This is a genomic window from Duganella aceris (genome assembly GCF_011090165.1).
Lineage (GTDB): Bacteria > Pseudomonadota > Gammaproteobacteria > Burkholderiales > Burkholderiaceae_D > Rugamonas > Rugamonas aceris.
Genome location: NZ_JAADJT010000002.1, coordinates 228,852 through 285,589, shown reverse-complemented (window position 1 = coordinate 285,589; position 56,738 = coordinate 228,852). Strand labels below are relative to the sequence as shown.

Annotated in this window: 49 protein-coding genes, 1 tRNA gene and 1 pseudogene (2 of these 51 cut by a window edge); 26 read left to right on the top strand and 25 right to left on the bottom strand. The window is 65.4% G+C overall.

From position 1 onward, the window contains the following. The 4 genes in view from GW587_RS05745 to GW587_RS05730 are tightly spaced (at most 12 nt apart) and all read left to right on the top strand, a layout consistent with a single transcriptional unit that may run on beyond the window. Positions 1–135 carry the 3' end of an efflux RND transporter periplasmic adaptor subunit gene (locus tag GW587_RS05745; RefSeq protein ID WP_166099773.1) on the top strand. The gene continues 1,050 nt to the left of window position 1, outside the view, so only the last 135 of its 1,185 coding nucleotides appear in the window; its start codon lies beyond the left edge, outside the window; the stop codon is at positions 133–135. A gap of 2 nt (positions 136–137) precedes the next feature. Then, positions 138–3,320, top strand: a complete 3,183-nt coding sequence (locus GW587_RS05740; protein WP_166099770.1) for an efflux RND transporter permease subunit — start codon at positions 138–140, stop codon at positions 3,318–3,320. After that, positions 3,321–4,820 carry an efflux transporter outer membrane subunit gene (locus GW587_RS05735; RefSeq protein WP_166099767.1) on the top strand — a complete coding sequence of 500 codons (1,500 nt, stop codon included), beginning with the start codon at positions 3,321–3,323 and terminating at the stop codon, positions 4,818–4,820. Positions 4,821–4,832: 12 nt separating this feature from the next. Continuing rightward, on the top strand, positions 4,833–5,273 hold the full coding sequence (locus GW587_RS05730; RefSeq protein ID WP_166099765.1) for an Rrf2 family transcriptional regulator: 441 nt from the start codon (positions 4,833–4,835) through the stop codon (positions 5,271–5,273). 21 nt (positions 5,274–5,294) lie between these two features. Here the strand turns inward: GW587_RS05730 and GW587_RS05725 are convergent, their stop codons facing one another. The 5 genes from GW587_RS05725 to GW587_RS05705 form a co-directional block, all read right to left on the bottom strand. Beyond that, positions 5,295–5,843: a carbonic anhydrase gene (locus tag GW587_RS05725; protein ID WP_166099763.1), complete on the bottom strand. Its 549-nt coding sequence runs from the start codon at positions 5,841–5,843 to the stop codon at positions 5,295–5,297. A 15-nt stretch (positions 5,844–5,858) separates the two neighbouring features. Beyond that, positions 5,859–6,614, bottom strand: a complete 756-nt coding sequence (locus GW587_RS05720) for an SDR family NAD(P)-dependent oxidoreductase (protein ID WP_166099761.1) — start codon at positions 6,612–6,614, stop codon at positions 5,859–5,861. A gap of 131 nt (positions 6,615–6,745) precedes the next feature. Then, positions 6,746–7,645: a LysR family transcriptional regulator gene (locus GW587_RS05715; RefSeq protein ID WP_166099759.1), complete on the bottom strand. Its 900-nt coding sequence runs from the start codon at positions 7,643–7,645 to the stop codon at positions 6,746–6,748. A gap of 80 nt (positions 7,646–7,725) precedes the next feature. Beyond that, complete coding sequence (locus GW587_RS05710) at positions 7,726–8,610, bottom strand: NmrA family NAD(P)-binding protein (RefSeq protein ID WP_166099756.1); 885 nt, start codon at positions 8,608–8,610, stop codon at positions 7,726–7,728. Positions 8,611–8,646: 36 nt separating this feature from the next. Continuing rightward, positions 8,647–9,447: an SDR family NAD(P)-dependent oxidoreductase gene (locus tag GW587_RS05705; protein WP_166099753.1), complete on the bottom strand. Its 801-nt coding sequence runs from the start codon at positions 9,445–9,447 to the stop codon at positions 8,647–8,649. Positions 9,448–9,665: 218 nt separating this feature from the next. On the opposite strand from GW587_RS05705, the gene GW587_RS05700 reads away from it, so the two are divergent. Next, positions 9,666–9,758: transfer RNA gene (locus GW587_RS05700), tRNA-Ser, on the top strand. A 63-nt stretch (positions 9,759–9,821) separates the two neighbouring features. On the opposite strand, the gene GW587_RS05695 is transcribed toward GW587_RS05700, so the two are convergent. The 5 genes and pseudogenes from GW587_RS05695 to GW587_RS05675 all read right to left on the bottom strand — a co-directional run bounded on the left by GW587_RS05695 (position 9,822) and on the right by GW587_RS05675 (position 15,475). Then, complete coding sequence (locus tag GW587_RS05695) at positions 9,822–10,868, bottom strand: M48 family metalloprotease (protein ID WP_166099750.1); 1,047 nt, start codon at positions 10,866–10,868, stop codon at positions 9,822–9,824. Positions 10,869–10,895: 27 nt separating this feature from the next. Beyond that, a complete protein-coding gene (locus GW587_RS05690) occupies positions 10,896–11,555 on the bottom strand; it encodes a hypothetical protein (RefSeq protein ID WP_166099747.1) in 660 nt (219 codons plus the stop codon). 1 nt (position 11,556) lies between these two features. Next, positions 11,557–13,449, bottom strand: a complete 1,893-nt coding sequence (locus tag GW587_RS05685) for a hypothetical protein (RefSeq protein WP_166099745.1) — start codon at positions 13,447–13,449, stop codon at positions 11,557–11,559. A gap of 326 nt (positions 13,450–13,775) precedes the next feature. Further along, a pseudogene (locus GW587_RS31900) lies at positions 13,776–14,102 on the bottom strand (glucose/galactose MFS transporter); the annotation flags it as partial. Positions 14,103–14,365: 263 nt separating this feature from the next. Next, positions 14,366–15,475: a helix-turn-helix transcriptional regulator gene (locus tag GW587_RS05675; protein WP_166099740.1), complete on the bottom strand. Its 1,110-nt coding sequence runs from the start codon at positions 15,473–15,475 to the stop codon at positions 14,366–14,368. 290 nt (positions 15,476–15,765) lie between these two features. Here GW587_RS05675 and GW587_RS05670 point away from each other — a divergent pair, with 290 nt between their 5' ends. The 5 genes from GW587_RS05670 (at position 15,766) to GW587_RS05650 (ending at position 21,862) form a co-directional block, all read left to right on the top strand. Then, on the top strand, positions 15,766–16,200 hold the full coding sequence (locus GW587_RS05670) for a nuclear transport factor 2 family protein (protein WP_166099737.1): 435 nt from the start codon (positions 15,766–15,768) through the stop codon (positions 16,198–16,200). A gap of 11 nt (positions 16,201–16,211) precedes the next feature. Next, positions 16,212–16,730: an RNA polymerase sigma factor gene (locus tag GW587_RS05665; protein WP_166099735.1), complete on the top strand. Its 519-nt coding sequence runs from the start codon at positions 16,212–16,214 to the stop codon at positions 16,728–16,730. Continuing rightward, positions 16,727–17,527 carry an anti-sigma factor family protein gene (locus GW587_RS05660; RefSeq protein ID WP_166099733.1) on the top strand — a complete coding sequence of 267 codons (801 nt, stop codon included), beginning with the start codon at positions 16,727–16,729 and terminating at the stop codon, positions 17,525–17,527. Before GW587_RS05665 ends, GW587_RS05660 begins: the two co-directional genes overlap by 4 nt. 107 nt (positions 17,528–17,634) lie before the next feature. Then, positions 17,635–21,426: a beta-galactosidase gene (locus GW587_RS05655; protein ID WP_229259303.1), complete on the top strand. Its 3,792-nt coding sequence runs from the start codon at positions 17,635–17,637 to the stop codon at positions 21,424–21,426. A 19-nt stretch (positions 21,427–21,445) separates the two neighbouring features. Continuing rightward, positions 21,446–21,862, top strand: a complete 417-nt coding sequence (locus tag GW587_RS05650; RefSeq protein ID WP_166099728.1) for a MarR family winged helix-turn-helix transcriptional regulator — start codon at positions 21,446–21,448, stop codon at positions 21,860–21,862. Between the two features lie 5 nt (positions 21,863–21,867). Here GW587_RS05650 and GW587_RS05645 read toward each other — a convergent pair whose 3' ends face one another. Continuing rightward, entirely contained in the window at positions 21,868–22,737 is an 870-nt protein-coding gene (locus GW587_RS05645; protein ID WP_166099726.1) for an alpha/beta fold hydrolase, read from the bottom strand. 147 nt (positions 22,738–22,884) lie between these two features. On the opposite strand from GW587_RS05645, the gene GW587_RS05640 reads away from it, so the two are divergent. Together GW587_RS05640 and GW587_RS05635 are read left to right on the top strand one after the other, a co-directional pair. Next, positions 22,885–23,757, top strand: coding sequence for an alpha/beta fold hydrolase (locus GW587_RS05640; RefSeq protein WP_166099724.1), 873 nt, complete (start codon positions 22,885–22,887; stop codon positions 23,755–23,757). Between the two features lie 46 nt (positions 23,758–23,803). Further along, positions 23,804–24,409: a TetR/AcrR family transcriptional regulator gene (locus GW587_RS05635; RefSeq protein WP_166099722.1), complete on the top strand. Its 606-nt coding sequence runs from the start codon at positions 23,804–23,806 to the stop codon at positions 24,407–24,409. 10 nt (positions 24,410–24,419) lie between these two features. Here GW587_RS05635 and fliN read toward each other — a convergent pair whose 3' ends face one another. Beyond that, positions 24,420–24,785 carry a flagellar motor switch protein FliN gene (gene fliN, locus GW587_RS05630; protein WP_166099720.1) on the bottom strand — a complete coding sequence of 122 codons (366 nt, stop codon included), beginning with the start codon at positions 24,783–24,785 and terminating at the stop codon, positions 24,420–24,422. Positions 24,786–24,790: 5 nt separating this feature from the next. Next, positions 24,791–25,249: a winged helix-turn-helix transcriptional regulator gene (locus GW587_RS05625; RefSeq protein ID WP_166099717.1), complete on the bottom strand. Its 459-nt coding sequence runs from the start codon at positions 25,247–25,249 to the stop codon at positions 24,791–24,793. 128 nt (positions 25,250–25,377) lie between these two features. Here GW587_RS05625 and GW587_RS05620 point away from each other — a divergent pair, with 128 nt between their 5' ends. From GW587_RS05620 to GW587_RS05595, 6 genes are all read left to right on the top strand, one after another. Then, complete coding sequence (locus GW587_RS05620) at positions 25,378–26,589, top strand: MFS transporter (protein WP_166099715.1); 1,212 nt, start codon at positions 25,378–25,380, stop codon at positions 26,587–26,589. Further along, a complete protein-coding gene (locus GW587_RS05615; protein ID WP_229259330.1) occupies positions 26,576–27,070 on the top strand; it encodes an alpha/beta hydrolase fold domain-containing protein in 495 nt (164 codons plus the stop codon). Before GW587_RS05620 ends, GW587_RS05615 begins: the two co-directional genes overlap by 14 nt. Positions 27,071–27,142: 72 nt before the next feature. Further along, positions 27,143–28,372 (top strand): efflux RND transporter periplasmic adaptor subunit, encoded by a 1,230-nt coding sequence (locus GW587_RS05610; RefSeq protein ID WP_166099710.1) that lies wholly within the window; start codon positions 27,143–27,145, stop codon positions 28,370–28,372. 6 nt (positions 28,373–28,378) lie between these two features. Beyond that, a complete protein-coding gene (locus GW587_RS05605; protein ID WP_166099708.1) occupies positions 28,379–31,558 on the top strand; it encodes an efflux RND transporter permease subunit in 3,180 nt (1,059 codons plus the stop codon). Position 31,559: 1 nt separating this feature from the next. Beyond that, positions 31,560–33,041 (top strand): efflux transporter outer membrane subunit, encoded by a 1,482-nt coding sequence (locus GW587_RS05600; protein ID WP_166099705.1) that lies wholly within the window; start codon positions 31,560–31,562, stop codon positions 33,039–33,041. Position 33,042: 1 nt separating this feature from the next. Beyond that, positions 33,043–34,623: an aldehyde dehydrogenase (NADP(+)) gene (locus tag GW587_RS05595; RefSeq protein WP_166099703.1), complete on the top strand. Its 1,581-nt coding sequence runs from the start codon at positions 33,043–33,045 to the stop codon at positions 34,621–34,623. Positions 34,624–34,626: 3 nt separating this feature from the next. On the opposite strand, the gene GW587_RS05590 is transcribed toward GW587_RS05595, so the two are convergent. After that, positions 34,627–35,586 carry an AraC family transcriptional regulator gene (locus tag GW587_RS05590; protein WP_166099701.1) on the bottom strand — a complete coding sequence of 320 codons (960 nt, stop codon included), beginning with the start codon at positions 35,584–35,586 and terminating at the stop codon, positions 34,627–34,629. A gap of 93 nt (positions 35,587–35,679) precedes the next feature. Here GW587_RS05590 and GW587_RS05585 point away from each other — a divergent pair, with 93 nt between their 5' ends. Further along, positions 35,680–36,468, top strand: a complete 789-nt coding sequence (locus GW587_RS05585; protein WP_166099697.1) for an alpha/beta fold hydrolase — start codon at positions 35,680–35,682, stop codon at positions 36,466–36,468. Positions 36,469–36,520: 52 nt separating this feature from the next. Here GW587_RS05585 and GW587_RS05580 read toward each other — a convergent pair whose 3' ends face one another. Genes GW587_RS05580 through GW587_RS05570 form a run of 3 tightly spaced genes read right to left on the bottom strand, consistent with a single transcriptional unit; the run spans position 36,521 to position 42,143 of the window. Then, complete coding sequence (locus tag GW587_RS05580; protein WP_166099695.1) at positions 36,521–37,960, bottom strand: efflux transporter outer membrane subunit; 1,440 nt, start codon at positions 37,958–37,960, stop codon at positions 36,521–36,523. Beyond that, positions 37,957–41,049: an efflux RND transporter permease subunit gene (locus GW587_RS05575; RefSeq protein ID WP_166099693.1), complete on the bottom strand. Its 3,093-nt coding sequence runs from the start codon at positions 41,047–41,049 to the stop codon at positions 37,957–37,959. The genes GW587_RS05580 and GW587_RS05575 overlap by 4 nt, the downstream gene beginning before the upstream one ends. Continuing rightward, positions 41,046–42,143, bottom strand: a complete 1,098-nt coding sequence (locus GW587_RS05570) for an efflux RND transporter periplasmic adaptor subunit (RefSeq protein ID WP_166099691.1) — start codon at positions 42,141–42,143, stop codon at positions 41,046–41,048. The genes GW587_RS05575 and GW587_RS05570 overlap by 4 nt, the downstream gene beginning before the upstream one ends. Before the next feature lie 191 nt (positions 42,144–42,334). Here GW587_RS05570 and GW587_RS05565 point away from each other — a divergent pair, with 191 nt between their 5' ends. The 3 genes from GW587_RS05565 to GW587_RS05555 all read left to right on the top strand — a co-directional run bounded on the left by GW587_RS05565 (position 42,335) and on the right by GW587_RS05555 (position 45,517). Then, positions 42,335–43,213, top strand: a complete 879-nt coding sequence (locus GW587_RS05565) for an NmrA family NAD(P)-binding protein (protein WP_166099688.1) — start codon at positions 42,335–42,337, stop codon at positions 43,211–43,213. A gap of 51 nt (positions 43,214–43,264) precedes the next feature. Continuing rightward, complete coding sequence (locus GW587_RS05560) at positions 43,265–43,882, top strand: TetR/AcrR family transcriptional regulator (RefSeq protein ID WP_166099685.1); 618 nt, start codon at positions 43,265–43,267, stop codon at positions 43,880–43,882. Between the two features lie 66 nt (positions 43,883–43,948). Then, a complete protein-coding gene (locus GW587_RS05555; protein ID WP_166099683.1) occupies positions 43,949–45,517 on the top strand; it encodes an MFS transporter in 1,569 nt (522 codons plus the stop codon). Positions 45,518–45,524: 7 nt separating this feature from the next. Here GW587_RS05555 and GW587_RS05550 read toward each other — a convergent pair whose 3' ends face one another. From GW587_RS05550 to GW587_RS05540, 3 genes are all read right to left on the bottom strand, one after another. Beyond that, a complete protein-coding gene (locus tag GW587_RS05550) occupies positions 45,525–46,331 on the bottom strand; it encodes a hypothetical protein (RefSeq protein ID WP_166099681.1) in 807 nt (268 codons plus the stop codon). 342 nt (positions 46,332–46,673) lie between these two features. Beyond that, entirely contained in the window at positions 46,674–47,558 is an 885-nt protein-coding gene (locus GW587_RS05545) for an alpha/beta fold hydrolase (RefSeq protein WP_166099678.1), read from the bottom strand. A gap of 81 nt (positions 47,559–47,639) precedes the next feature. Further along, on the bottom strand, positions 47,640–48,227 hold the full coding sequence (locus tag GW587_RS05540; RefSeq protein ID WP_166099676.1) for a TetR/AcrR family transcriptional regulator: 588 nt from the start codon (positions 48,225–48,227) through the stop codon (positions 47,640–47,642). A gap of 104 nt (positions 48,228–48,331) precedes the next feature. Between GW587_RS05540 and GW587_RS05535 the strand changes: the two genes are divergently transcribed. Together GW587_RS05535 and GW587_RS05530 are read left to right on the top strand one after the other, a co-directional pair. Continuing rightward, positions 48,332–49,024, top strand: coding sequence for a DUF8737 domain-containing protein (locus GW587_RS05535; protein WP_166099673.1), 693 nt, complete (start codon positions 48,332–48,334; stop codon positions 49,022–49,024). Between the two features lie 13 nt (positions 49,025–49,037). Then, positions 49,038–49,535 carry a MarR family winged helix-turn-helix transcriptional regulator gene (locus GW587_RS05530; protein ID WP_166099670.1) on the top strand — a complete coding sequence of 166 codons (498 nt, stop codon included), beginning with the start codon at positions 49,038–49,040 and terminating at the stop codon, positions 49,533–49,535. On the opposite strand, the gene GW587_RS05525 is transcribed toward GW587_RS05530, so the two are convergent. Beyond that, positions 49,495–50,871 carry an MATE family efflux transporter gene (locus GW587_RS05525; RefSeq protein ID WP_166099667.1) on the bottom strand — a complete coding sequence of 459 codons (1,377 nt, stop codon included), beginning with the start codon at positions 50,869–50,871 and terminating at the stop codon, positions 49,495–49,497. The genes GW587_RS05530 and GW587_RS05525 overlap by 41 nt on opposite strands. Positions 50,872–50,934: 63 nt before the next feature. Beyond that, positions 50,935–51,291 carry a YciI family protein gene (locus GW587_RS05520; RefSeq protein WP_166099665.1) on the bottom strand — a complete coding sequence of 119 codons (357 nt, stop codon included), beginning with the start codon at positions 51,289–51,291 and terminating at the stop codon, positions 50,935–50,937. 167 nt (positions 51,292–51,458) lie between these two features. On the opposite strand from GW587_RS05520, the gene GW587_RS05515 reads away from it, so the two are divergent. Beyond that, on the top strand, positions 51,459–52,016 hold the full coding sequence (locus GW587_RS05515; protein WP_371875547.1) for a PadR family transcriptional regulator: 558 nt from the start codon (positions 51,459–51,461) through the stop codon (positions 52,014–52,016). Positions 52,017–52,041: 25 nt separating this feature from the next. On the opposite strand, the gene GW587_RS05510 is transcribed toward GW587_RS05515, so the two are convergent. Then, positions 52,042–52,587: a carbonic anhydrase gene (locus tag GW587_RS05510; protein ID WP_166099662.1), complete on the bottom strand. Its 546-nt coding sequence runs from the start codon at positions 52,585–52,587 to the stop codon at positions 52,042–52,044. A 201-nt stretch (positions 52,588–52,788) separates the two neighbouring features. Further along, entirely contained in the window at positions 52,789–53,061 is a 273-nt protein-coding gene (locus tag GW587_RS05505) for an NHLP-related RiPP peptide (protein ID WP_166099659.1), read from the bottom strand. 196 nt (positions 53,062–53,257) lie between these two features. Here GW587_RS05505 and GW587_RS05500 point away from each other — a divergent pair, with 196 nt between their 5' ends. Next, a complete protein-coding gene (locus GW587_RS05500; protein WP_166099657.1) occupies positions 53,258–54,418 on the top strand; it encodes a putative peptide maturation dehydrogenase in 1,161 nt (386 codons plus the stop codon). Here GW587_RS05500 and GW587_RS05495 read toward each other — a convergent pair. Continuing rightward, positions 54,394–56,738, bottom strand: the 3' end of a protein-coding gene (locus tag GW587_RS05495; protein WP_166099613.1) for a hybrid sensor histidine kinase/response regulator. The gene runs 2,620 nt beyond the window's last position; 2,345 of the gene's 4,965 nt are visible here — the last part of the coding sequence; the start codon falls outside the window, past its right edge — the gene reads right to left on this strand; it ends in the stop codon at positions 54,394–54,396. The genes GW587_RS05500 and GW587_RS05495 overlap by 25 nt on opposite strands.

Below are 56,738 nucleotides of genomic sequence, written 5' to 3'. Positions count from 1 at the left end.
GTGGTGCGCAGCGGCCTGAATGTCGGCGAAAAGATCGTCGTCAACGGCCTGCCGCGGGTGCAACCGGGCGCGCCGCTGGCGCCGCATATGGTGGCGATGGACTTCAATCCCGAGACCTCGGCAAAGGGAGAATGATCATGAAATTTTCACGCTTCTTCATCGACAAGCCGATCTTCGCGGCGGTGTTGTCCATCATCATCTTCGTCGCCGGGCTGATCGCCTTGTTCAAGCTGCCCATCGCCGAGTATCCCGACGTGGTGCCGCCGGCCGTGGTGGTGCGGGCCCAGTATCCGGGCGCCGACTCCAAGGTCATCGCAGAAACCGTCGCCACGCCGCTTGAGCAGCAGATCAACGGCGTCGACAACATGCTCTATATGTCGTCGCAATCGACCGCCGACGGCAACCTGATCCTGACGGTGACGTTCAAGATCGGCACCAAGGTCGAGCAGGCCGAAAGCGACGTGCAGAACCGCGTCCAGCGCGCCTTGCCGCACTTGCCGGAAGAGGTGCGCCAGATCGGCGTCACCGCCATCAAGTCGACCTCCGCACTGACCATGGTGGTGCATCTGACCTCGCCCGAGGACAAGTATGATGAACAATACCTGCGCAACTACGCGGTGTTGAACATCAAGGACCAGCTGGCCCGCATCAACGGCATGGGCGCGGTCGACCTGTTCGGCTCGGGCGACTACGCGATGCGCATCTGGCTCGATCCGCACAAGATCGCCGCCCGCAACCTGACCACCACCGACGTGACCGACGCCATCCGCGAGCAGAACGTGCAGGTGGCCGGCGGCGCGCTGGGTGCGTCGCCCAGCAAGAACAGCCAGTTCCAGCTGTCGGTCAAGACCCAGGGCCGCCTGCAGACGCCTGAAGAATTCGGCAACATCATCGTCCGCACCGGCGCCGATGGCGCGCTGACCCGTCTCAAGGATGTGGCGCGGGTCGAACTGGGTGCCGACGCCTACAACCTGCGGGCGCTGCTGGACAACAAGCCGGCGGTGGCGATCGTCATCCGCGAGGCGCCGAATGCCAACGCGCTGCAACTGGCGGACGACGTGCGCGACAAGATGGAGCAGCTGAAAGCCGATTTCCCGCCCGGCCTGCAATACACGATCGCCTACGACACGACCCGTTTCGTGCATCAATCGATCGAGGCGGTGGTGCACACGCTGTTCGAAGCCATCGCGCTGGTGGTGCTGGTGGTGATCGTGTTCCTGCAAACCTGGCGCGCTTCGCTGATTCCGCTGCTGGCGGTGCCGGTGTCCATCGTCGGCACCTTCGCCGTCATGCTGGGCCTGGGCTTCTCGATCAACACGCTGACGCTGTTCGGCCTGGTGCTGGCGATCGGCATCGTGGTGGACGACGCGATCGTGGTGGTGGAGAACGTCGAGCGCAATATCGCCAACGGCCTGAGCCCGCGTGAGGCGACCGTGCAGGCCATGACGGAAGTCAGCGGTCCGATCATCGCCATCGCCCTGGTGCTGTGCGCCGTGTTCGTGCCGATCGCCTTCGTGCCGGGCTTGTCCGGCCAGTTCTACAAGCAATTTGCGCTGACCATCGCCATCTCGACCGTGATCTCCGCGTTCAGTTCGCTGACGCTGGCGCCGGCCTTGTCGGCCGTGCTGCTGAAACCGCACGATGCGCCGAAAGACATCCTGACCAAACTGATCGACAAGTTGTTCGGCCGCTTCTTCGCCGTCTTCAACCGGTTCTTCGGCCGCTCGTCGGTACGTTATGAAAACGGCGTCAAGGGAACGCTGCGCCGCAAGACGCTGTCGATCGGCGTCTACCTGCTGCTGGCGGTCAGCGCCGCGCTGATGTTCAAGCTGGTCCCCGCCGGTTTCGTGCCGCTGCAGGACAAGGGCTACCTGATCGACATCGCCCAGTTGCCGGACGCGTCGACGCTCGACCGTACCGACGACGTGATTCACCGCATGGGCAAGATCGGCGCCGAAGCGCCGGGCGTGCGCGTCGCGGTGCAATTCCCTGGCCTGTCGGTCAACGACTTCACCGCATCGCCGAGCGCCGGCATCCAGTTCAACAACCTGAAAGGGTTCGAGGAACGCACCAGCAAGGACTTGTCGGCGCAAGCCATCGCCGCCGACCTGAACCAGCGCATGTCGTCGGTGGAGGACGCATTCATCCTGGTTGTGCCGCCGGCGCCGGTGAACGGCCTGGGTACGCTGGGCGGCTTCAAGCTGATGATCGAGGATCGCGGCAATCTCGGCTACGACGCTTTGTACAAGGCCACGCAAGAACTGCAGGCCCGCGCCCGTCAGGCGCCTGAACTGGCCGGCGTGTTCTCCGGCTTCCAGATCAATGTGCCGCAGGTGTTCGCCGACATCGACCGCGACAAGGCCAAGCAACTGGGCGTGCCGTTGCAGACCATCTACCAGACGCTGCAGGTGAACCTGGGCTCGGTGTATGTCAACGACTTCAACCAGTTCGGCCGTACCTATCAGGTGCGGGTGCAAGCCGATGCGCAGTTCCGTTCGCATGTCGAAGATCTGACCAACCTGAAAGTGCGCAGCACCAAGGGCGACATGATTCCCTTGTCGTCGCTGATGCAGGTGACCGACAGCTACGGTCCGGAGCGCGTGCAGCGCTACAACGCCTACGTCGCCGCCGACCTTAACGGCGGTCCGGCGCCCGGCTATTCCTCCGGCCAGGCCCAGGCCGCGATCGAGAAGATCGCCAGGGAAGTGCTGCCGAAAGGGATCGCCTACGAGTTCACCGATCTTGCCTATCAGGACATCCTGGCCGGTAACACGATGTTCTATGTGTTCCCGCTGTGCGTGTTGCTGGTGTTCCTGGTGCTGGCCGCGCAGTATGAAAGCTGGACCTTGCCGCTGGCGGTGATCCTGATCGTGCCGATGTCGATCCTGTGCGCGCTGATCGGCGTCAAGCTGACCGGCGGCGACAACAACGTGTTCACGCAAATCGCACTGTTCGTACTGGTGGGTCTGGCGTCGAAGAACGCGATCCTGATCGTCGAGTTCGCCCGCGAACTGGAAGACTACGGCCGCACCATCGTCCAGGCCGCGCTGGAATCGAGCCGGCTGCGCCTGCGGCCGATCCTGATGACGTCGATCGCTTTCATCATGGGTGTGCTGCCGCTGGTGTTCTCGCATGGCCCCGGTTCGGAAATGCGGCATGCGATGGGTGTCGCGGTGTTCGGCGGGATGCTGGGGGTGACCTTCTTCGGTCTGTTCCTGACCCCGTTGTTCTATGTGCTGATGCGCAGTCTGGCCCAGCGCCTGTCGCGCAAGCCGGGCGTCGTGCCCGTCGCCGCGCCCGCCCTGGAAGGAGGCGTATAAATGAAACCGCACACCATCCTCAAACGCACCTCGGCGTCGCTGCTGGTCGCGTTCGCGCTGGCCGCTTGCGCCGCCCCGGAATTCAAGCAGCCGCCGATCGCGGTGCCGCAGGCTTACAAGGAAAGCCCGGCCATGACGGCCGCCGACGGCACCCGCTGGCAGCCGGCGCAAGCGGCCGAAGCGCAAGCGCGCGGCGCGTGGTGGCTGGCCTTCGACGATGCGGCGCTGACCGCGCTGGTCGATGAGGCCAGCGCCAACAACGCCGGCCTGGCGCAGGCGGCGGCGCGGCTGAAGCAGGCACGCGCCATCGCCGGCATCGCCGAGGCGGACCGGATTCCGCAAGTCGGCGTCAATGTCGGCGCGCAGCGCAGGCAGTCGTCGCCGGCGTCGCAGGGCCTGCCGGCCGGCACGCCGATGGCGCCGGCCACCATCTATCAGGCGCACCTGAGCGCCAGCTACGAGGTCGACCTGTTCGGCCGGGTCGCGTCCAACATCGGCGCGGCCCGCTCGGACGCGGCGGCGAGCGAGGCGACCTACCGTTCGGTGCTGCTGTCCTTGCAGGCCGACGTGGCGCAGACCTATTTCCGCCTGCGCGCCACCGACGCCGAGCTGGCCACGCTGGCACAGGCGGTCGGCCTGCGCCAGCAAAGCCTGCAGGTGAACCAGCGCCGTTTCGACCTTGGCGACATCGGCGAGTTCGATCTGTCGCGCGCCAGGACCGAGCTGGCCACCGCCCGCGCCGAAGCGATCGGCCTGCAACGGCGGCGCGCGCTCGACGAGCATGCGCTCGCGGTGCTGCTGGGCAGGCCAGCGGCGAACTTCGATGCGGCCGCGCGGCCGCTCGACACCATCGCGTCGTTGCCGCTGATCCCGGCCGGCTTGCCGTCGTCGCTGTTGCAGCGGCGGCCGGACGTGGTTAATGCCCAGCGCGCGATGGAGGCGGCCAACGCCCGTATCGGCGTGGCGCGCTCGGCCATGTTCCCGGCGCTGACGCTGAACGCGTCGGCGGGCGGGGAGGGCGGCGGTGTCGCCGATGTGTTCAAGTGGAGCGGCCGTTCCTGGCTGCTGGGCGCGCTGATGTCGATGCCGCTTATCGACGGCGGCCGCAACAGGAGCAACATCGCCCGCAGCGAAGCGATGCTGGAGGAGTCGGTGGCGGGCTACCGGCAGCGGGTGCTGGTGGCGTTCGCCGAGGTCGAGGACAATCTGGCCGGCCTGCGTATCCTGGCCGGGCAGGCGCAGCAGACCGACGAGGCGGTGGCCTCGGCGCGTCGGTCGGCGCAGCTGGCGCAACTGCTGTACGACGCCGGCCGCACCGGCTATCTGGACCTGCTGGAGGCGCAACGCAACCTCACCACGGTCGAGCGCAGCGCGGTGCAATTGCGCGGCGCACGCGCGGTCACCACGGTGGCGCTGGTTCGCGCGCTGGGCGGTGGCTGGGATGCGGTGGCGCCGCAACCCTCGGCGCCAATTTTAGGTAAGATGGCGGAAGTCAAATAACCGCACCGTGCCATGTCAGTCAACAACGTTCAATTCGCCGTCGCGTCGCACATCCTCACCGTGCTTGCCTACCGTAATGGTGGGCAAGCCACGTCGGCGGAACTGGCCGACAGCGTGCAAGCCCATCCCACTTTTGTCAGGAAGACCATCACCCGGCTGGCGAAAGCGGGCTTGCTGATCGCCACGCGCGGCGTCACCGGCGCGTGTCGGCTGGCGCGCGCGCCGGAACAAATCAGTCTGCTGGATATTTATCGCGCCAGCGAGGCGTCGCCGGTGTTCGCCGTGCACAGCTACCCGCCTCAGGACAGCTGCGTGGTCAGCCTGAACATCAAGGATGGGATGAACGACGTGCTGCGGCGCGCCTCGGCCGGGCTGGAGGAAAAGCTGGCGTCCATGACCTTGCGCGATCTGCTGGACGGTGTGCATCAGGCAGAGGCCAAGGCCGCATCGTAGGCGCGGCCTCGGCTGCCCCCGTCAGGCCGTCGGCGTCCTGATGGGTGCGGTCGGCACCACGGTTTGCACCAGGCCGGTATCGACGTCGTACACCATGCCGGTGATCTGGAGGTCGTCCGCGAAGTCGGGGTTGGCCTTCAACGCCGCCACGTCGACCGCGACCGAGGCGTAGGGATCGGTGATGGCCAGCGCGTCCAGCGCTTCGCCCTGCGCCACGCCCATGTGCCGCGCCAGCAGCGCGGGCGCGTGATGGTAGCAGCCGGCGATGCCGCACTTGGTGTGGTGCAGCACCACGAAGTTCCAGCCGGCGCCGATCGCTTCGCCGCCGACCTTCGACACCGTGCGCAGAATGGACATCGTTTCCAGCAGCGCCGGATTCACCCGGCCCCCCACATTGCGGATGATGGCGGCTTCGCCCGGCGCCAGCTTCAGCACGTCCATCGGATCGACGCGCGGATCGACGCAGCCCAGGATCAGGGTGCGGCGCGAGGGCAGGATCTTCATGTCGGCAGAGAAGGTGGTCGCGGCGAATTCGGCGTTGCGCTGGATCAGGGATGCGATGAATTCCATGTCGTTCCCCCTGGCTCAGGCGTGGGCGGCGCCGGCTTGCGGCAGGCGGGTGGACATCTGCGCTTGCAGGCCTTTGGGATTGGCCACGAAGGCGTCGTGAATGGCGCGGGTCTGCGCGCCGGCCACCACCTCGTCGCTGACGCCGGACTGGACCGCGTCCAGCGCGTCGCCGACCACTTCCTGCGGCGTCATGCGCGGCTCGGGCAGGGCGGCGCCCATCGAGGTTTCCGTTTGCACCGCCAGCACGCCGAGCACCTGCGTGCCTTGCGCGGCCAGCTCGGCGCGCAGACTGCGCGTCAGCGCCAGCGCTGCGGCCTTGGAGGCCGAATAGGTGCCGGCCATCGGCAGCGTCACCAGCGACAGCATCGACAACATGTTGACGATGGCGCCGCCGTTTTTCGCCAGCACCGGCGCGAAGGCGCGCGACAGCGCGAGCGGGCCGAAGTAGTTGACCTCCATCTCCCGCCGCGCCGCATCAGTGCCGGACGCGGAGATGGCGCCATCGAAGGCCGCGAAACCGGCGTTGTTGATCAGCAGGGTGACGTCGGACGCGACCTTGGCGGCTGCGGCCACCTGGTCCGGGTCGGTGACGTCGAGCGGCAGCGGCACCAGGCGCGGACCGCCGGCCAGCAGCAGTTCCCGCAGCGCGGCGGTGTCGCGCGCGGCGACATAGATTTTCGCCGCGCCGCGCGCCAGCAGTTCGGTGACGAAGGCGTGGCCGATGCCGCGATTGGCGCCGGTGACGAGGACGATGGAATGTTCGATGTTCATGATGGATGTGCTTTCCGTGGGATGGGACTGAAAGGGAGTATTGCGAAACCGGATTCAGTATTGCCCACGCCATCCGGATGCGGTAGCCGCCGATTCGGGCTAACACTTATCCTGGCACAGCATCAGTGGGATCAGAGCGGCTGCAGCTGGTCGCGGGCGAACTCGGCCTCGATGAAGGCGACGAAGCTGCGCGCCGCCATGCGCGTGGCCCGGCCCATGGGGAAATAGGCGTGCACTGGCAGATCGACCATTTTCCAGTCCGGCAGCAGCCGCACCAATGCGCCGCTGCCCACGTCCGCGCGGCAGGCCCAGGACGTGGTGGAGACGATGCCCAGCCCGGCGCTGGCCGCCGCCAGCGCGCCGGCGGTGTCGTTGACCGAGATCTGCGGCCGCAGGTCGACCGATTCCTGCTTGCCGTCGCGTTCGAATTGCCACGAGGTCGCATGCGCGCCCGCCGGGCCGCCGACGATGCGGTGGCGCAGGATATCCTCCGGCACCAGCGGCGTGCCGTGGCGCGCCAGATAAGCCGGCGACGCGGCCACCACCCGTTGCATGGTGCCGATCAGGCGGGCGGTGCCGGACAGGTCTGGCAGCGGACCGACGCGGATGCCGACATCGACCGCCTCGCGGATCATGTCCTGGCGTTTGTCGTCGAGCATCACCTCGATCTGCAACTTGGGATGGCTTTCGGTGAACGCCGCCATGCGCGGCAGCACCACCCGGATCGCCAGCGTGGACGGCATGGCGATGCGCAGCGTGCCGCGCAGCTCGCCGGTTTCGCGGATGCTGTTCTCGGCGTCCTCCAGCGAGGCCAGGATGGATTCGATGCGGGAGAGGAATTCCATGCCGGCCTCGGTCGGCACCACGGCGCGGGTGGTGCGCGCCAGCAGACGTGCGCCGAGCGCGGCTTCAAGCTCGGCGATCATGCGCGAAACCTGCGACTGCGCCAGCCCGCACTCGCGGGCGGCGGCGGAAAAGCTGCCCAGCCGCGCCACGCGGGAGTACAGCTTGTAGGTTTGAACGTCCGTCAATGTGCCCCCGTGGCGTCGATTAATGCTGTTGGAAGATCAATCCTAGCATGATATGCGCGACGCCGGCGGGGGCTGCGGGCTTAGCCGGCCGTGGCGTTGAGCACGCCGATGTTGGCCTGGGCGAACTCGCCGACCGTCATCGAGCGCCTGCCGGTCAGCGTTTCGATGTTGTTGTCGGCGCCGGACATGCGGCCGACGTGGTAGTCCGCCATCGCGCCGCGCAGGTGCTGGACGATGTAGGCCGGCACGCCCATCGCTTCGATCGACGCGCAATACTCGTCGATCGGCAGGTCCTGGTGCACGATCTTGCGGCCCAGCGCCACGCTCAGTTCGGCGGCCATTTGTTCATGGTCCATCTCGGTCGGACCGGACAGGTTGATGGTCTTGCCGATGTGGGCCTCGGGCGCCTTGAGGATGGCGGCGATGGCGCGGCCCTGGTCGGCGGCGGCGATCGGCGAGTGGCGGCCCTTGCCGGTCGGCATGCGCAGTATCCCTTGCTGCAGGAACGGCAGCTGCCATGGATACATCAGCCATTCCAGGAAGTAGGTCGGGCGCAGATGGATCACCGGTACGCCGGACCAGTTGAAGATTTCCTCGCCGAGGAAGGTGTCGCGGCAGGAATCGCTTTCCGACTCGCGGTTGGCGGAGCGCTGCGACAGGTTCAGCACCGCCTGGACGCCGTTTTCCTTGGCCGCCTGGGCGAAGTAGGCGGTGGCCTGGATCTGGCCGGGGGCGACCGGATAGACGAAGTAGGCGGCGTCGACGCCTTTCATGGCGGCGCTGATCGAGTTCAGGTCGAGGATGTCGCCCACCACCACTTCGGCGCCTAGCGCGGCCAGCGCGTCGGAGCGGGCATCGATCTTGCGCACCAGGGCGCGCACTTGCAGGCCCAGGGCCAGGGATTCCTTGACGGCCGAACGGCCGGTGTCGCCGGTTGCGCCGGAGATCAGTACTTTGGTGATCATGATAGTTCCTTTTTTCAGAGATGGAGAGAGTGCTGTTTATGCTGCGATGTAGCGTTCGGCGACGGTGCCGTTCATCATGCCTTTGACCAGATTGACGCGGCTGTCCTGGAAAGCGTCCCAGACGGCGCTATCGGACAGCGAGGGCAATACCCACTGTTCGCCCTTGTCGAGGCCGATCAACGCCGCCGCCACAAGGTCGTCCGCCTTCATCACCGCCTTGGCCGGCAGGTTTTCGTGCGAAAAGCCGGCTTGCAGCCAGAACGGTGTGGCGGTGGCGGGCGGCGCGACCACCTGCACCAGCACGCCTTTTTCCTGCAGTTCCGCCTGCAACGATTGCGACAGCGCCACGACGTAGGCCTTGGAAGCGTTGTAGACGTTGAATTCGGCCCAAGGGCGGAACGCCAGCACGGAAGCGAAATTGACGATGGTGCCCTTGCCGGCGGCGGCGAAACGCGGCGCCACGGCATGGCACAGCTGGGTGAAGGCGCTGATGTTGACCGCGATGGTCTGAGCGATTTTGCCGCCGCTGATCTGGGTGAACGGGCTGAACTGCGCCACGCCCGCCAGGTTGGCCAGCAGCGTGATGGAGCTATCGGCGCCGAGGCGTTGCACCAGCTGGGCGAGTTGGGCGGCGTCCGCCAGGTCCAGCGCGGCGATTTCGACCGAGCGGCCGGTGGCGGCGACGATCTCGTCGGCCAGGGTTTGCAGCGTGGCCTGGGTGCGGCCGACCAGCAGCAGGTCATAGCCGCGCCGGGCCAGGCCCAGCGAATAAGCCTTGCCGACGCCGCCGGCCGCGCCGGTCACCACTGCGATATTGCGATTGTTTGCTTGGTTCATGTCTGACTCCTGAAGTAGGGAAAGGTGGAGAAGCTGAGATCCAGTATCGGGGATAGGCGGGCGGTGCGGTAGCCGTCCAAATCGGCTTACACTTATCTCGAACGAGCATCAATGGAGGGAGGGCGGCTTGACCAAACGGAGGCGGGGCTTTACTATAGCGGTCGTCCCATCCCGCGCGGCAACGTTGCGGGAAAAGACAATAGTTGAGAGATCGACTAGGAGACGTGGCCGAGTGGCCGAAGGCACATCCCTGCTAAGGATGCATACGGCTTATACCTGTATCGTGGGTTCGAATCCCACCGTCTCCGCCAGAACATTGTCCAGTTAGCTAGATGGACGTCAAGCAAGCCGCGTCCCGGAACGCAATGTCACGCCTATTTGCCGGGACTGGCCACCAGAGCCAGCATGGCTTGCAGATTTTTCTCTCGCAGCTGTGAATTAGGATGCTGGTCGCCCAGGTTGCCCATTTTTCCCACATTTTGTACCCAGGTATCGATCTGGTTGGGAGTCATGCTCGCCGAAGTCGCCGGCCCGAGGCTATCCTGGAACGCGCGTATGACTTGGGTCAGACGCCGAGGTTCCTGGAATACATCGTGCAGGATGCGTACCGCGCAGGCATCGGCCTGCAACTCTTGATTCTCCGAAAAGGTGACGAAGCGTTGCATGATGTCATTGGTGTACACCAGTAGCCCATCGGGCTGCTGCTGCGCGGTCGCGATTATTTTGCGCAAGCCATCGACGCTGTCGATGCTATCCGTCAAGCGGGCCTGGACGGCTCGCGTTTCATGACGCTGCAAGATATGGGAAAGTTCATGTGCCAATGCGAAATACGCTTTGTCGGGTATCGGCACCGGCTTCACCAGGTCCAGGTCGATGTGGATGATGCCGCCTGGGAGAGCTTGGGCGTTGCCGTTTGAAGCGCGCATTACATAGATTTCGAAACGGTACGGGGTCGGTTCCTTGATCTGCTTGGTCAGTTCCGCCAGCAATGCCTTGGACTGTAATATCGGCTTATTTTTTTCGCGTTTTGCATCCAGAATTTTTCCGGTGAGTTCCATATGCTCGTGTTCGCCGAGCAGCCGTTCCGCGTCCATCGGCAACCAGTTCATGGTCTTGCCGGCCTTGCGTATGGTACCCAACTGATCCGTCGCGTCGCCACTGAAATTGCTGTGTAATTTCAGCTGCATTATCTCCCAGCCCATCCCGGTGAGCGATTGCAAGTTATCCGTAATGCCAAACGGCGCGACCAAGGTCTTGCACATGGGATCGAACACCACAGCAGCGTGCTGCGCACCGGTAGGTATGTCTTTCGATTGCAGAACCTTGCTCACGTTGCCATCGCCGAGCCCACCAGCACAACCCAGCATTAGCGCTGCGGTCCCCGCAGCCAATGCGAGACGAATGCGTTGCCGCGATCTCATATTTGCCTCCATTTGAAATGTCTGTTCCTAGAGATTGAGCATGCGGCGCAACTGCAAGAAAATTCGGTCGCGATCCGAATAAAGATCGGAATCGTCATAGATGGCCGCTTCGTAAAATAGCTTTGACACGCTGTCGAGTGACTGTGCATCCAGGCCCGCCAGTTTTTGCATGACGATGTCGCGCTCACCCGCCGCGACCAGGTGAAATTGACCGCGATAGGTCTGCCTGTCTGTGGTCAATGTCCATACAAAAACAGCGTGCTCGTCGTAAGTCCCTACCGGCACCTCCAGCGTCGCGGGCGGTGCGGCGGAGTTGATCAGCTCCTTGTTGTCCACCAGCAGTTTGAACGCGCGGATCTGCTCCCCGCTGACAGCGGCAAAGTCGAAGTGCACGACGCCGCCGCTACCGAGCACGTCGCCGCCAGGCAATCCGGCCGGAGTTTCGGTATTGAGTTTCAATCCGCCCTTCTTGTCGGTCGAGACCATCAGGTTCCATGCATCAAACAGGGTCTGAGCAGTGAAGCCGGACACCAGTCGGCATGGATCGGTTTTCATCAACGCACGGGCAGCCTGCGCCAGTGCCGCCGACGTTTCGCTTCGAGGCAATTTGCGCGGTGCGCAGTCGCTCTCGGCGGACGCGGCGCCCGCCACCATCGAGAAGATCAGAAACCACTTTTGAGGGGACATGCTAGGCTCCGTGCGATTGTTCGAAGTGTGCTGCGGTGGCAATCCATAACGCATACGCCGTCAGTAGCCAGAAGGTGTACTGCCGTATGATGTAAATGGCCACGCCCAATTTTTCACCGGCGCTTCTCGGATGGGTGCGGATGCCAATCCAGCTCAGCGGCGTGCGCCCGCCTTCCGTTTCCATCGTTTTCTTGAAACGTTTCGGCATGGACAGGCCCTGAACCAAGCCGACAAGCAACATGCTGTAAGTACACACCAGCAGCCAAAAAAATAACCACGTTATGCGATAGGTGAACGTCAAATGCAGCGCTCTTTGTATCAGCGGCACCAGGCCAACACTCAAGACCAGGCAGACCCAGGGTGTGGCCCAGGCACGCGCTGACGGTTCCGAATGTTCGCGGCTGTAGCTTACCGATAAAAATCGGTCCGCCATCACGGCTAGCAACGCCGGAAGCGCAATGATTCTTATGTCCTTCCACAACGCTTCGTACCAGGCAAAATTCGGGTAGTCAGCTGGCGAGGGCAGGGCTATCACAGCCAACAGCAGTCCAACATGGACCAGCGTCAGGGAAAAGAATTTGCCCGGCACCGTCGGAGCCGGAAAATGGGCGCCATTGATATGCTCCATGGCGGCAAGAGGTCCGGAGCTGAAGCCGTCGAACAGCATGCTGATGGCGATGAGTAGGGGCGCAATGAGGATGCCGGCGCTGAACAAGTCGGATGCCAGCAAAAAAAAGCCGAGCACCATCAAGGTATAGAACAGCACAAACAGGCACACCATCATGGACGAATATTCGCGGCGCAGGCCTACCATTCTTAGCCGACAGTAAGCGTACTTGCGCCAAAATATGGTGATGCCGATGGCGAACACGAAAGCGATCAATACATCAAAATAGAATCTGAGCAGGTGGTGTGGTTGCGCGACCTCGTCTTTCAGCGTCACCAATTTTGCCGCATGCACTGCCACGCCTGGCAATTCTCTTATCGCAGTACGGTAGCTATCGAGGCCATTGCCATAATCGCCGCCGAAAAAAACGTCGTGTCCCGTTAATTTTTGTAGTTGCGCAAACTCGGGCGCATACATTGACAGGTGGATTACCTGTTTCTGAAACTGACTGAAGTTAACCGCGTGCAGCGCCGCTTCCTGTTCCGGCTTTGGTGGTGGATGAGGTGGGGATGGCAGCAACCATCTCAAACCGCCCGCCGTCGTCTGGATATCGCGGCAGATGTTTGCGTTGCGCAAGCGCTGGTCGTGGCTGGGCCGGAAAACGAGCTCTTCCAGACTATTGGGCTCGCGATAGGTGCTCACCACCATGCCGATGGACTGATGGATGGATCCATCACCGAATACGGCGTGTCGTTCACAGCGTGCCCGCATCCAGTTGAGCGTCAGCTCGAATCGTTTGACGTCGGACGGTCCACCATCGGCGGTAGCCGGGATCACCGGAAATGGCAGCAGCAGCACGAGTATTGGTGCAAACTCGTCCAGGATCTCGTTGAGCTTGGTCTGGCATTTAATCAAATGCTCGTCGCTTGCCGTGAGGACTGAGCCGGTCAACGCGGGTGACAAGTCGAAATCAACCGTCAAGGTCCTGGGTTTTAGCAGAGCCAACTGCCGGATATCGTCGGCGAGTTCGCAGCGGTTCAGCGGTGTGCGTTCCAAATACCGTTCGCGCCAGCCCAGCTCATTCAAATAAATCAAAATGGCATTGTTGCCGGGAATCTCTTGCACCGCTGAAAATTCTTGTAAAGACGGTTCAGATGCGGGGACATGCAGACTGAGATTGGCGACAACCACCAAGGAGAGCTGGGTCAGAAAATGCAGCGCGCCGAAATGCTCGGCAATGACGGCGATGGCGGCCGGCACCAGCATGACCGGCAGATCCTCTTTCATCAAGTGTGCCAACCATCGCGGCACACGCGCCGCACGATCAAGGAAGTGGCGTATCCGGCTGTAGCTTGCGGCTTTCCATCCTCGCATGACCGATTTCCTCCATCGAACGCCACCGGACCATCCATGGCCGCGAACTTTGCACCGAATCGGCATTTCGCCGATTACGGAAGGTTCTTTGTCGCTAGGATTTGGTTACTGAACATTATTTTGACTGCAAAATTACCAACGTATCGCTGCGCAGCCCGGAACTGTTTGATGATAATCATTCAATGCGCTTTTATTGGGTGGGTTGACTATCGCCGCCAACACCGGACTTCGGCGATTGTTCAGTCATCCTTGTAGAGACCGGCAAAGCGGATGCCGAAGAACATCAGATACGCGTAGCACGCCGCCGGCACCCAGAACGAGTGCTGCACGCCGACCGCGTCTGCCAGGAAGCCTTGGCCGAAGGGGATGACGGCGCCGCCGACGATGGCCATGCACAGCAGCCCGGAGCCGCGTCCGGTCAGCGGGCCGAGCTTGTGCAGGGCCATGCTGAAAATCACCGGGAACATGATGGAGTTGCACAGGCCGACCGCGATGATGGCCCAGAACGCCAGTGCGCCGCCGGCGTGGATGGCGGTGACGATCAGTGCGATCGAGCAGCCGGCGTTGTGGTTGGCGGCCACCTGCAACAGGTTCATGCCACAGGCCAGCACAAAGAAGGCGAACAGGAATAGGGCGTAACCGCTGGTGTCGGCCAGGTACAACAGCGCGCAGCCGCTGGCGGCGATCAGCAGTCCCGCGACGGCGCCGTGTTGATAGCCGTTTTCGCTTGACCAGCATGCCGGCCGGCACCGAGGCGCCGAAGCAGGCCCGAAGAAGATATGTCGACGAGCACGCGGCTCATCAGGCGTGCTCTGCGCTGCTTGGCTGATCATCCCATCAATCGGCTTAACACCCGGACCAGGTCGATTTGTCGAGTGAATCCGGTCTTGGACAGCAGACCACGCACTTGGCTGCGCACCGTGTTGAGCGAGATGTTACGCATTTCCGAGATCTGCTCCAGCGACCAGCCTTCTACCAGCATCGCCGCGAGGCGTCGTTCCGCGCCGCTGAGGCCGAACAGTTCGGCGGCACGAGCGATGACCTCCTTGGTATCGTCGCGCGGCAGATCCACCATCAACATGAAGTGCCGGTCGTCCTGCCAACCGATATAGCTCTCTTCTTCAACCGGCAGCGGCAATAGCACGCCACGTAACAGCAAACCAGGTTCCGCTGTCTGCACCAGCAGGTGCACAGGTCGCCTGCTTGCGCGGCAGGCTGCCAACGCGTCTTCGAATGCCGGCGCGGAACGCTTACCCAGTGTGCGAAGACAATTGTTGGAGCATCGTAATAGGCCGTTCCCGGCCTTGAGAGCCACGTCGGCGAGCGTATTGGTATCGATAATGCGGCCATTGGCATCCAACAGCACGGAGACGGTGCGGCTGTGGCCGCCGTCCAGCAGCGCCTGCGTGTGCAGCGCCTTCAGCTTGTATTGGATCTTGAGTGCCTGTTGGAAGTGCACCAGTAGTCCCATCAGCTGGCGTTTGTGGTCAAGCTCGAAATCGCCACAACCCGGCGGTCGGTACCAGCATAAATTGGTAAAGGGGATATCATCGCCTTCGGTGCCGTCGAAGAGCACCGAGCCCAGCATGCCATCCATGCGGTAATGCCGGGCAAATTCGTTGTAATAGCGGCTGCGGTGCAATTGATCGTTGGGGACTAGTTCGCTACCGATAAGAACCACGCCTCGTTTCATCTTGCCACGCCGTCGCGCTTCGGCAGCCCAGATATCTTCATGGCACCAGTAGTCCTTGAATTTATCTACCATCTCGGCCGAGGTATTCTGCCCCAGTAAAATCGCCTCCGGCTCAGTCTCAGAGTGCGATGTAAACATGAAGGAAGAGTCCGCGCCAAAATGCGCTCCGAGCTGCCCCATCAGGCCGGTCCAGTGGCCCGGCTTCATCGCGGCGGCGTAAATGGCGGTGATATTTTCGGGGAGCATAGTAACGAAAAGTAGATTTGCCGTAACAAGCTTAGAATGCGGTGAGCAATTTCGCAATCGTTTTTACGACTACGCCTGTGCCGAGCATGATCATCAACCCCCCCCGGATAAGCCCGAGAGAATTCTCCAGGTTTTTCATGGTTGCTTGCAAAGCATCGTAGCAATGTGCACTTCTAGTGGCATCATCAAAATGGATGAAAATAATGACTTGAATGGAATAAAAGCCGGACAGTTACGTTTACCCAGGTAGCAAGCCCGTTTTTCCCCTACACCCGCACAGGACCGCTACCATGAAAACCACACATCTCCTCCTCTTGCTGGCCAGCAGCGTCGGCGTTACCACCAGCGCCGTTGCCGGACCGGCGCTCGATATGGCGCAAGCCCACTTCGCCGCCGTCGGCGCCGGCGAGCGCGCCGCAATCTTGCGTGACTATGCCGACAATGCCCGCCTGAACTGGATCGGCGGCCCGCTGGACGGCAGCTACGACGGTCCCGCCGCCATCGGCGCGGTGTGGGATAAGTTCGGCGCCGCCGCCGGTCCGGCCCGCGTGACGGTGATGGGCATCGCGGAGTCGGCCAATCCGAAAGGCGCGACCGTGACCGCCTCAGTGCAGTTCGACGGCAAGGCCGCGCTCAAGGTCCGCTATGTGCTGACTTACCGCGAGGGCAAGCTGGTCAACGAAACCTGGCAGGTCGACCCTAAACTGGCCGCCAGCGCCAATTGATCCCGGGATAGATGAGCGTCCTGCCTTTCAACACCGGCGATGAGTTGCTGGCCTGTGTCCCGCGATTGCGGCGCTACGCGCGCGCGCTGGTGGGTGAGCGCGCCGCCGCCGACGACCTGGTGCAGGACACGGTCGAACGCGGCTGGGCGCGGCTGGCCTCGTTGCGACCCGGTACCGACATGCGCGCCTGGCTGTTCTCGATCATGCACAATGTGCGCATCGATCAGGTACGGCGCGGTGCGCTGTCGACCGAGCCGCTGGATGATGCGACGCCGATGCCGGCGATGGCCGAACGCACCACGATCGGCCTGGAGTTGCGCGACATGGACGCCGCGCTGCGCCTGCTCAGCGAGGAACAGCGCGCAATCCTGCTCATGATCGCGCTCGAAGAAATGCGCTACGAAGAGGTGGCGCAGGCGCTGGGCATACCCATCGGGACCGTCATGTCGCGCCTGGCGCGCGCGCGTGAAAAGCTGCGCATTCTGATGGAGGGCGGCGCCTCCGTCACCCCGTTGAAAGTCGTCAAATGAATATTCCCGTTAACGAAGCCGACCTGCACGCGTATGTCGATGGCCGGCTGCCGGCGGCCCGTGTGGTCGAGGTCGAAGCCTATCTTGCCGCGCGCCTCGATGAGGCGGCGCGGGTGCAAGCCTACGCCTCGCAGAACGATGCGCTGCGCCGTCTGTTCGATCCCGTGCTCGATGAGCCGCTGCCCGCCAGCATGGCCATGGCGGCGCCGTTGCCGCATCGCGGCCGGCGCTGGCAGTGGCAGGCGCTGGCGGCCGGGCTGGCGATCGCCATCGTCAGCGGCGGCGCCGGTTGGGGCCTGCGCGGGGTGCTGCCCGCCGAAACGTCCGTCGCGCGCGGCGAGGCGCCGGCCTATCAACAGGCTGCATGGTCCGGTCTGGCGCATCAGGCGGCGGTCGCTCATGCGGTCTACAGCCCGGATGTGCGCCGGCCGGTGGAGATACGCGCCGACCAGGAGGATCAATTGGTGACCTGGCTGTCGAAACGCATGGGCAGCAAGATCCGTCCGCCGCACCTGGGCAAGCTGGGTTATGAGTTGATCGGCGGCCGTCTGCTGCCCGGCGCGAGCGGACCGGTTGCGCAATTCATGTACCAGGACGGCGCGGGCCAGCGCTTGACGCTGTATGTGTCGACCGAACACGCGCGCAACAAGGATACGGGCTTCCGCTTCAGCAAGGAAGGCGCGGTCAATGTGTTCTATTGGATCGATGGCAAGTTCGGATATGCCTTGTCGGCGGGCGTCGACAAGGGCGAGTTGGCGCGGGTCGCCAGCGCGGTCTATGAACAGCTGGAGGGTTAAGCCTTTACCGCACGGGTAAAACAATCAAGGTTTTGACCAATGTCGCGCGGCATCGGGCATTAGGATGACGGGGCGCCTCGTCTACCTCAGCCATGCAGGAGAAAACATTGGTCTCAACCGCCCGCCGCCGCCCTTGGTTCGCTCGTATCCTGTTCGCCGCCTGCGCCTTGTTGGCGTCGACCTGCATGGCGCAGGAGCGAATGTATGTGATGTCGAGCTTCACCGCCGGCGCGCGGAATGCGCTCAGCCTGTTCGCCTCCACCGACGGCGCCAGCTTCACCACGCTGGCATCGGAAACCTACGCCGTAGCGCGCGGCCAGCTGCGCGATCCGTCGATCATCCGCCATGGCGACGGCTACTACTACGTGGTCTACACCAGCGCCGACCACGGCGCCGAGTTCGGCATCACGCGCTCGAAGGATCTGACGCATTGGGAGCCGATGCGCGCGGTGGCGATCGGCCTGCCGGGCGTGTCCGGCACCCGCGCGCCGGAATGGCTGCGCGACCGCGACGGCAGCCTCAAGGTGGTGGTCTCGCTGTCGACCGGCGGCGCCTTCAGTCCTCACATCATCGCGCCGAACGCGGACTTCAGCCAGTGGTCCGCAGCCCAGCCGATGCAAGGCCTGCTTGGCTATCTTGACACCGTGGTGGTCGCGAGCGCCGATGGTTACAAAGCCCTGGCCGCGAACCAGAAAACCGGCTTCATCGAACTGGCCAGCGCCACTTCGCTGGCCGGGCCGTGGACGCTGACGCGCCGCGACGACTGGGCCCGCTGGGGGCAGGGGCGGCGCGGCCAGACGCTGGTCAAGCTGCCGCAAGGCTGGCGCGTCTACTTCGCCGACGCCGACGGCCGCCATGCCTGGTACTCGGATGGCGACGACGCCCTCGGCGGCTGGACGCCGCGCAGCCCGGTCGGCGGCGTCTCCGGCGTGGCCGGTCACTTCACCGTCATCGCGGACGCGCGGCAAGACTTCATCGCCGCGACCAAACCCAAGGGTGTGCCGAAGAAGGTCGGCTGGGACCAGCATTCGCTCAGCATCGACGGCAAGCGCGTCATGGTCTGGTCGGGCGAGATCCATCCATTCCGGCTGCCGAACCCTTCGCTGTGGCGCGACGTGATGCAGAAGATGAAGGCGTCCGGCTTCAACGGCGTCGCCTTCTATTTCGACTGGGGCTACCACTCGCCGGCGCCCGGCGTGTATGACTTCTCCGGCGTGCGCAACGTCGAGCGGGCGTTGCGGATCGCGGAGGAAGAGGGCATGTACATCATCGCCCGCGCCGGCCCCTACATCAACGCCGAGCTGACCGGCGGCGGCTATCCCGGCTGGATGTTCCGCAACCGCGCCGAGGCGCGCACCGACGATCCGGTGTATTCGAACGCGGCCGACGAGTGGATGACGCAGATTAACGCCATCATTGCGCGGCACCAGATCACCACCGGCGGCGGCAACGTCATCGCCTATCAACTGGAAAACGAACTCGGCAAGGTGGAGCCGAAACATGTGCGTCATATGGAGCACCTGGCGCGCAAGGCCCGCGCCGACGGCATCAGCGTGCCGTTCTTCCACAATGCGGCCGGCCGTTTGCCGGACTGGACGCCGGCGGCTTCAAGCGCGCCGTGGGCCAACCAGGGCCCGACCGATCTGTATGCGTTCGATGGTTATCCGGGCGGACCGTGCAATGTGTTCGCCGACCCGTCCGGTCCCAACCGCGCCGGCGACTGGGGCATGTACGGCAAGCCGGCGCCGAAGGCCGGCGCCTTGACCTCGCCGGCGACGCCGGGCTTCGCCGCCGAACTGGGCGGCGGCTGGTTCGACTATTGGGGATCGAACGGCACCTATGGCTGCACCGCGCAGCGGCAGGGCAAGGGCTACCAGCGCGTGTTCTACGGCACCAACCTGATCAACCGCATCAGCATCCACAATATCTACATGACCTTCGGCGGCACGTCGTGGGGCTGGATGGCGGGGCCGGTGGTCTACACTTCCTACGACTACGGCGCCGCGATCTCCGAGGACCGTGGACTGCGCGAGAAAGCCTACGCGCTCAAGCAGCAAGGCATGTTCGTCCAGGCGGCGGAGCAGGCGCTGGCCGAGATGGACAAGGGGCCCGAGCTGAAGGGCAGCAACGACCGCATCAAGCTCTATCACAACGTCAACCCGAAGTCGGGCACGCACATCCTGTTCGCGGTGCACAATCCGTCCGATGCGTTGACCGACGAGCGCGGCAGCTTCGAGCTGTCGACCAGGGACGGCGTGTATCGTGTCCCGGTGCGGGTCAACGGCCAGGACGGCAAGCTGTTGCTGGCTTCCTACGCGCTGGAGCGCAATCATCTGGTGTATTCCAGCTCCGAATTGCAAACGCATTTCCGTGACGACGGGCGCGACATCGCGCTGCTGCACGGCCGCGACAATGAGGAGGGCGAGACCGTGCTGCGCTACGCCGCCGCGCCGACCGTCGAGGTGCTGTCCGGCCGGGTGGACTCGGCGTTCGATGCCGCCAAGGGCGATCTCAAACTGACCTATATTCATGACGGCCTGGCGCGCGTGCGCATCAGCGGCGGCGGGCGGGCGCCGTTGCTGCTGTTGCTGGCGGACGAAAAGACCAGCTTCAATATGTGGCGCCAGGACACGGCGCGCGGCGCGGTATTGCAAATGACGCCCGCGCTGGTGCGCTCCGCGCGCTACGAAGGCGACCGGCTGGCGCTGACCGGCGATACCAGCCAGGACGCCGTGCTGGAAGTCTGGGGCGCGGCGGCCGGCGCGGCGGTCAGCTTCAACGGCGAGGCGCTGGCCTTGACCGCGCAGGCCGACGGCAGCCTCAAAACCGGTGCGGTGCGGGGGCCGGACGCGATCCGCCTGCCGGACCTGGCGGCGCTGCGCTGGAGCCGCAAGATGGACAGCCCGGAAGCGCAGCCCGGCTTCGACGATGCCGCCTGGATCAAGGCCGATGGCCGCGAATCGGCCGCGCAAACCTGGACCGGCCCGGAGCGCGGCCAGCCGACGCTGAGCATGAGCGACTACGGTTTCCACCATGGCGACGTCTGGTATCGCGGCCGCTTCAAGCTGTCCGGCGTCAAGGCGAATCGGCTGGAACTGTTTTACGGCGGCGGTGGCGCCGGCATGATCCAGGCCTGGATCGATGGCCGCTTCCTCGGCCAGAACGAGCTGGACACCGGCCGCTCGTTTCCCGAAACGACCGACAGCGTCAAGTTCGCCCTCGGCGATCTGACGCAGGGCGAGCACCTGATCTCGGTCATGGTGCGCAACAACTCGCACAACTGGAACCTGATGGCCGACGACTATCACAAGGAAGCGCGCGGCCTGATTTCGGCCTCGCTGAGCTCGCGCGGCGGCGCCCGTTTCGCGGTGCCGATCGCATGGCGCATCCAGGGCAACCTGGGCGGCGAGAGCATCGCCGACATGACGCGCGGGCCGATGAACAACGGCGGCCTTTACGGCGAACGCGAAGGCTGGCATCTGCCCGGCCCGCTGCAAGGCTGGACTGCGGCGAAGACCACCGACGCGCCACCCGCCGCCGGCACCTATTGGCTGCGCACCAGCTTCGAGCTCGACCTGCCGAAGGGCCACGATGTGCAACTCGGCCTGGCGTTCGGCGACACCAGCCAGCCGCGCTCCGATCGTGACACGCGCGCGCTCATCTTCATCAACGGCTGGAACATGGGCCAGTTCGCCTCGAACATCGGGCCACAACGCACGTTCATCCTGCCGCCCGGCATCCTCAACCCCAACGGCCCGAACACCATCGCGCTGGCGGTGACGACCGATGGCAAGCCGGGCAACGCGCTGGAGCCGGTCAAGCTGGTCAACCTGCGCACGGTGCGCGGCGGCGTGCCGCTGGAGATCATGGACGCGTCCAGCCTTGCAGGCGCAAAATAAGGGGTATATACTCGCTTCCATGAAAACCTTCTGCTACAACACCGCGCTGCGCAGCGCCGCGCGGCAGATCACCGCCCGTTACGACGCCGCCGTCGGCACCGCCGGCATCGGTTCGGCCCAGTTCACGCTGCTGAAAACGCTGGCTGCCCACGAACCGCTGGCGCTGACCGAGCTGGGCGCGCGGTTGCGCCTTGACCGCTCCACCATCGGACGCAATGTGCGCGTGCTGGAAAAAGCCGGACTGTTGACATTGGGAGATGGCAGCGATGGCCGCGAAACCGCCGTAGCGCTGACCGCGCAGGGGCAGTCGGTGCTGGCCGCCGCCGCGCCGCTGTGGGAGCAGGCGCAGCAGGAACTGGAAGAACGACTGGGCAAAGAGGGCAGCGCCAGCCTGCGCGCGCTGCTCCAGAACCTGGAAGGCGACGCGGCAGGCTGAGGCGCTTATTTCAGCATCAGCGCCGCCACTTGTTGCGGCGCGTCCAGCTGAACCCAATGGCCGGCCGGCAGCTTGTGCAACTGGCCGTTTTGCAGGTGGGACAGGATATCTTCCGCGACGCCGGTGTTCAGATAGGGATCGGTCTCGCCCCAGATCAATTGAACCGGAACCTGTAGCGCCCGCACCTCGTCCCGGCGCAGCGTGTTGCGCGCCTCTTCGGCGAACAGCTGGCCGGTCATCTGCGCGAACGCCGGGCCCGAGCTCGGTTGGTTGCGGAAATTGCCGTCGATCAGCGGGCCGAGGAAGTTGACATACAAGTCCTTCTGCGATTCGTTCAGGCCCTCCTGGAATTTATCGCGCTGGAAGTTCAGCACCCAGGCGAATTGCTGCGGCGTTTGCAGGATCTTGCCGGTCAGCGCTTTCAGTTCCGGGGTCGCGAACAGCTGGATCAGTTCGGGATGCTTAAGGGTGGGAGCTTCGCCGTACAGCGCGTTCAGCACCACCACGCCGGCGACATGCTGCGGATAATCGACCGCGTAGTTCAGGGCCGCCGGACCGGACGAGTCGTGCGCGACCGGAATGATTTTATCCAGATGCAGCGCCTGCACCACGGCGTGCAGGTCGCCCACCTGCTGCGCGAAGCTGTAGCGGGCGCCGGCCGGCTTGTCCGATGCGCCGAAGCCGAGGAAGTCGAAGGTCACGACGCGGCGGCCGCCGGCCACCAGATGCGGCACCAGTTCGTCATAGATATGCAGATTGTCGGGGAAGCCGTGCATCATCACGAACGCCGGGCCGCTGCCCGCGTAGTCGCGCACATAGATGTTGCCTTGGCCGCGATCGACGCGGTGTTCTTCAAAGTGTGGATGGTTGCTCATGATCGTTACCTTTCAATGTATGGGTATATGCCCGCAATGAAACGAGTATATGCCCGTAAAATTCCGATTGCAAGCGGTTTTTCATCGGTATCGCTATTTTTAGCGTCCGTGTACAATCTAATCTGGCCGACAACCCTAGGAGCGCAGATGACCGAGCAATCTTTCCGTAATCCACGAAACGGCATGAATATCGGCTATGTCAGTCGGGGCGAGGGGCAGCTGGTTGTTTTCGTCCACGGCTTTCCCGATACCTACCGGGGCTTCCTCCCGGTGCTCGATCTGGTGGCGGGAGCCGGTTATCGGGCGGTGGCGATGGCGCTGCGCGGCTACGCGCCGTCCGACCTGGCGCGCGACGGCGACTACCGCGTCGAGGCGTCGGCGCAGGACGTGATCGATCTCGCGGACGGCCTGGGCGCCGAGCAGTTTTCGGTGGTCGGACACGACTGGGGCGCCGTGACCGGCTACGCCGCCGCCAATCTGGCGCCGCAGCGGGTGCGGCGGCTGATCACGGCGGCGGTGCCGCACACCGGCCACTTCCTGCTGAGCATGGGACCGCGCCAGATCAAGCGCTCGCTGTATATGCTGGGTTTCCAGGTGCCTGTGCTGCCGGAGGCCAAGATCGTCAACAACGACTTCGCCTGGCTGGAGTCGCTGATACACGGCTGGTCGCCGGCGTGGCGTTTCGGCGAAAAAGAAATGCGGCCGCTCAAGCAAAACTATCTGGAGCCCGGGCGCCTCAAGGCCGCGCTGTCGTGGTATCGCCAACTGCCGCGCAGCATCGCTAGTCCCTTGTCGCGCCGGCTGATTTTTTCCGCCGTGAGCGTGCCCACCAGAATCATCTACGGCGTGCAGGACGGCTGCATCGGGCCGGAAATGTTCGCCGGCCAGGAAAAACGCTTCAGCAACGGCCTGGATCTGGTCCCGTTGAGCGACGCCGGACATTTCATGCAGTGGGAGCAACCCGAGAAATTCGCGCAACTGGTCATCGACTTCCTTGAACCGCCGGCAGGAAAATCATAATTAGAGTACCATTAAGCTCTAAATTGAGGTGTACGAGGAGCCCAGCATGAAAAAGTCAAAGGCCGACACGGCGGAAACCCGGTTGCGCATTATTTCCATCGCGTCGAATTTGTTTCTGACCAAGGGGCTGGCGGATACCGGCATCTCCGACGTCATGTCGGCGGCCGGATTGACGCAGGGCGGTTTCTACCGCCATTTCGAATCCAAGGATCAATTGGTCGCTGAAGCGAACCGCGCCGCCAACGAGGAGCTGTTCCGCTTCTACAGCGAGGCGATCCAGGGCATGGCGCCGGCGCAGGCCATCGAAACCATCGTGCACCTGTACCTGAACCAGGCCTGCGGGCCGGGCGCGCTGTGTCCACTCGCCAATCTCGGCAGCGAGCTGCGCCATGCCGATGCGCATATCCGCGAGGTGGCGATGGAAGGCCGCCTGCAGCTGATGGAAGTCATGGCCGCAATGGCGCAGCGTCTCGGCATCGCGGAGCCGCACGGCGTCGCCGATGCGATCGTGTCCGCCGCGGTGGGGGCGGTGACGCTGTCGCAGCTGATCGACGACCCGGTCGGCGCCCAGTCCATCCGCGATCACGCGCAGGACGCGGTCGCCCTGCTGCTGGCCAGCGCGCCGAAGCGGCCGCAGGAGCTGGCGGCCTGAGCCGCTCCGGTTATTTCTTCAGGCTGCGGATGCGCGCCGACGGATTGGTGATGTCGGTCAGACGGATGCCGAACTTGTCGTTGACCACCACCACCTCGCCCTGTGCGATCAGGCATTCGTTAATCAGCACGTCCATCGGTTCGCCGGCCAGCCCGTCCAGTTCGATGACGCTGCCTTGAGTCAACTGCAAGATGCTGCGCAGGGTGATGCTGGTGCGCCCCAGTTCGACGCTGAGCCTGACGGGAATATCCTGGATCACGCTGAGATCGTTGGACTCGGCCTCCTGACGCGCCGCGCCGCGCGGCCTGTCGAACGAGGTGAACGCGGCCGATTCGGCATTGCCGATGTCGGCGGGCGTGAACGGGGCGGGGCGCATGGCGCTTACTCCGCCGGCGGGCCGAGCCCGGAATTGAAATGCACTTCCGATGGACTCAACAGACGGCCGTCGCCGGCCTGGATCAGCAGCGGCTTCAGTGGCTGCATGTTCGCCGCATCCAGCGGCACCAACGCGACCTCGCCCGGCTTGAACACGTGGTCGCTGCTCCATTGTCCCAGCGCGATCAGCACCGGCACCAGGTCGCGGCCTTTTTGCGTCAGCAGATATTCCTGATAGGCGCTGCCGTCGGAGGCCGGCGCCGTCTCCAGAATGCCTTGCGCCACCAGGGTTTTCAGGCGCGTGGTCAGGATGTTCTTGGCGGCGCCGAGGCTGCGCTGGAATTCGCCGAAGCGGCGCAGGCCGCCCAGCGCGTCGCGCACGATCAGCAGGGTCCACCAGTCGCCGAGGATATCCAGCGAGCGCGCGACCGCGCATTGTTCGCCTTCCAGACTTGTTCGTTTCATTTCGCTCTCCTTCACAAATTGCAGATGCGGATCCGATGGTAGCACAAAACTGGTTTACATATTAAACCAGTTCGACTACACTCCAACTAGTTTAATTATGAAACCACTTAATCCCGAAGGAGAAAACAATGTCAGCCGTTCTAGAAACCGCAGTAAAAGAGGGGGGCGCCATCAGCCGCACGTCATGGCTCGGCGTGCTGGCGATCGCGTTCGGCGCGTTCGCCATGGTGTTTGCCGAGTTGCTGCCGGTGGGGTTGCTGTCCGGCATCAGCCGCGATTTGCGGGTGCAGGAGGGCACGGCCGGCATGATCGTCTCGATCACCGCGCTGCTGGCCTTCATCGCCGCCCCGGCCACCGCGCTGGCGGCGGGCCGCATGGATCGCCGGCTGGTGCTGATCGGCCTGACCTTGCTGACCATCGTGTCGAGCGTGATCTCGGCGCTGGCGCCCAACTTCATCGTGCTGTTCGCGGCGCGCGTGGTGCTCGGCGTCGGCCTCGGCGGCTTCTGGGCGGTGGCGGTGCCCGCCGCCGCGCGGCTGGTGCCGGCCGACAAGGCGCACGTGTCGTCGACCGCCGTCATGAGTGGCATTTCGATCGCCGCCGTGCTGGCGGTGCCGGCCGGTTCGATGATCGGCGGCTATTTCGACTGGCGCGTCGCCTTCATCGTCGCCACCGTGATCCCGGTCATCGTGCTGGTGCTGCAGATGATTTATCTGCCCAAAATCGTCATGGACGACCACGTCGGCATCAGCGACCTGACCGGCGTGCTGAAGTCGCCGCGCAACGCCGCCGCGCTGGTGGTGCTGGCTTGCGCCGTGGCCGGCCAGTACGCCGGCTATACCTATATCGCGCCCTACCTGTCGCAAGTGACGCAGATCGAGACCAAGCTGCTGAGCACCTTGCTGTTCGTGTATGGCCTGTTCAGCATCGGCGGCAATTTCCTCGGCGGCGGTCTGGCCGCGCGCAGCCGTCACGGCACGGTGCTGGGCAATATGACGGTGTTCCTGCTGGCGCTGCTGGCCTTGTCGGCGTTCGGCGCCAACCTGTGGATCGCCTCGATCAGCCTGCTGGTGTGGGCCGTGGTCTGGGGCGTGGTGCCGGTCAGCACGCAGCTGTGGATTTTCGGCGGCGCCAGGGACAAGCCGGAAGCGCTGGGCGCGGTGGTGGTGGCGGTGTTCCAGGCGGCGATTTCGCTGGGCTCCTTCGTCGGCGGCCTTGCGGTCAACAGCGTCAGCGTGCACAGCGCGATGTGGCTGGGCGCGATCATCGTCGCGCTGGGTATCGCAATGGTGGTCGTGGTCGGCCGGATCGACCAGCGTGGCAGCCATGCTGACGCTTGACGTCACCATCGAGGGCGCGGCCGGGCCGCTGACGGCGCGGCTGTACGGCGCGCCGGCGGGCCGGGCCCGCTTTCCGCGTCTGCACGGCAAGCCGTCGGCCGCCGCGCAACATGAGCGCCTGCTGGTGTTCTTTCACGGTGGCGAGCTGGACGCTGACGACAGCCGGCTGCGCCGGTTGGCCGAGTCCGATCCCGGCCTGATGATCCTGGCGCCGGACTATTCGCTGGCGCCCTCGATGCCGGCGGCTGCCGATCAGGCCTACGCGGTGCTGAGGTGGGCCGCGCGGCGGCGCCTGCGCATCGGCTGGAGCGGGGCGGAATTGCTGGTGGCCGGCGTTGGCGCCGATGCCGCCCTGCGCTCGGTCGACGGCCTGATCCAGCGCGACCGCGCCGGCCCGGCCATCGCCGGCCGGATCCTGATGCCGGCCGAAGACGAACTTTTTCAAGAAATAAGGCTTGCCAATTTTAGCGTTTATATGTAATCTAAAGTTAGTGGTTAATAGAACTCTATAAACCGGCCGGATCGGCCGACCAACATATCCCGAAAGTACATCATGAATAACAAAGCGCACTACGTGAAGAAACTGGTCGGTCCGCTGGCGGCGGCAGTCGCGGCCGCAGGCATTTTCAGCGTCGGACTGTCCGGCTGCGACAGCCAGGCCAAGGAAGCGAGCGCCCCATCGGGCGCGCCGATCTCGGCCGCCGCCGTGGTCGAACAGACGATCACCGAAACCCAGGAATTCTCCGGCCGTATGGAAGCCATCGAGCACGTCGAGGTGCGCGCCCGCGTCGGCGGCTTCATCACTTCGGTCAACGTCACACCGGGCGGCATCGTCAAGAAGGGCGATGTGCTGTTCGTCATCGACCCGCGTCCGTTCCAGGCCGAGGCCAACCGCGCCGAAGCGGCGGCGGCCGCCGCCCGCGCCAAGGTGGAGCTGGCCAAGATCGAACTGGTCCGCGCAGAAAAACTGTTCGCGGAAAAAGCCATCGCCCAGCGCGAGCTGGACGCCAGCACCTCCGGCTTCAAGGAGCTGGACGCCAACGCCCGCGCCGCCGAGGCGCAGGCCGAGAACGCGCGCCTGAACCTGAGCTACACCCGCGTCACCTCGCCGATCGACGGCCGCGTCGGCAAGGCCGAGATCACCATCGGCAACCTGATCGACCCGAGCGCGATGCTGACCACCGTGGTGTCCGACGATAAGATCTACGCCAGCTTCGACGGTGACGAAGACACGCTGTTGCGCGTCGGCGAAGCGGTGCATAAAGGCCAGAAGATCAATGTCCACGTCGGCCTGGCCAACGAGACCGGCTACCCGCATGAAGGCAAGCTGGAGTTCGTCGACAACCAGCTCGACACCCAGACCGGCGCGGTGCGCATGCGCGCCGTGTTCGCCAACCCGGACAAAAAGCTGGTGCCCGGCCTGTTCGCCCGCGTGCAGCTGCAAGGCGGCGCCATCGGCGGCGAGAAAACCCAGGTGGTGCTGATCAACGACCGCGCCATCGGCACCGACCAGAGGCGCAAATTCGTCTATATCGTTTCCGCCGATAACAAGGCCGAGTACCGCCTGGTCACGCTCGGCCCTGCGGTCGACGGCCTGCGCGTGGTGCGCGACGGCCTGAAGCCGGGCGAAAAAATCGTCGTCAACGGCTTGCAGCGCGTGCACCAGGGCGCGCCGCTGGCGCCGCACATGGTCGGCATGGACTTCGATCCGAACGCGCCGGAAGCCGACAGCAAGACCGCCACATCCGCCGATGTCAAGGCCGCCACGCCAACCAAGGCGTAATCGATCATGAACTTTTCGCGCTTCTTCATCGACAAGCCGATCTTCGCGGCGGTGTTGTCGATCATCATATTCGTCGCCGGACTGATCGCCATCTTCCAGCTGCCGGTGGCCGAATATCCAGACGTGGTGCCGCCTTCGGTGGTGGTGCGCGCCCAGTATCCGGGCGCCAATCCGAAAGTGATCGCCGAAACCGTGGCCACGCCGCTGGAACAGCAGATCAACGGCGTCGACAACATGCTGTACATGTCGTCGCAATCGACCGCCGACGGCAACCTGATGCTGACCGTCACCTTCAAGATCGGCACCAAGGTCTCGCAGGCCGAGACCGATGTGCAGAACCGCGTGCAACGCGCCTTGCCGCGCCTGCCGGAGGAGGTGCGCCAGATCGGCGTCACCACCGTCAAGTCGTCGCCGAGCCTGACCATGGTGGTGCACCTGACTTCGCCCGACGGCAAGTATGACGACCAATACCTGCGCAACTACGCGCTGCTCAATGTCAAGGACCAGCTGGACCGCATTCCCGGCATGGGCACGGCGCAGCTGAACGGTTCCGGCGACTATGCGATGCGCATCTGGCTCGACCCGGTCAAGATCGCGGCGCGCAACATGACCACCGCCGACGTCACCACCGCCATCCGCGAGCAGAACGTGCAAGTGGCCGGCGGCACCATCGGCGCCTCGCCGTCGAAGGGCAGCCAGTTCCAGCTGACGGTCAGCACCCAGGGCCGTCTGCAAAGCACCGAGGAGTTCGGCAACATCATCGTGCGCACCAACGCCGACGGCGCCTTGACCCGGCTGCGCGACGTCGCCCGCATCGAACTGGGCGTCGACGCCTACAACCTGCGCGCCCGCCTCGACAACAAGCCGGCGGTCGCCATCGTCATCTTCGAAGCGCCGAACGCCAACGCGCTGCAAATGGCGGCCGACGTGCGCACCACCATGGAAACGCTGAAGAAGGACTTCCCGCCCGGCCTGGAATACAGCATCGTCTACGACACCACCCAGTTCGTCCACGAATCGATCAACGCCGTGATCCACACGCTGCTGGAAGCCATCGCGCTGGTGGTGCTGGTGGTGATCATCTTCCTGCAAACCTGGCGCGCCTCGCTGATTCCGCTGCTGGCGGTGCCGGTGTCGATCGTCGGCACCTTCGCCGTGATGCTGGGCTTCGGCTTCTCGATCAACACCCTGTCGCTGTTCGGGCTGGTGCTGGCGATCGGCATCGTGGTCGATGACGCCATCGTGGTGGTGGAGAACGTCGAACGCAACATCGCCTCCGGCCTGACGCCGCGTGAAGCCACGGTGCAAGCGATGAAGGAAGTCAGCGGTCCGATCATCGCCATCGCATTGGTGCTGTGCGCCGTGTTCGTGCCGATCGCCTTCGTGCCCGGCCTGTCCGGCCAGTTCTACAAACAGTTCGCGCTGACCATCGCGATTTCGACCGTGATCTCGGCTTTCAGTTCGCTGACGCTGGCTCCGGCCCTGGCCGCCGCGCTGCTCAAACCGCACCACGCGCCGAAAGATGCTTTGACCCGTCTGATCGACAAGCTGTTCGGCCGCTTCTTCACCGTGTTCAACAACTTCTTCGGCCGTTCGTCGATCCGTTATGAACGCGGCGTCAAAGGCACGCTGCGCCGCAAGACCGTCGCTGTAGCGGTGTATGCGCTGCTGGCGGTGTCCGCCGGCCTGATGTTCAAGCTGGTGCCTTCCGGTTTCGTGCCGTTGCAGGACAAGGGCTACCTGATCGACATCGCGCAGCTGCCGGATGCCGCGTCGCTGGACCGTACCGACGGCGTCATCCACCGCATGGGCAAGATCGCCGCCGAAACCCCAGGCGTGCGCGCCGCCGTGCAGTTCCCAGGCCTGTCGGTGAACGACTTCACCGCATCGCCGAGCGCTGGCATCCAGTTCAGCCGCCTGAAGGACTTCGACCAGCGCGAAACGAAAGAATTGTCGGGGCTGGCCATCGCCGGTGAGCTGAACAAGCGCATGGGGGCGATCGAGGATGCATTCGTGCTGGTGGTGCCGCCGCCGCCGGTCAGCGGCCTCGGCACGCTGGGCGGCTTCAAGCTGATGATCGAAGATCGCGGCGCGCTGGGCTATGACGCGCTGTTCAAAGCGACGCAGGAATTGCAGAACCGTGCCCGTCAGGCGCCCGAGCTGGCTGGTGTGTTCTCCAGCTTCCAGATCAATGTGCCGCAGCTGTTCGCCGACATCGACCGCGACAAGGCCAAGCAGCTGGACGTGCCGCTGACCACCATCTACCAGACCTTGCAGGTCAATCTGGGTTCGGTGTATGTCAACGACTTCAACCAGTTCGGCCGCACTTATCAAGTCCGGGTCCAGGCCGATGCGCAGTTCCGCTCGCAGGCCGAAGACATCGCCAACCTGAAGGTCCGCACTAACAAGGGCGACATGGTACCGCTGTCCTCGCTGATGCGCGTCACTGACAGCTATGGTCCGGACCGCGTGCAGCGCTACAACGCCTACGTCGCCGCCGACCTGAATGGCGGCCCGGCGCCGGGCTACTCGTCCGGCCAGGCCAAGGCCGCGCTGGAAAAGTTGGCGCAGGAAGTGCTGCCGAAAGGCGTCGCCTACGAATGGACCGACCTGACCTATCAGGAAATCCTGGCCGGCAATACGATGTTCTATGTGTTCCCGCTCTGCGTGCTGCTGGTGTTCCTGGTGCTGGCGGCTCAGTATGAAAGCTGGACCCTGCCGCTGGCGGTGATCCTGATCGTGCCGATGTCCATCCTGTGCGCGCTGATCGGCGTCAAGCTGACCGGCGGCGACAACAACGTGTTCACGCAAATTGCCTTGTTCGTGCTGGTGGGGCTGGCGTCGAAGAACGCGATCCTGATCGTCGAATTCGCCCGCGAACTGGAAGACCATGGCCGTTCTATCGTTGAAGCCGCGCTGGAAGCGTCGCGTCTGCGTCTGCGTCCTATCCTGATGACCTCGATCGCTTTCATCATGGGCGTGCTGCCGCTGGTGTTCTCGCATGGTCCTGGTTCGGAAATGCGCCATGCGATGGGCGTGGCGGTGTTCGGCGGCATGCTGGGCGTGACCTTCTTCGGTCTGTTCCTGACGCCGGTGTTCTACGTGATGATGCGCAGCCTGGCCAAACGGCTGGAACGCAACAAGGCCGCGCCGCTGGCGGCGCCTGCAACCGAAGGGAGCCATTAATATGAAAACCGCTACTGTGCTGAAGCGCACCACGGCCTCGCTGCTGGTCGCCATCGCGCTGGCCGCCTGTGCCGCGCCGGAGTTCAAGCAGCCCGAGATGGCCGTCCCCGCGGCCTACAAGGAAAAGCCCGACGTGGTCACCGCCGCCGACGGCACGCAATGGAAGCAGGCGCGTCCCGCCGAAGCGCAGCAGCGCGGCGAGTGGTGGCTGGCCTTCAACGATCCGTCGTTGACCGCGCTGGTCAACGACGCGACCGCCAACAACGCCAACCTGGCGCAGGCGGCGGCGCGGCTGAAGCAGGCCCGCGCCATCGCCGGCATCGCCGAGGCCGATCGTATTCCGCAGGTCGGCGTCAATGTCGGCGCCCAGCGTAACCAGTCGTCGCCGACCTCGCTCGGCCTGCCGGCGGGTACGCCGGTGGCGCCGAGCACCAGCTACCAGGCGCACCTGACCGCCAGCTACGAGGTCGACCTGTTCGGCCGGGTGTCGTCCAACGTCAGCGCGGCCCGCTCGGACGCGGCGGCGAGCGAGGCGACTTACCGCTCGGTGCTGCTGTCCTTGCAGGCCGATGTGGCGCAGACCTATTTCCGCCTGCGCGCGACCGACGCCGAGTTGGACACGCTGGCGCGGTCGGTCGGCTTGCGCCAGCAAAGCCTTCAGGTGAACCAACGCCGTTTCGACCTTGGCGACATCGGCGAGTTCGACCTGTCGCGCGCCAGGACCGAGTTGTCGTCGGCGCGCGCCGAAGCGATCGGCCTGCAACGGCAGCGCGCCATCGACGAACATGCGCTGGCGGTATTGTTGGGCAAGCCGGCGGCGGACTTCAATGCGAGCGCGCGGCCGCTGGACGACATCGCCTCGCTGCCGCTGATTCCGGCCGGGCTGCCGTCGTCGCTGCTGGAGCGCCGGCCCGACGTGGTCAACGCCCAGCGCGCGATGGAGGCGGCCAACGCCGGCATCGGCGTGGCCCGCTCGGCGATGTTCCCGGCGCTGACGCTGAATGCGTCGGCGGGAGGCGCGGGCGGAAGTTTCGCCGATGTGTTTAAATGGAGCAGCCGTTCATGGCTGCTGGGCGCGTTGATGTCGATGCCGATCATCGACGGCGGCCGCAACAAGAACAACATCACGCGCAGCGAGGCGGTGCTGGAAGCGTCGGTGGCGGGCTACCGGCAACAGGTGCTGGTGGCGTTCGCCGAGGTCGAGGACAACCTGGCCGGCCTGCGCATCCTGGCGCAACAGGGGCGGCAGACCGACGACGCCGTGGTGTCGGCGCGCCGCTCCGCGCAACTGGCGCAGATGCTGTACGACGCCGGCCGCACCGGCTATCTCGATTTGCTGGAGGCACAGCGCAACCTGACCATCGTGGAGCGCAGCGCGGTGCAATTGCGCGGCGCGCGCGCGGTCACGACAGTGGCGCTGGTGCGCGCCCTCGGCGGCGGCTGGGATGATGCAACGACTACTTTAACCCAAGGAGCTCCATAAAATGCAAACGATAACCGGCGAACAATTGATCGGCGCGCACGCGGTGCGCGGCGTGGATACCCCATTCCGGGCGGTCGATCCGGCCACCGGCGCCGAACTGGCGCCGCAATTTGAAACCGCTTCCGCCGGGCATGTGGCGTTGGCCGCATCGCTGGCGTGGCAAGCGTTCGACGTGTATCGCGAGACCACGCTGGCGCAGCGCGCCGCCTTGCTGGAGGCGATCGCGCAGCACGTCGCCGAGCTGGGCGCGGTGCTGATCGACCGCGCCGTCGCCGAGACCGGCATTCCGCGCGGCCGGCTCGAAGGGGAACGCGACCGCACCGTCAACCAGCTGCGCCTGTTCGCCGGGGTGGTGCGCGACGGCCGCTGGCTGTCGGCGGCGATCGATACGGCCTTGCCGGCGCGGGTGCCGCCGCGTCCCGATCTGCGGCTGCGCAAGATCGCGCTCGGGCCGGTCGCGGTGTTCGGCGCGAGTAATTTCCCGCTGGCGTTCTCGGTGGCCGGCGGCGACACCGCCGCCGCGCTGGCGGCCGGCTGCCCGGTGATCGTCAAGGCGCATGGCGCGCATCCCGGCACCTCGGAACTGGTGGGGCGCGCGGTGCAGCGCGCCGTGGCCGATGCCGGCTTGCCGGAGGGCGTGTTCTCGATGCTGCAAGGCGATGGCCGCACGGTGGGGCTGGCGCTGGTCGAGCATCCGGCGATCAAGGCGGTGGCCTTCACCGGCTCGCGCCAAGGTGGAGTGGCGCTGATCAACGCGGCCGCGCGGCGCAAGGAGCCGATTCCGGTGTATGCGGAGATGAGCAGCACCAATCCGGTGTTCGTGCTGCCCGGCGCGCTGGCGGAGGGGCCGGAGGCGATCGCCACCGGCTTCATCGATTCGCTGATGCTGAGCTCCGGCCAGCTGTGCACCAATCCGGGCATGGTGATCGCCGTCGAAGGCGCGGCGCTGGATGCGTTCCGCGTGGCGGTGGTGACGGCGCTTGAGGCCAAGTCCAGCGGGCCGATGCTGACCGCCGGCATCCAGGCGGCCTACAACGCCGGCGTGGCGCAGCGCGGCGCGCTGGACGGCGTGCGGCTGCTGGCGCGCAGCGCGTGTGGCGCGTCGGTGTGCGACGGCCAGGCCGCGCTGTTCGAAACCGACGCCGCCAACTTCCTCGCCCATCACGAGCTGGAGGACGAGATCTTCGGCGCCAGTTCGCTGATCGTGCGCTGCCGCGATCTGGCCGAGCAGGTGGCGGTTGCCGAAAGCATCGAGGGCCAGCTGACGGCGACGATGTTCCTGGCGCAAAGCGATCACGCCATGGCGCGCACGCTGCTGCCGACGCTGGAACGCAAGGTGGGGCGCATCCTGGTCAACGGCTTCCCGACCGGCGTCGAAGTGTCGCACGCGATGGTGCACGGCGGGCCGTATCCGGCGACGTCGGACAGCCGCACCACCTCGGTCGGCGCCAGCGCCATCGACCGCTTCCTGCGCCCGGTCAGCTATCAGAATCTGCCGGCCGAGCTGCTGCCCGAGGCGCTACGGGAAGACAACCCGCTGGGCTTGTGGCGCGTGCGCGATGGCGCGCTGCGCCAGGAATAGCCGCTAGCGTTGCCGCGCCTCGCTGGGCGCATAACCGAAGTGCGCCTTGAAGGCGCGGCTGAACGCCGCGTCCGACGTGTAGCCGGTGCGTTGCGCCGCCTGCGTCACTTTCAGTCCGCCGGTGGCCAGCATGTCGGCCGCCAGCGTCAGCTTCCAGCGCTTGACGTAGTGCAGCGGCGCTTCGCCGACGCGCGCGGTGAAGCGCTCGGCGAAGATCGAGCGCGACATGGCGGCGATGCCGGCCAGTTCGTGCACGCTCCATGCGCGATAAGGATCGGCATGGATCGCGCTCAGCACGCGGCCGATGCGCTCCTCACCCAAGCCCCCCAGCCAGCTGCTCGGCGTCGCCTGATTGGCGGCCCAGGTGCGCAGCGTGCGGATCACCAGCAGGTCGATCAGGCGCGAAATCATCAGCGATGAACCCGGCTCGACCTCGTGCGATTCCTTGACCAGGAAGTGGGCGATGGCGTCCAGCCAGTCCGGCGTCTTGCCGGCTTCGCTGCGGATATGCACCACGATCGGCAGCGCCGCCATCACCGCCGCCAGCGAACCGCCCTCGAAGTTGAACAGGCCGCCGACGACGCGGGTGGCCGCGCCGTCGCCGCCGTAGTCGAGCACCGAGCGCGCGCGGTCGAAGTGCCGGTCAATGATGACATCGATGCCGACCTGCGGCGTGGCGGGATCATCGCAGATCAAATGGCCGGTGCCGTGCGGCAGCAGCAGCATGTCGCCCTGCTTGACGTGGATCGGCTCCGCGCCCGGCGTCCTGACCCAGGCCTCGCCGTGCTCGATGAAATGGAAATGCGCCGCGCCCTTGGCGAAGGCGATGCCCCACGGGCCGCGCAGATTGGCCGAGTACACCAGCTCGCCGCGCAGACGGATCAGCGTCAACACCTGCGACAGCACATCGGTGCGGGTCGCGGCCATGCCGTAATGGTTGTCGTTTTCCGGACGATCGGTCATGAACTGCGGTCTCCTTGATATGGCCGCTGCGGGCCATCGTCACTATCATTTGTCTGTGGTTTCAACGTATTTAAATCCCTCCAGGAGTATGACATGAAAGCAATTACCAGCATGATGGCGGCCTCCGCCGCCCTGATCACCGGCACCGCGATGGCTGCGGAAAAGCCGGCCATCGCCTTGGTTCACGGCGCGTTCGAGAACGTCCACGTGTGGGACGGCCTGTCCGCCAAACTGAGCGCCGACGGCTACCGCGTGATCGCCGTCGATTTGCCCGGCCGCGACACGTCGCCGATGGCACCGAACCAGGTCAGCCTCGATCTGTACCGCGACACCGTGCTGAAAGCCATCGCCGGCGAAAAGCGACCGGTGGTGCTGGTCGGCCACAGCTTCGGTGGTTTCCCGATCTCGGCCGCTGCCGAAGCCGCGCCGGAAAAAATCAAGACGCTGATTTATGTCGCTGCTTACCTGCCGCAAGACGGCGAATCGATGCTGGCGCTGGCCACCGGCGACCGCGATAGCAAAGCCGGTCCGCAACTGAAGATCGACGAAGCGCACGGCCTGGCCAGCGTCAATTACGCAGCCCGCGCCGACCTGTTCGCCAACGGCGCGCCGGAAGGCCTGCGCAAAGTGCTGCCGGACCTGATCCTCGACGAGCCGCTGGCGCCGATGGCGACGCCGCTGCACCTGACCGCCGCGCGCTACGGCAAGACCGACAAAGTCTATGTCCACACCGCGTTCGATCATGTCGTCAGCCCATGGCTGCAAGCGCGGATGGTGGCGGCGACGCCGGTGCGCGCCAGCTACACGCTGCAAACCGGCCACACGCCGTTCCTGACCGATGTGGCCGGCCTGGCCGCCGCGATCGAACAAGCCGCCCAATAATTTTGAACGAAAAAAAACGCCGCCCCCCGGATCGGGTGGCGGCGTTTTTACGTTAACCCTGGACGCCTGTCGCGCTCCAGCCGCCGCCTAGAGCCTTGTACAGGCCGATCCTGTTTTGCAGTTCTACCAGGCTGGTGCGGATGGTCTGCTGCTGTGCGGCGAACAGCGAGCGTTGCGCGTCCAGGTATTCCAGATAGCTGGACTGGCCGCCCTCGTAGCGCAGCTTGGCCAGGTCGTAGCGCACCTGCTCCGCGCCTTCCTGCGCCTTCACCGCGCGCAGTTCCTCGCCCAGCGTGGCGCGGCCGGCCAGCGCGTCCGCGACCTCGCGGAACGCGACCTGGATGGTCTTGTCGTACTGCGCCACGGCGATGTCGCGGTCGGCCTTGGCCACGCCGAGGTTGGCGCGGTTGCGGCCGCCGTCGAAGATCGGCAGCGAGATCTGCGGCAGGAAGCTCCAGGCGCGGGTGCCGGCGTCGAACAGGCCGGACAACTCGTTGCTCGACGAGCCGAAGGCGCCGGTCAGCGAGATGCGCGGGAAGAACGCGGCGCGCGCCACGCCGATGTTGGCGTTCGACGCGCGCAGCAGCGCTTCCTGGCTGCGGATGTCGGGCCGCGCCGCCAGCAGGCCGGACGGCAGACCGGCCGGCAGTTCGGCCATCACCTCGCTGTCCCAGCGCGCGCCCTGCGTCGGCAGCAGCTCCGCCGGCAGTGCGCGGCCGACCAGCACCGTCAATGCGTTCTCGTCGAGCGCACGCTGGCGCCGGTTCTGCGCCAGCGCGATCTTGGCCGCTTCCAGCAGCGATTCCGACTGGCGCAGATCGAACTCCGAACTGGCGCCTTGTTCGCGGAGCTGGATCTGCCGTTGGTGCGATTCGGTGCGGCTGTCGAGCGTTTGCCGGCTCAGCGCGAGCAGGCGTTCGTCGGCCAGCACCGCCTCGTAGACCGAGGCGACTTCGGCGATCAGGCTGATTTGCGCGGTGCGCTGCGCTTCCTCGGTGGCGGCGTAGCGTTCCAGCGCCGCCTGGCTCAGGTTGCGCACGCGGCCGAACAGATCCAGCTCGAACGCGGTGACGCCGAGGCCTGCGGTGTAGCTGCTCGACACGCCGCCGTTGCCGCCGGGCGCGAGCTGGTCCGGTACGCGCTGGCGGGCGCCGGACAAGCCGGCGTTCAGCGTCGGCAGCCGGTCGGCCGCCTGCACCTGGTACAGCGAGCGGGCGCGCTCGATGTTGAGGATGGCGACGCGCAGGTCGCGGTTGTGTTCCAGCGCCAGGCCGATGGCTTGTTTCAGCCGCTGGTCCTGGAAGAAGTCCTGCCAGCGGATGTCGTGCGCGGCGACCTCGGTCGTGGCGCCGGCGGCGGGGGCGACCGCGGTTGGCCAGTCGCCGCCGACCGGCAGCGCGGGACGTTCGTAGACCGGCGCCAGCGAGCAGGCAGACAGCAACAGGGCCGCAAGCACCAGCGGTACGGTTTTGAGTGGGTTGGCGGTTTTCATGCTGCTTCCTTTTCAATCAATGGGATGGTTTCGGTGGCGGCGGGCTTGCTGACCTTGAACCACAACGAGTACAGGGCCGGCAGGAACAACAGCGTCAGCAGGGTGCCGACACCGACGCCGCCGATCAAGACGTAGGCCAATGGACCCCAGAAGCTCGAATGGGTCAGCGGGATGAAGGCCAGCATCGCGGCGACGGCGGTCAGGATCACCGGACGCGCGCGGCGCACCGTCGATTCGACCACGGCTTCGTACTTGGTGGCGCCGTGGGCCAGGTCGTGCTGGATCTGGTCGACCAGGATCAGCGTGTTGCGCATCAGGATGCCGGCCAGGCCGATCAGGCCGAGGATGGCGGTGAAGCCGAACGGCTTGTTGAACAACAGCAGCGTCGGCACCGCGCCCACCAGGCCCAGCGGAGCGGTGGCGAATACCATCCACATGGTGGCGAACGAGCGCACCTGCAGCATGATCACCAGCAGCATCAGGATGATCATGATCGGGAACAGCTTGGCCAGTGCGACGTTGGCCTTGACGCTTTCCTCGACCGCGCCGCCGACGTCGATATGGTAGCCGGCCGGCAGGGCCGCCTTGATCGCGTCCAGCTTAGGCAGGATAGCCTTGGTCACGTCGGGAGGCTGCACGCCGTCGCGGACATCGGATTGCACGGCGATGAAGCTTTCGCGGTTGTAGCGTTTCAGGATCGAGTCCTCCATCCGGGTCTCCATATGGGTGACCTGGGACAGCGGGACGCTGGTGCCGCTGGCGGTGGTCAGCGTCAGGTTGCCGATGTCTTTCAGACCGGTGCCTTCGTTGCGCGGGCTGCGGATCACCACCTCCACCGAGCGCAGGCCTTCGCGGACCTGGGTCGATGGCAAGCCGTTGAGCAGCGCTTGCATCTGGTTGGCGGCGTCACGCGGGTTGAGGCCGACCTGACGCAGACGCTCCTGATCCAGCACCAGGTGTTGGGTTGGCGTCAGATTGCCCCAGTCCAGATGTGCGCCACGGGTATTGGGATTTTGTTCCATCACCGTGCGCACTTGTTCGGCGATGTTGCGCACCTGGCCGATGTCCGGGCCGGCGACGCGGAACAGGACAGGGTAGGGCACCGGTGGGCCGAAGACGAACTGCGTTGCGCGAACGCGGGCCTGCGGGAAACGGCCATCGGCGATCAGCTTCTGCACTTTCCCTTTCAGGACATTGCGCTCATGCGCATTCTCGGTCAGCACGATCATCTGGGCGTAGGCCGGATTCGGCAGCTCGGGATTGATCGTCAGCAGGAAGCGTGGCGTGCCTTGACCGACATAGCTCGAGACGTGTTTGGCTTCGGGTACCGTCTTCAATGCCGCTTCGATGTTGTGCACCACCGCATCGGTGGCGGCGAACGAGCTGCCCGGCGGCAGGTTGACTTCGATGGTCAGCTCCGGACGTTCGGAGTCCGGGAAGAACTGCTGCTGCACCGCGCCCATGCCCAGCACCGCAGCGATGAACACTGTGGCGGTGGTGGCGGCGGCGACCCACTTGTGGTCGACGCACCAACGGATCAGCTTGCGCAGGCGTTGGTAGTTCGGCGTGTTGTAGATCGCGTCGTGGCCGCCGGCCTTGACTGGAATTTCCGGCAGCAGCTTGACACCCAGGTAAGGGATGAAATACACCGCCACCACCCATGAGGTGATCAGCGAGAACGCCACCACCCAGAAGATGTTGCCTGCGTATTCGCCGGCGGTGGAGCGGGCGAAGCCGACCGGCAGGAAGCCGATGATGGTCAGCAGCGTACCCGACAGCATCGGCGCGGCGGTGGAGCTCCAGGCGTGCGTGGCGGCCGCGATGCGGTCCATGCCTTCTTCCATTTTCACCACCATCATTTCGATGGCGATGATGGCGTCGTCGACCAACAGGCCGAGCGACAGGATCAGCGCGCCCAGCGTGATGCGGTCGAAGTCGCGGCCGGTCGCCATCATGATGACGAATACCGCCGCCAGCGTCAGCGGCACGGCGGCGGCGACCACCAGGCCGACGCGGAAGCCCAGCGTCAGCAGGCTGACCACGATCACGACGGCCAGCGCGACGACGAACTTGATCATGAATTCATCGATCGAATCCTTGATCGCGCGGGATTGGTCGGACTCCAGCTTCAGTTCCAGGCCGGTTGGCAGCGTGGCGGTGATGCTTTTCTGTTCGGCAGCCAGCGCCTTGCCGAGATCGAGGCCGTTGTAGCGCTTCTTCATCACAATGGCCAGGTCCAGCGATGCTTCGCCCTGGTTGCGGATAACGAAGCTGGCGGGATCTTCGTAGCCGCGCTTGACGTCGGCCACGTCGCCCAGTTTCAGCGTGCGTTCGCCGGCGATGATCGGAACGGCCTTGATGGCTTCGACGCTGTTGACGGCGCCGTCGAGACGCAGCTGGACGCGGGGACCGCGAGTTTCAATGAAGCCGGCCGAGGTCACGTCGTTCTGCTTGCCCAGCGCGTCGATCACGTTCTGTGCCTTGATGCCGAGCGTGGCCAGGCGCTGGTGCGAAATCTCGACGAAGATCTTCTGCTGCTGCTCGCCGAGGATATTCACCTTTTGCACGCCAGGGACGCGCAGCAGACGCTGGCGCACGTCCTCCGCCTGCAATACCAGCTGGCGGTGCGGCAGCTGCTTGCCGGTCAACGAGAACAGCGCGAAATACACGTCGGAGTATTCGTCGTTGAGGATCGGCCCGACCACGCCGCGCGGCAGGTTGATGGCTTCGTCGCCCAGTTTTTTACGCACCTGGTAGAAGCTGTCCTCGACCGCCTGGGCGTTGGTGTCGTCCCTGAGGTACAACTTCATGATGGCGATGCCTGGGCGTGCGCTGGTTTCCACACGGTCGTAAGTTTCCAGTTCCTGCATGCGCTTTTCCAGGCGGTCGGCGACCTGGCGCTGCATCTCTTCGGCGGTGGCGCCCGGCCAGGAGGCGGTGACGGTCATGACCTTGACCACGTAGGTTGGATCTTCGGCGCGGCCGAGGCGGAAGAAGGCGAACGCGCCGGCGGCGACGATGGCGATGATCAGGAACAGTGTGATGGCGCGTTCGCGCACGCCGAACGCGGAGAGATTGAAGCCGCTCATGATCCGCTCCCGGTTTTGACTGGTGCCAGCAGTTCGACTTTTTGACCAGCTTTCAGCAGATGGCCGCCGAAGGCGACGGCACGTTCGCCTTGCGCCAGACCTTGCGAGAGACGCGCCTGCTCTTCGCCCAGCTGCGCGACCTTGACCGCGCGCAGGGTGACGGTGGAGGTCTTGCTGTCGATGACCCAGACGCCGGTGCCGCGCCCTTGGTCCACCAGCGCGCTGACCGGCACGCCGATCTGCGGCGAGGCGCCGCCGTCCATGCGCACGGTGACGGTGGCGCCCAGCGGGGCCTGGCCGGCGTCGCCGCCCAGCGTGTAACGGGCCAGGTAAGTGCGGGTTTGCGGATCGGCCACGGCGGCCAGTTCACGCAGCGTGGCGGGGACGGTTTGGCCGGCGTCGCTATACAGGGAGGCGGTGGCCGGACGCTTGGCCAGCGCCAGCGCGTTTTCGGGCAGGTACACCAGCGCCTCGCGGGCGCCTTGGCGGGCCAGCTTGACGATGGTCTGGCCGGCGGCGACCACCTGGCCAACGTCGGTCGGGACGTCAAGCACCACGCCGTCCATGTCGGCCACCAGCACCGAGTAGTCGCGCTGGTGGTCGGTCTGGCGGGCGCGGGCGCTTTCGGCGCGGGCCTGGGCGATGGCGGTGTCGGCGGCGGCCTTGGCTTGTTCGTAAGCTTGCGTCGAGACCGCGCCGGAGGCGAGCAGCTTGCGCAGACGGACCTCCTCGGCGACCGCCTGTACTTGCTTCGCTTGCGCCGCGTCGACGGCGGCGTGGGCGGCGCCGGCGGCCAGGTCGTAGTCGACCGGGTCGATGCGCATCAGCGGCTGGCCCTTGCGGACGGTCTGGCCGGGATCGACCAGGCGTTCGACGATCTTGCCGGCGACGCGGAAGCCGAGGTTGCTCTCGGTGCGGGCGTGGACCACGCCGGTAAAGGCGGACTGGCCGGACGCTGCCGCCTCGGCCGTGAACCAGGCGACCTTGGCCAGTGGCTCGGGCGGCGCGGCCGGATGGCTGCAGGCCGCCAGGCCCAGTAACAATGCGGCGCCGATGATGCTGCGGCGTGGCAGGGGGAAATGTATCGGTTTCATGTGCGGCCTCGAAGGTTGAGTTATTTAGAGTATGTGCAAGCGCTAAAAATAGATTACACAAATACTCTAAATCGCGCAAGTGCTTTTCGAAAAAATAGCGCTTGATCTTTTTAGAGTTCTAGTGCAATCTATATTTAGAGTTTTATGAAGCTCTAAATATGGATACTCCCACCAACCACCGAGGAATGATCATGACCACACCACTTATCCTGATTACCGGCGCCAACGGCACCACCGGCGCTTTCGCCATCAACCAGCTGCTGGCGCAGGGCGCCAATGTGCGTGCGCTGGTGCACAAGGACGACGAGCGCGCCGCCAAGCTGCGCGCACGCGGCGTCGATGTCGTCGTCGGCAATATCGAGAACTTCCAGTCGGTGCGCGCCGCGCTGGTCGGGGTGCGCAGCGCGTATTTCGTCTATCCGCTGGAAGCGCAGATCCTGAAGGCGGCCGTATATTTCGCCCAGGCCGCCAAGGAGGCGGGCGTGCAGGCGGTGGTCAATATTTCGCAGCGCACCGCCCACATCGACTCGGCCAGCCATTCGGCGCAGGACCACTGGTTCTCGGAGCGCGTGTTCGACTGGTCCGGCGTGCCGGTGATTCACCTGCGTCCGACCTTGTTCATGGAATGGCTGCTGTACCCGTTCCAGCAACCCATCATCGCCGGACACAACACCTTGATGCTGCCGGGCGGTAACGGCCGGCACTCGCCGGTGTCCGCCTTCGACCAGGGCCGCGTGATCGCCACGCTGCTGCGAGACCCGGCGCCGCACATCGGCCGGACCTATCATCTGTACGGCCCGGAAGAGTTGAGTTACAGCGAGATCGCGCAGGCGGTGGGCGAAGGCATCGGCAAGGACCTCCGGTATGTGCCGGAAGATCCGGAAGCCTTCGTTACGCGCCTGTTGCAGGCCGGCGTGCCGCCGTACGTGGTGCGCCACCTGAGCGCGGTGTTCGATGAATACCGTGACAATTTGCTGGACGGCAGCAACAACACCATCGAGGCGCTGACCGGCGTGGCGCCGATGACGATCAAAGAGTTTGCGCGCCAGCACGCGGCGTCTTTAATTTAGAGTACAATATAACTCTAATGGCGCTACAGTCGCCCCGTCCAGGAGCAGAGCATGAGAAAGTCGAAAGCCGATACCGCCGACACCCGCAAGCGCATCATTGCGGTCGCGTCCAACATCTTTCTGCGCCAGGGGCTGGCGGCGACCGGCATCGCCGACATCATGGTGGCCGCCGGCCTGACGCAGGGCGGCTTCTACCGCCACTTCGAATCGAAGGAGCAACTGATCGCCGAGGCCAACGAGGCGGCCTTCAGCGAGCTGTTCGCGATGTTCGACGCCGCCACCGCCGGCATGCCGCCGCGCGAGGCGCTGGAGCTGATCGTCAAACGCTACCTGTATCAATTGCAGGCGGAGAAGGTGGTGTATATGTGTCCGCTGGCCAATCTGTCGAGCGAACTGCGCCACGCCGATCCGCAGGTCAAGGCGGTGGCCGAGGACGGCTATGCGCGCATGGTCAAGCTGTTCGCCTCGCACCTGCTGCGCATGGACGTGGCCGATTACGTCGGCGTGGCCGAGGCCATCGTCGCCATCGGCGTCGGCGCCGTGACGCTGGCGCGCATGGCGCTGGAGCCGGCCGCCGCCAACGCGATCCTGGCGAACGCGCACAACACCATCAATTTCCTGGTGCAGAACGCCGCCACCAGCAAGGCGCTGCTCAAGACGGCGCATTAACCGATGTTCTTTCGACGCTGACGAGGCGCCTTCAGGCGGCCTGCGCCGGCCGTCACGGAGTCTTCCATGCACGCTGGTTCTCATCCAACAGGCGGCGGTAGCGCGCGCCTGCAATTACTGGTCGTCTCGCTGATCTCGTCGCTGGTCATGCTGGATTCGAACGTGGTGGCGGTGGCCTTGCCGACCATCGCCCGGTCGCTGAACGCCGATTTCGCCGACGTGCAATGGGTCATCACCGCCTATGTGCTGCCGTTCGCGGCGCTGCTGCTGGCCGCCGGCTCGTTCGGCGACCGGGTCGGACGCCGCTTCGCCGCGCTGATCGGGCTGGCCGTGTTCGGCTTGTCGTCGCTGGCCTGCGGGCTGGCGGTGTCGCCCACCATGCTCAACGTGGCGCGCGCGGTGCAGGGCGTCGGCGCCAGCCTGGTGCTGACGGCGTCGCTGGCGCTGATCAACCACAACTTCGCCGGCGCCGAGCGCGCCAAGGCCTTCGCCTTCTGGGGCGCCAGCCTGGGCATCGCGATCACCTCCGGCCCGATCATCGGCGGCGTGATCGCCAGCACGGTCGGCTGGACCTGGGCCTTCCTGATCAACGTGCCGATCTGCAGCGCGCTGTTCATCGCCGCGCTCGGCATGATTCCGGAGTCGCGCGACCCCGAGGCCACCGGGCTGGACTACGCCGGCATCGCCACCTTCAGCAGCGGCCTGTTCTTCGTCACCTGGGCGGTGATCGACGGCAATGCGCTGGGCTGGCTGTCGGCGCCGATCGTGTGGCGCGCGCTGGGCGGCGCCGCGCTGCTGGCCTTGTTCGTGGTGGTCGAACTGCGTCAGCGGCGGCCGATGCTGGACTTCGCGATTTTCAACTCGCGCCACTTCATCGGCACCGTGTTCGCCATGGTCGGCTACGCGGCCGGCGCGCAGGTGATGATTTTCTATCTGCCGCTGTACCTGCAAAACGCCTTCGGCTTCTCGCCGATGATCGCCGGACTGGCCATGCTGCCGTTCGCGCTGCCGATGTTCGTGGTGCCGCGCCTGAGCGTGCATCTGCGCTGGCTGCCGCGCACGCTGTTGTGCGCCGGCATGGCGGTCACGGCGAGCGCCAACCTGGCGATGGCTTGGCTGGCGTCGGCGCAGGCTTCCTATATGTTCTTCGCCGTCGCCATGACCGTGGCCGGCATCGGCGCCGGTGTGCTCAACGGCGATACCGCCAAGGCTTTGCAGGGCGCCTTGCCCGCCAACCGGTCCGGCGTGGCGTCGGGCATCGGCGCCACCACACGTTTTGTGGCGCTGCTGTTCGGCGTGGCGGGGCTGGGCGCGCTGCTGGTCGGCGCCACCGCCGGCCGCTTCGGGCTGGCCGCGCGCGCTTCCGGCATGAACCCGGCCGATGCCGTCGCACTGGCCAAGCGCTTCTCGGCCGGCGATGTGGACGGCGCGGCCGCCATGCTGCCGCCTGCCTTGCGCGACAGCCTGGGCCGGTCGCTGCAGGATGCCTTCCACGCCGGTTTCAGCAGCGCCGCGCTGGCCGCGGCCGCAGTGGCGCTGGTGTGTTTGTGGCTGACCTGGCTGTTGATGGAAAGGCCGACGCATGCGGCCAGTGCCATTGCGCCGGCCGATGCTGGCTACATTCCCGGCGAGTAAGACGTCGTCAGGAAATGGGGTTTATCGCATCGCCGGGAATGGGCTTGCTCGCGCGGTGTTTGCGGCGCGCGCTTCGCCCCGAGTCTTTTTTGCGTTGGGCGTGTCCGCCATCCGCCGCGCCCGGCGCGCTGGATGGCGCGGCTTTGCCTGGGTTCAGCCGGGAACGGCCCTCTGCGGGCGGCACGTTGGCGCGGGCGAGGGCGGCGTCAGGGGGGAGGCCGGTGCTTGCTCGGCGTGGCGGCGGACGCTTGCCCTGCCGCGTGGCCGCGGGCTTGCCCGGCTGTTTGCCGACAACCGGCACCGCACGCGGCGTGGCCGGCGCGGCCGGCAATGGCTGGCTGACCCGTTTTGCGTCGCCCTCCATCAGGCGTGCTATCGCGGCCTTGCGCGCGGCGCGGCATACATCGGCCAGCAACCATTCGGTACTGCCGGGAAGGCGTAGCCACACGGCTTTCCACGCATTGCGGTTGCCGCCGCCGTACAGATTCGCAAAGCACGACGGTGAAATGGCGTACTTGTCGTATTTGATTTCCGCCCCCTCCACCACGGCGAAATACTGTTTGCGGTCGAAGCTCGCGCGCAATCTGGTGCCTTCAGGAAGAAACACTTCCTTCCACTGATAGCCGGACTCGGATGGCGCCGCCGCTTGTTCCTGCGGTGTCGGGGCAGGGTTCATATAATTGCGGAGCGCTTCGCAGACGTAGGGCTCCATCCCGAACGAATCGTTCCAATGAAGGCCGGTGAATTTTCCCATTTCGACCAGCAACGTATCGGGAACGCGGATGGGGAATGCGAAGGGCAGGTCGGTACACATGTGGGGTCTCCTGAAAATGGGTTTTTACTAAGCGCCGCTAACCACCACGAAGCTGTAGTGAGGAGCGCTGTCTCTTACTAAAATCGCCGTTTGGGCCGCTAACCGTTACTACGCTTCCGCAGCCTATAAACGTTAGACGCCGTTATCGCCGTTTAGTTCCGGAGTTAGCGCCAGCTACGATGAAATATCGATCGTCATCGTGAGGCAGCATGAGATCGCAGGTTTTAGTAAAAGCCGAAAAAAACGACACCCCGTCCACAGATACCCTGCCGTGAAATCCGCGATAAAGCGAAAAGGCCACCGCGCATTATGCGCGGTGGCCTTTTGCCACGGGCACAGCGTTTATTGGCCGCGCGGCTTGGTCATCAGCGCGGCCACCTCGGCCGGCGCATCGATCTGCAGCCAGTGGCCGGCCTCGATCAGGTCGAGCGTGACGTCGCCGAAGCCGGCGCGGAAGTCTTCGGCCAGCGCGGCGCCCAGGTAAGGATCGGCGGCGCCCCAGATGATCCTGACCGGCAGGTCCAGCGCCTTCACTTGGTCCAGACGGGCGGCGTTGCGCGTGACTTCGGCGAACAGGTCGGCGTTCATTTGCGCGAAGGCGGGCAGGGCGCTCGGCTGCTGGCGGAAATTGTCGCCGATCAGACCGGGCATCACTTCAAGGAAGTGCGCTTGCTGGTGCGCCGGCAGCGCCGCATGGAACAACGCCTGCTGCACGCCCAGCAGCCAGCCCAGCTGCTCGGGACTCTGCGTGAACGCGGTGGCCAGCGCCCGCAGGCTGGGACTGGCGAACACTTCGATCAGTTCCGGCATGCGGATCGCCGGGGTCCGCGCGTACAGGCTGTTGAGAATGTGCAGTTCGGCGACGCGGTCGCGATGCGCCAGCGTGTAATTGATCGCGGTCGGGCCGGCGGCGTCGTGCGCCACCGGGATGATCCGTTCAAGTTTGAGCGCGTTGACCACAGCCTCCAGGTCGCCCAGCTGCTGCGCGAAGTTGTAGGCCGCGCCGTCCGGCTTGGCCGACTGGCCGAAGCCCAGGAAGTCGAAGCTCACCACGCGGCGCCCGGCCTGCGTCAGGTAGGGCACCAACTCGTCATAGATGTGCAGGTTGTCGGGAAAGCCGTGCATCAGCACGAAGGCCGGACCGCTGCCCGGGTATTCGCGGGTGTGGATGTGGCCTTGGGCGCGCTGGATGCGGTGTTCGATGTACGGCAACGAGGTGCTGGTCATGATATTCCTTTCGGTTAATTTAGAGTTCAATTGACTGCTAAAAATAGAGTATATCTAGACTCTAAAAATAGCAAGGCGTTTTTATCGTTCCGGCTGCAACAGCGCGTTGACGGCCAGTTCGGTGCTGTCGAGAATGGTTTGCGCGATCGCCGGATCGACCGCCAGCCGCGACAGCATCACCGCGCCCACCATGGTCGAGACGATGGCGTCGGCGACGCCGTGCGGCTCGGCCGCCCCCAGCGCGGTGGTCAGCGTGGTGAAGAACGCCACCAGCCGCTGATAGCCGTCCATCGCCACGCTCCGCACCTTGCGGTCGGTGTTGCGCAGCTCGCTGCCGAGGTTGGGCAGGGGACATAGCCACTCCGGGCCTTCGCCGTGGGACTGGCGCAGGTACAGGCCGACGACGGTGTCGAGCGCTTGGCGCGGCGCCATGCCGGCCACCGCTTGCGCGTAGTAATCGAACATCTCGTCGTTGGCGGCGATGTTGGCTTCGGCGATCAACTGATCCTTGGAATCGAAGTGCCGGTAAAAGCCGCCCTGGGTCAGGCCGGCCGCCGCCATGATGTGGGCGATGCCGGTTTCCGCCAGCCCGTTTTCCAGGAAGAGCCTGGAGGCGGTCGATACGATGCGCCTGCGCGTATCGGCCGTGTCGATTTTTGACCGTTTCATGCTGATCACTCCTGTTCGGCAAATATGCCTTGTTCAATTTAGAGTTTTAGTATAATCTATTTTTAGATTGTAAGTGAACTCTAACTTATTCGACGGAGGATGTGATGCTGAACCTGGTATATGGATGGCTCGCGCTGCTGACGGTGGCGGTGGTGGTGGTGATGTCGGCGGCCATGGGCTGCCTGCTCGGGCGCAAGATGGTGCTGACGTCGCTGACGATTTTCGGCTGGCTGGGCTTCACCGCCTCGCTGGCCTATAGCGGTTTCCTGTCGGTGTGGGACGCGAAGCCGCCGCATTTCCCGCTGGTGCCGCTGGTCGCCCTGGCCGCCGTGGTGCTGCTGCAGCGCGGCGCGGTCATCGGCCGGCTGTTGGCGGACACGCCGCGTCACTGGCCGGTGGCGATGCAGACCTTCCGCATCGGCGTCGAGTTGGCGTTCTGGGGATTGTTCGTGGGCGGCGGCGCGCCGTCGCAGGTGACCTTCGAGGGGCGCAATGTCGATGTGCTGGTGGGCTTGAGCGCGCCGCTGGTGGCGTGGGCGATCGCCCGCATGAACTTGGCGCCGCGCCTGGTCATCGGCTGGAACGTGCTGGGGCTGGCGATCCTGTCCAACACCATCTTCACCACGCTGACCTCGCTGCCGGGGCCGGCGCATCTGGCCTGGCAAGGCGCGCCGTTCACCGCCTTCGGTGATTGGCCGTTCGTATGGATTCCGGCTTTCCTGGCGCCGCTGGCGATCTTCCTGCATATCTTCTCGATCCGCCAGAACCTGGCCGCGCTGCGCCGGCCGGCCGGCTGAACGGAGCGCCGCCATGCCGAGCCCCACCAATACGCGGACCCTGAGGACGCCGGATATCCTGCAATGTAATCTGTTGCCGGTGCGCCAGGCGTCGCGCCAGATCTCCAGGCTGTACGACCAGCATCTGGCGCCGGCGGCGCTGACGTCGACCCAGTTCGTGATACTCGCCTTGTTATATGCGAATCCCGGCATGTCGATGCGTGAGCTGGGCGCCGAGCTGATGCTGGAACGCAGCGCCTTGCTGCGGACGATGAAGCCGTTGACGCGCGACCAGCTGGTGCTGACGGTGCGTCGGACCGGATCGGGCGCGCGCCAGTTCACGTTCGGGCTCACCGGGACCGGCGAGGCCAGGTATGCGCAGGCGCACCCGCTGTGGCTGGCCGCCCAGCAAGCCTTCGATCAGCTGGTCGGAGGGCGCTTCTCCGATGCCTTGCATCGCCAGCTGAGCGGTGTCGCGGATGCGGTGAGCGTCAGCGATCCCAACGCGTCCGCAGGAAGCCCAACAGGCTGACGCTGGCCGCGACGACGATGCCGGCCGCCACCAGCACAAAAGCCGTGTGAAGGCTGACGACGCCGCGCGCCACCAGCGCCATCGCCGCCAGCGCGACCACGAAGCGGACCACGCTGGCGCTCATCGGCCACAGAATCCGCCGCGCGCCCTGGCCAGCGAAGTAGAGTTCGAAGATCACGCCGATGACCGCGTAGAACGGCGCCACCACATGCAGATAATCGCTGCCGATGGCCAGCACGGCGGCATCGTTGGTGAACAGCCCCAGCCACAATCGCGGATACCGTGCGACCACCAGCCCGACCGCGCCGACGATGGCGGCGACGAACAGCGCGTTGACGATCGCCACGCGCCGCGCCCGCGCCACATTGCCGGCGCCTAGGTTGGTGCCCACCAGCGTGATGGCGGCGGTGCCGAAGCCGAACATCAGCGGCACCAGCAACATGTCGAGCCGGGACGCGATGCCGTAGCCTGCGATGGCGGCCACGCCGACGGCGCCGGCGGCCGCGGTCAGCGCCGTGATCGACATCGCCGACATCACCGCGTTGACCGCCGACGGCAGGCCGACGCCAAGGATGGCGGCGAAGTGCCGGCGTCGCAGCGGATGGCGGCGCAGCCGCAAGGTCGATGCGGCCGAGCGCATGTAGCGCAGCACCACGCCCAGCGCGGCGACGTTGCACAGCACCTGGGCCACGCCGGCGCCCGCCACGCCCATCCTCGGCGCGCCGAGCCAGCCGGAAATCAGCACCGGCGACAGCGCCAGTCCCGCGATCACGCCGCCGAACATGATCATCGCCGGCACCTTGACATTGCCGGCGCCGCGCAGCGCCGCCTGCAGCAGCATCAGGCACCAGAACGGAATGGCGCCGCCGAACAGGATGTTGGAATACAGGGTCGCCTGGCGCAGCGACGCGCCGCCGCCGCCGAGGCTGCGGTAAATCGCCGGACCGGCCAGCAGCAACACCAGTGAAAACAGCGCGCCGGCCACGGTGGCGATGATCAGCGTATGCCAGGCCAGGCTTTCCGCTTCGTCCTGGCGGCCGGCGCCGACGGCGCGCGCGACGGCGGACGACACGCCGCCGCCGATGCCGCCGTTGGACACCATCGTCATCAGCATCATCACCGGCACCACCAGCGATGCGGCGGCGATGGCGTCGAGTCCGAGCGCGCTGACGAAGTAGGTTTCGGCCACGCTGAGCAAGGTGGTCATGAACAGCACGACCACGGTCGGCAGTGCAAGACGGATCAGCGATGGCAGCAACGGCCCGTGCAACAGGCGATTGACGGGAGCGACCGGCGCGGCGGCGGCCGCAGTCTGGTTGACGAAGGTAAGGGACATGATGGTTCTGAACAAGGTAAATGACAGGCCCGGCGGGCGCCGGACCAGGGAAGGTTCGTGACGTCAGGCGCCGGGGATGGGCAGCACCGGGATCACCTCGGTGAAGCCGGCAAGCGAGCTGGGACTGAGTTCGCCCCACTTCAGGGCGTCCTCCAGCGTATCGACCTCGATCACGACGTAGCCGCCGAGCAGCGCGTCGCTCAGCACCGAAGGGCCGTGGCGCAGCTGGCGCCGGCCCTCGAAGAAGCTGACGGTGCTGGCGCGGCGTGGATCGAGCTGCTTGCCGCCGCGCAGCACGCCGGCGGCGCCCATCGCCATCATGTATTGCTTCCATGCCTGCGACACTTGCTGCCGCGCGTGCGGGGCGCTGTATTCTTCGTAGACTTCAAGCGGTTGTTGAAAGGCGAGAACGAATTCCATGGTTTTTTCCTTTAAAGTTGGCGGCGGGTTCAGCGATGAGCATGGGGGCGGCGGTCATGGTAAAATCAAGTATGTGGAAAAATACATAGTGCCACCATTCGCTGACTATGTCAAAAAAAACATAGTTAGGGAAAGTGCGTCGTGAAGAAGACCAGGGAGCAAAACGCGTGACCGATTCGATGGAAACCAAGCCCGGCAAGGAAAAACCGCTGAAATACGTGATGCTCGCCGGCATCTACAACGAGCCGCGTTCCGGTTATGAATTGACCAAGTGGCTGCAAGTGGTCGGCCAGCATTGCTGGTCGGTGGAGCACAGTTCGGTCTATCCGGCGCTGCGCGAGCTGGAAAAAGAAGGACTCATCAGCTCCGAGCGTTTGCCCGGCACGCGCGGACCGGAGCGGTCGATCTACAGTGTCACTGATTCCGGACGGGAAAAGCTCACGGTGTGGGTCGCAAACGCATCGCCGCGCCCGGCCATCAAGGATGAACAGATCCTGCGGGTGCTGTGCTTCGACTTGTTGCCGCGCGAGACGGCGCTGCGGCAGATCGCCGAGGTGCGCGCGCACCATCAGTCGCAGCTGGAATTCTTTCTGGCCAGGCAGGCCGCGCTCACCGAGAAGCAACTCGGGCCGCTGCTGGTGACGCGGCGCGGCGTGCTGGCCGAACAGGCGTATGTCGCCTGGTGCGACGAAGTGAGCGAGATCATCGCGCGCCGGCCGGCCTGATCGCGGGACGGCGCCGTCGCTGCGCTCAGTCGCCGTTGCCGCCGAGCGGGAAGGGGGCGACCACCGTCTCGGCCTGGCCGGTGGCGACATCGTAGACCACTCCCGACACCGTCAACCCTTGCGGCAGGTCGGCATTGGCCTGCAGCGCGGCGACGTCGAACGCCACCGATTTATACGGGTCGCTGATGCCGATGGCGTCGAAGTCCGACGTCTGCACGCCCAGATGGTCCGCCAGCAGTTCCGGCGCCAGCCGCGAGCAGCCGTTGATGCCGCAGTCGGTGTGGTGCAGCACCACCAGGTTCCAGCCGGGGCCGACTTCCTTGCCGCCGGCCTTGGCCAGCTTGCCGACCAGGGCCAGCGATTCCAGCGCGGCTTTGGTGACGCGGCCGCCGACGTTGCGGATAACGACGGTCTCGCCGGTTTCCAGGCCGAACACGTCGGCCGGATCGACGCGCGGATCGACGCAGCCGATGATCACGGTTCTTTGCGACGGCATCATCTTCAAGCCGCCGACAAAACCGGTCGAGGCGAATTTTTTATTGCGTTGAGCTAAGGTGTCGAGGAAGTTCATTGGATTCTCCAGAGGTGGGCGGAAGCGGATATTTAGCGTTCAATAAAACGCTAAATAAAGAGTATTATAAACCGCTAAATAAATCAAGCGAATTCTATCGGGCGCACCGATGGCGGGTCGCGCAGTCTGCTGGAGGGGAGAGGTGGGGCGGGGAGGGGACTGCGAACCGCGCGCCGTGGGCGCGCGGGTATTGCCAGGGGCTTACGCCGCCAGACGCAGGCCGGCCATGGCGCCGGTCAGCAGGAACGGCACCATCCGGGTGGTGTTTTCCAGCGTGCTCTGCAGCGCGGTCTGGTCGGCCAGGATGGATTCCTTGGACGGCAGGCTGCGTACCGACGGCACCTGGTCGGCGCGCAGTGTGATGCCCAGGCTGGCGAGGGCGCCGACCGGGTCGCCCAGCATGCGCTCGCGGAACGCGTCGTCATGGGCCAGTTTTTCGAGGACAGTGCTGAGTTCGCTAGAAGTATTCATCATGTGTTCCCTTAGATAAGGTTGCGATGGGGAGAGTTCCGCAGCGGGTAGTGCCAGTTGATGCTACGTCAAAAGCGCCCCCGCTGCCAAGCGACTTAATTCAGCCGTGCAAGGCTCACACGGCCGCAAAAATGCGCTAGACTCGAACGATCATTGCTTATGCGGCAATGATTCCGTTCCCTTTCTGGAGGCGCTTCCCATGAAAATCCGACGTTGCTCCGTGCTGTACATCGAGTCGCGCGAGGCGCTGGCGATCGACTGGTCGGCGCTGTTCGCCGGCACCAGCACGCTGGCGGCCAGCACCGAATGGATCGCGCTGGTGCCGCATCTGGACCGCGAAATCGGCATCGACGCCACCGAATTGACGGTGCTGGGCGCCATCAGCCAGACCGTCTGGAGCGAGCGCGATGCCTGTGAGCAACGTCTCGACGCCCCGGCGATCGCCCGTCTGCTGGCCAAAGGCTTGCTGATCGGCGACGACGCCGAGCACGCCGCCGTGCGCGAGCGCGACGAGGTGCTGCGCGCCGCGCACTGGCGGCCGATGGCGGCGCTGGTGCACACCTTCAGCCGCTGGACCGACGTGCGCAGCGAGACCGGCATGGAGGCGCCGACCTTCCAGGAGTTGCTCGACACCTACGGCGAACCGCCGCCGCCGACGCTGGAATTGGGCGCGCCGGGCAGCGGCGTCAAACTGCCGGCGCCGGCCAGTGGCTTGCTGGATGAAACGATGCGGAAACGCTACACCGGACGCAATTTCGATCTGCAAGCGACCTTGCCGCTGGCGGTGGCGGCGCGGTTGCTGCAACGGACCTTCGGCGCGCAGCAGGTGCGCCGCATCGGCGACAGCGCGACCATCCTGAAAAAAACCAGCCCCTCGGGCGGCGGCCTGCATCCGGTCGAAGCGTTCGTGCTGGTGCAGCGCATCGCGGGCCTGACGCCGGGACTGTACCACTATCATCCGATCGAGCACGAACTGCGGCCGCTGCGCGCCATGGACGCGCCGGAGGCGGCCGCCACCGCGCTGCAAATGGTGGCCGACCAGCAATGGCTGGCCGACGCGCCGATGCAGGTGGTGCTGGTGGGCCGCGCCGAGCGCACCTTCTGGAAATACCGCAACCACCACAAAGCCTACCGCGCGCTGGCGCTGGACGCCGGCCATCTGTCGCAGACTTTTTATCTGCTGGCGGCCGAAGCCGGCATGCCGGCGTTCATCACCGCCGCCATCAACGATGTCGAGATCGAGCAGATGCTGGGGCTGGACCACCTGCGCCACGCGGTGATCGCGGTGTGCGGCTGCGGCCCGGCCTCGGGCGCGCGCGACATGGCCGAGCTGCGCTACGGCGAGACCGGCACGATCTGAGCCAGCGCGGCGCGGTCCAGCAGGTGGACGCCGTCGATCACCATTTCCAGCGCGGCGCCGAACGCGGCCAGCGGCTCGTCCAGCTTGCCGGGACGCGGCGCCTGCAGCAGCTGCTCCAGTTCGCCGGCGCTGCGGTGCAGTTCCGCCATCGACAGATTGCCGGCCGCGCCGCGGATCTTGTGCACCAGCAGCGCCGCCTGCTCCAACGATCCAGCTTCGATCGCCGCCAGCAGCCGCTCCGGCGTGGGCTGGAAATCGGCGACGAAGCGGTCCAGCAGCGTCGCCAGCAGGCGGCGGTTGCCGCCCAGCCGTTGCAGCGCGGCCGCCATGTCGATGCCGGGCACGAACGGCGGCGCCTCCTGCGCCGCTTCGGCGGCCGGCACGGCGGCGCTGCGGCCCGGATCCGGCGGGATCCAGCCGGCCAGCATCGAGAACAGCCGCTCCGGCTCGATCGGCTTGGTGACGTAGTCGTTCATGCCCATCGACAGGCTGCTTTCGCGGAACCCGGACACCGCGTGCGCCGTCATCGCGATCACCGGCAGCCGCGCGTGCTGCGACTTGGCGCGGATGCGGGCGGTGGCTTCGTAGCCGTCCATGCCGGGCATCTGGATGTCCATCAGCACCGCGTCGTAGCGGCGCTGGTCGACCATGCGCACCGCGTCGGCGCCGTTGTCGGCCAGCGTCACATGCACGCCGGCGCGCATCAGCACCTCGCGCGCGACCTGCTGGTTGATGACGTTGTCGTCGACCACCAGCACCTGCGCGCCGGCGATGTGCTGCGCCGCCTTCGACAAGGTGGCGGGCAGCGCCGCCGGGGCGCGGCCGGCGCCGCCGTCGACGCCGAGCCCGGCAAGAACCGCGTCCAGCAGCTGGGCCGGACTGACCGGCTTGGCCAGGCAGGTGCGGATGCCGGCCTGGGCGGCCGCCTGCACCACCGGCTCGCGCGCGAACTCGGTCACCATCAGCACCACCGGCACGCCGGCGCGCGCCGCATCGGCCTGCAGCCGGCGCGTGGTTTCGATGCCGTTCAGTTGCGGCATGTCCCAGTCCATCAGCACCAGGTCGGGCGCGTGCTCGGCCAGCCAGGCCAGCGCCGCCGCGCCGCCGGCGACGGCGTGGGTGGCGAAGCCGAGGCCGCCGAGCCGGCGGGTCAGCATCTCGCGCATGCGGGCGTTGTCGTCGACGATCAACACCTGCTTGCCGCGCACGCCGTCCGGCAGCGGCGCGGCGGCCGGGCCGTCGTGGCGGCGCAGCGCGAGTTCGAAATGGAAACTGCTGCCGTCGTCGGGCGCGCTGTCGAGCTCGATCTCGCCGCCCATCGCCTGCACCAGCTGCTGCGAGATCGCCAGGCCCAGCCCGGTGCCGCCGTACAGCCGGGTGGTGCTGCTGTCGGCCTGCGAGAAGGCGCGGAACAGGCGCGTCTGCTGCTCGACGCTGATGCCGACGCCGGAATCCTCGACCACGAAGCGCAGCCGCACCGGCTGCCCGGCCGGTGCGGCATCGCCGGGCGCGGCCAGTTCGACCCGCAGCTCGATCTGGCCGCGCGCGGTGAATTTGAGCGCGTTGCCGACCAGGTTGACCAGCACCTGGCTCAGCCGCAGCGGATCGCCGACCAGGTGCGCCGGCACCTCGGGCGCGGCCCACACCAGCAGCTCCAGGCCTTTTTCCGCCGCGCGCCACGAGAACAGGTCGGCGATCTGGCTCAGCGTGTCGCACAGTTCGAACGCCACGCTTTCCAGCTCCAGCTTGCCCGATTCGATCTTCGAGAAGTCCAGCACGTCGTCGATGATGGTGAGCAGGTTCTGGCCGGCGCGGCCGATCTTGCTGAAGTAGTCGCGCGGCTTGGCCGGCAGGTCGAGATGGGTGCCGAGGCCGGCGAAGCCGATGATGGCGTTCATCGGGGTGCGGATCTCGTGGCTGATGTTGGCCAGGAAATCGCTCTTGGCGCGGGTGGACGCTTCGGCGTCGGCGCGCGCCTGCTGGATGGCGCCGATCGCGCTGGCCTTCTGGAACGCCGAGACGAACGGCTCCTTCAGCGCGCGGAACATCTCCAGTTCGCTTTCGGCGTAGCGCGCGTCCTGCTCGAACACCAGGTAGCCCTGCAGCTCGCGCTCGACGCGCAGGCGCACCGCCAGCACCACGCCACGGCTGAGGAACATGTCGGGCGCGACCACCACCGCGCCGTCGACCAGCCGCTCCCGCGCCTCGGCCAGCGTCATGCCGCTGCGCGACAGCGGCAGCGCGCTGCGGTGCCAGCTGGCGCGCATCGCCAGCTGGCCGTCGCCGGCGTCGCCGATCAGCGCGTAGGCCGCGCGCACGT

Bases quoted from the DNA above. Each gene is read 5' to 3' on its own strand.
- GW587_RS05740 (WP_166099770.1), top strand. From the start codon at position 138: ATGAAATTTTCACGCTTCTTCATCGACAAGCCGATCTTCGCGGCGGTG.
- GW587_RS05735 (WP_166099767.1), top strand. From the start codon at position 3,321: ATGAAACCGCACACCATCCTCAAACGCACCTCGGCGTCGCTGCTGGTC.
- GW587_RS05730 (WP_166099765.1), top strand. From the start codon at position 4,833: ATGTCAGTCAACAACGTTCAATTCGCCGTCGCGTCGCACATCCTCACC.
- GW587_RS05725 (WP_166099763.1), bottom strand. From the start codon at position 5,843: ATGGAATTCATCGCATCCCTGATCCAGCGCAACGCCGAATTCGCCGCG.
- GW587_RS05720 (WP_166099761.1), bottom strand. From the start codon at position 6,614: ATGAACATCGAACATTCCATCGTCCTCGTCACCGGCGCCAATCGCGGC.
- GW587_RS05710 (WP_166099756.1), bottom strand. From the start codon at position 8,610: ATGATCACCAAAGTACTGATCTCCGGCGCAACCGGCGACACCGGCCGT.
- GW587_RS05705 (WP_166099753.1), bottom strand. From the start codon at position 9,447: ATGAACCAAGCAAACAATCGCAATATCGCAGTGGTGACCGGCGCGGCC.
- GW587_RS05695 (WP_166099750.1), bottom strand. From the start codon at position 10,868: ATGAGATCGCGGCAACGCATTCGTCTCGCATTGGCTGCGGGGACCGCA.
- GW587_RS05690 (WP_166099747.1), bottom strand. From the start codon at position 11,555: ATGTCCCCTCAAAAGTGGTTTCTGATCTTCTCGATGGTGGCGGGCGCC.
- GW587_RS05685 (WP_166099745.1), bottom strand. From the start codon at position 13,449: ATGAAAGAGGATCTGCCGGTCATGCTGGTGCCGGCCGCCATCGCCGTC.
- GW587_RS05675 (WP_166099740.1), bottom strand. From the start codon at position 15,475: ATGCTCCCCGAAAATATCACCGCCATTTACGCCGCCGCGATGAAGCCG.
- GW587_RS05670 (WP_166099737.1), top strand. From the start codon at position 15,766: ATGAAAACCACACATCTCCTCCTCTTGCTGGCCAGCAGCGTCGGCGTT.
- GW587_RS05665 (WP_166099735.1), top strand. From the start codon at position 16,212: ATGAGCGTCCTGCCTTTCAACACCGGCGATGAGTTGCTGGCCTGTGTC.
- GW587_RS05660 (WP_166099733.1), top strand. From the start codon at position 16,727: ATGAATATTCCCGTTAACGAAGCCGACCTGCACGCGTATGTCGATGGC.
- GW587_RS05650 (WP_166099728.1), top strand. From the start codon at position 21,446: ATGAAAACCTTCTGCTACAACACCGCGCTGCGCAGCGCCGCGCGGCAG.
- GW587_RS05645 (WP_166099726.1), bottom strand. From the start codon at position 22,737: ATGAGCAACCATCCACACTTTGAAGAACACCGCGTCGATCGCGGCCAA.
- GW587_RS05640 (WP_166099724.1), top strand. From the start codon at position 22,885: ATGACCGAGCAATCTTTCCGTAATCCACGAAACGGCATGAATATCGGC.
- GW587_RS05635 (WP_166099722.1), top strand. From the start codon at position 23,804: ATGAAAAAGTCAAAGGCCGACACGGCGGAAACCCGGTTGCGCATTATT.
- fliN (WP_166099720.1), bottom strand. From the start codon at position 24,785: ATGCGCCCCGCCCCGTTCACGCCCGCCGACATCGGCAATGCCGAATCG.
- GW587_RS05625 (WP_166099717.1), bottom strand. From the start codon at position 25,249: ATGAAACGAACAAGTCTGGAAGGCGAACAATGCGCGGTCGCGCGCTCG.
- GW587_RS05620 (WP_166099715.1), top strand. From the start codon at position 25,378: ATGTCAGCCGTTCTAGAAACCGCAGTAAAAGAGGGGGGCGCCATCAGC.
- GW587_RS05615 (WP_229259330.1), top strand. From the start codon at position 26,576: ATGCTGACGCTTGACGTCACCATCGAGGGCGCGGCCGGGCCGCTGACG.
- GW587_RS05610 (WP_166099710.1), top strand. From the start codon at position 27,143: ATGAATAACAAAGCGCACTACGTGAAGAAACTGGTCGGTCCGCTGGCG.
- GW587_RS05605 (WP_166099708.1), top strand. From the start codon at position 28,379: ATGAACTTTTCGCGCTTCTTCATCGACAAGCCGATCTTCGCGGCGGTG.
- GW587_RS05600 (WP_166099705.1), top strand. From the start codon at position 31,560: ATGAAAACCGCTACTGTGCTGAAGCGCACCACGGCCTCGCTGCTGGTC.
- GW587_RS05595 (WP_166099703.1), top strand. From the start codon at position 33,043: ATGCAAACGATAACCGGCGAACAATTGATCGGCGCGCACGCGGTGCGC.
- GW587_RS05590 (WP_166099701.1), bottom strand. From the start codon at position 35,586: ATGACCGATCGTCCGGAAAACGACAACCATTACGGCATGGCCGCGACC.
- GW587_RS05585 (WP_166099697.1), top strand. From the start codon at position 35,680: ATGAAAGCAATTACCAGCATGATGGCGGCCTCCGCCGCCCTGATCACC.
- GW587_RS05580 (WP_166099695.1), bottom strand. From the start codon at position 37,960: ATGAAAACCGCCAACCCACTCAAAACCGTACCGCTGGTGCTTGCGGCC.
- GW587_RS05575 (WP_166099693.1), bottom strand. From the start codon at position 41,049: ATGAGCGGCTTCAATCTCTCCGCGTTCGGCGTGCGCGAACGCGCCATC.
- GW587_RS05570 (WP_166099691.1), bottom strand. From the start codon at position 42,143: ATGAAACCGATACATTTCCCCCTGCCACGCCGCAGCATCATCGGCGCC.
- GW587_RS05565 (WP_166099688.1), top strand. From the start codon at position 42,335: ATGACCACACCACTTATCCTGATTACCGGCGCCAACGGCACCACCGGC.
- GW587_RS05560 (WP_166099685.1), top strand. From the start codon at position 43,265: ATGAGAAAGTCGAAAGCCGATACCGCCGACACCCGCAAGCGCATCATT.
- GW587_RS05555 (WP_166099683.1), top strand. From the start codon at position 43,949: ATGCACGCTGGTTCTCATCCAACAGGCGGCGGTAGCGCGCGCCTGCAA.
- GW587_RS05550 (WP_166099681.1), bottom strand. From the start codon at position 46,331: ATGTGTACCGACCTGCCCTTCGCATTCCCCATCCGCGTTCCCGATACG.
- GW587_RS05545 (WP_166099678.1), bottom strand. From the start codon at position 47,558: ATGACCAGCACCTCGTTGCCGTACATCGAACACCGCATCCAGCGCGCC.
- GW587_RS05540 (WP_166099676.1), bottom strand. From the start codon at position 48,227: ATGAAACGGTCAAAAATCGACACGGCCGATACGCGCAGGCGCATCGTA.
- GW587_RS05535 (WP_166099673.1), top strand. From the start codon at position 48,332: ATGCTGAACCTGGTATATGGATGGCTCGCGCTGCTGACGGTGGCGGTG.
- GW587_RS05530 (WP_166099670.1), top strand. From the start codon at position 49,038: ATGCCGAGCCCCACCAATACGCGGACCCTGAGGACGCCGGATATCCTG.
- GW587_RS05525 (WP_166099667.1), bottom strand. From the start codon at position 50,871: ATGTCCCTTACCTTCGTCAACCAGACTGCGGCCGCCGCCGCGCCGGTC.
- GW587_RS05520 (WP_166099665.1), bottom strand. From the start codon at position 51,291: ATGGAATTCGTTCTCGCCTTTCAACAACCGCTTGAAGTCTACGAAGAA.
- GW587_RS05510 (WP_166099662.1), bottom strand. From the start codon at position 52,587: ATGAACTTCCTCGACACCTTAGCTCAACGCAATAAAAAATTCGCCTCG.
- GW587_RS05505 (WP_166099659.1), bottom strand. From the start codon at position 53,061: ATGATGAATACTTCTAGCGAACTCAGCACTGTCCTCGAAAAACTGGCC.
- GW587_RS05500 (WP_166099657.1), top strand. From the start codon at position 53,258: ATGAAAATCCGACGTTGCTCCGTGCTGTACATCGAGTCGCGCGAGGCG.